This is a genomic window from Pseudomonas fluorescens (assembly GCF_902497855.1).
Classification (GTDB): Bacteria; Pseudomonadota; Gammaproteobacteria; order Pseudomonadales; family Pseudomonadaceae; genus Aquipseudomonas; species Aquipseudomonas fluorescens_BI.
On sequence record NZ_CABVHU010000021.1, the window covers coordinates 57,672 to 115,342 of the forward strand.

At 56.2% G+C, this 57,671-nt stretch carries 50 protein-coding genes and 2 pseudogenes (2 of these 52 cut by a window edge); 23 read left to right on the top strand and 29 right to left on the bottom strand.

The window, feature by feature from the left end; genetic code table 11:
- On the top strand, nt 1-3,962 hold the 3' portion of the coding sequence (locus tag F8N96_RS30090) for a caspase family protein (protein WP_191635393.1). Its footprint begins 304 nt before the window's first position; only the last 3,962 of its 4,266 coding nucleotides appear in the window; its start codon lies beyond the left edge, outside the window; the stop codon is at nt 3,960-3,962.
- A 25-nt stretch (nt 3,963-3,987) separates the two neighbouring features.
- Nucleotides 3,988-4,689 (top strand): DUF1353 domain-containing protein, encoded by a 702-nt coding sequence (locus F8N96_RS30095; protein ID WP_150800888.1) that lies wholly within the window; start codon nt 3,988-3,990, stop codon nt 4,687-4,689.
- A 125-nt stretch (nt 4,690-4,814) separates the two neighbouring features.
- On the opposite strand, the gene F8N96_RS30100 is transcribed toward F8N96_RS30095, so the two are convergent.
- Both F8N96_RS30100 and F8N96_RS30105 read right to left on the bottom strand, forming a co-directional pair.
- Nucleotides 4,815-5,045, bottom strand: coding sequence for a hypothetical protein (locus F8N96_RS30100; protein WP_150800889.1), 231 nt, complete (start codon nt 5,043-5,045; stop codon nt 4,815-4,817).
- 42 nt (nt 5,046-5,087) lie between these two features.
- Entirely contained in the window at nt 5,088-5,360 is a 273-nt protein-coding gene (locus tag F8N96_RS30105; RefSeq protein WP_224794145.1) for a tetratricopeptide repeat protein, read from the bottom strand.
- A 161-nt stretch (nt 5,361-5,521) separates the two neighbouring features.
- Between F8N96_RS30105 and F8N96_RS30110 the strand changes: the two genes are divergently transcribed.
- Nucleotides 5,522-6,070: a hypothetical protein gene (locus F8N96_RS30110; protein ID WP_150800890.1), complete on the top strand. Its 549-nt coding sequence runs from the start codon at nt 5,522-5,524 to the stop codon at nt 6,068-6,070.
- A gap of 736 nt (nt 6,071-6,806) precedes the next feature.
- On the opposite strand, the pseudogene F8N96_RS30115 reads toward F8N96_RS30110, so the two are convergent.
- A pseudogene (locus F8N96_RS30115) lies at nt 6,807-7,094 on the bottom strand (transposase); the annotation flags it as partial.
- A 285-nt stretch (nt 7,095-7,379) separates the two neighbouring features.
- Entirely contained in the window at nt 7,380-7,544 is a 165-nt protein-coding gene (locus F8N96_RS35570) for a DinB family protein (RefSeq protein WP_224794146.1), read from the bottom strand.
- Nucleotides 7,545-7,875: 331 nt separating this feature from the next.
- Here F8N96_RS35570 and F8N96_RS30125 point away from each other — a divergent pair, with 331 nt between their 5' ends.
- From F8N96_RS30125 to F8N96_RS30135, 3 genes are read left to right on the top strand one after another with little or no spacing between them, the layout of a single operon-like run.
- Nucleotides 7,876-11,199 carry a hypothetical protein gene (locus tag F8N96_RS30125; protein ID WP_150800891.1) on the top strand — a complete coding sequence of 1,108 codons (3,324 nt, stop codon included), beginning with the start codon at nt 7,876-7,878 and terminating at the stop codon, nt 11,197-11,199.
- Nucleotides 11,147-11,593, top strand: a complete 447-nt coding sequence (locus tag F8N96_RS30130; protein WP_150800892.1) for a two-component system response regulator — start codon at nt 11,147-11,149, stop codon at nt 11,591-11,593. Before F8N96_RS30125 ends, F8N96_RS30130 begins: the two co-directional genes overlap by 53 nt.
- Nucleotides 11,587-12,750, top strand: a complete 1,164-nt coding sequence (locus F8N96_RS30135; RefSeq protein ID WP_150800893.1) for an alpha/beta hydrolase — start codon at nt 11,587-11,589, stop codon at nt 12,748-12,750. The genes F8N96_RS30130 and F8N96_RS30135 overlap by 7 nt, the downstream gene beginning before the upstream one ends.
- Nucleotides 12,751-14,187: 1,437 nt before the next feature.
- Here the strand turns inward: F8N96_RS30135 and F8N96_RS30145 are convergent.
- Nucleotides 14,188-14,901 (bottom strand): hypothetical protein, encoded by a 714-nt coding sequence (locus F8N96_RS30145; RefSeq protein ID WP_150800895.1) that lies wholly within the window; start codon nt 14,899-14,901, stop codon nt 14,188-14,190.
- Nucleotides 14,902-15,355: 454 nt separating this feature from the next.
- Here F8N96_RS30145 and F8N96_RS30150 point away from each other — a divergent pair, with 454 nt between their 5' ends.
- Nucleotides 15,356-15,637 carry a helix-turn-helix domain-containing protein gene (locus F8N96_RS30150; RefSeq protein WP_150800896.1) on the top strand — a complete coding sequence of 94 codons (282 nt, stop codon included), beginning with the start codon at nt 15,356-15,358 and terminating at the stop codon, nt 15,635-15,637.
- Between the two features lie 412 nt (nt 15,638-16,049).
- Here the strand turns inward: F8N96_RS30150 and F8N96_RS30155 are convergent, their stop codons facing one another.
- Entirely contained in the window at nt 16,050-16,979 is a 930-nt protein-coding gene (locus F8N96_RS30155) for a LysR family transcriptional regulator (RefSeq protein ID WP_150800897.1), read from the bottom strand.
- Nucleotides 16,980-17,097: 118 nt separating this feature from the next.
- On the opposite strand from F8N96_RS30155, the gene F8N96_RS30160 reads away from it, so the two are divergent.
- The 3 genes from F8N96_RS30160 to F8N96_RS35160 all read left to right on the top strand — a co-directional run bounded on the left by F8N96_RS30160 (nt 17,098) and on the right by F8N96_RS35160 (nt 18,837).
- On the top strand, nt 17,098-17,391 hold the full coding sequence (locus F8N96_RS30160; protein ID WP_150800898.1) for a putative quinol monooxygenase: 294 nt from the start codon (nt 17,098-17,100) through the stop codon (nt 17,389-17,391).
- 30 nt (nt 17,392-17,421) lie between these two features.
- Nucleotides 17,422-18,435, top strand: a complete 1,014-nt coding sequence (locus F8N96_RS30165; protein WP_150800899.1) for a zinc-binding alcohol dehydrogenase family protein — start codon at nt 17,422-17,424, stop codon at nt 18,433-18,435.
- A gap of 231 nt (nt 18,436-18,666) precedes the next feature.
- Nucleotides 18,667-18,837, top strand: a complete 171-nt coding sequence (locus tag F8N96_RS35160; RefSeq protein WP_191626363.1) for a hypothetical protein — start codon at nt 18,667-18,669, stop codon at nt 18,835-18,837.
- 7 nt (nt 18,838-18,844) lie between these two features.
- On the opposite strand, the gene F8N96_RS30170 is transcribed toward F8N96_RS35160, so the two are convergent.
- Nucleotides 18,845-20,041, bottom strand: coding sequence for a multidrug effflux MFS transporter (locus F8N96_RS30170; protein WP_150800900.1), 1,197 nt, complete (start codon nt 20,039-20,041; stop codon nt 18,845-18,847).
- A gap of 219 nt (nt 20,042-20,260) precedes the next feature.
- Nucleotides 20,261-20,458 carry a heavy-metal-associated domain-containing protein gene (locus tag F8N96_RS30175; RefSeq protein ID WP_150800901.1) on the bottom strand — a complete coding sequence of 66 codons (198 nt, stop codon included), beginning with the start codon at nt 20,456-20,458 and terminating at the stop codon, nt 20,261-20,263.
- 146 nt (nt 20,459-20,604) lie between these two features.
- Between F8N96_RS30175 and F8N96_RS30180 the strand changes: the two genes are divergently transcribed.
- From F8N96_RS30180 to cueR, 3 genes are all read left to right on the top strand, one after another.
- Nucleotides 20,605-20,988, top strand: a complete 384-nt coding sequence (locus F8N96_RS30180) for a hypothetical protein (RefSeq protein ID WP_150800902.1) — start codon at nt 20,605-20,607, stop codon at nt 20,986-20,988.
- Nucleotides 20,989-21,099: 111 nt separating this feature from the next.
- Nucleotides 21,100-23,493, top strand: a complete 2,394-nt coding sequence (locus F8N96_RS30185; protein WP_150800903.1) for a heavy metal translocating P-type ATPase — start codon at nt 21,100-21,102, stop codon at nt 23,491-23,493.
- Nucleotides 23,490-23,903, top strand: coding sequence for a Cu(I)-responsive transcriptional regulator (cueR, locus tag F8N96_RS30190; RefSeq protein ID WP_150767580.1), 414 nt, complete (start codon nt 23,490-23,492; stop codon nt 23,901-23,903). Before F8N96_RS30185 ends, cueR begins: the two co-directional genes overlap by 4 nt.
- A gap of 90 nt (nt 23,904-23,993) precedes the next feature.
- On the opposite strand, the gene F8N96_RS30195 is transcribed toward cueR, so the two are convergent.
- Nucleotides 23,994-24,887, bottom strand: coding sequence for a PA4780 family RIO1-like protein kinase (locus F8N96_RS30195; RefSeq protein ID WP_064679950.1), 894 nt, complete (start codon nt 24,885-24,887; stop codon nt 23,994-23,996).
- Nucleotides 24,888-25,320: 433 nt separating this feature from the next.
- Here F8N96_RS30195 and F8N96_RS30200 point away from each other — a divergent pair.
- From F8N96_RS30200 to F8N96_RS30210, 3 genes and pseudogenes are all read left to right on the top strand, one after another.
- Nucleotides 25,321-27,263 (top strand): annotated as a pseudogene (locus F8N96_RS30200) (methyl-accepting chemotaxis protein).
- Nucleotides 27,264-27,441: 178 nt separating this feature from the next.
- Nucleotides 27,442-27,606: an alternative ribosome rescue factor ArfA gene (gene arfA, locus F8N96_RS30205; protein ID WP_150800904.1), complete on the top strand. Its 165-nt coding sequence runs from the start codon at nt 27,442-27,444 to the stop codon at nt 27,604-27,606.
- 62 nt (nt 27,607-27,668) lie between these two features.
- On the top strand, nt 27,669-28,991 hold the full coding sequence (locus tag F8N96_RS30210) for a lytic murein transglycosylase (protein WP_150800905.1): 1,323 nt from the start codon (nt 27,669-27,671) through the stop codon (nt 28,989-28,991).
- A gap of 115 nt (nt 28,992-29,106) precedes the next feature.
- Here the strand turns inward: F8N96_RS30210 and F8N96_RS30215 are convergent, their stop codons facing one another.
- The 13 genes from F8N96_RS30215 to F8N96_RS30275 form a co-directional block, all read right to left on the bottom strand.
- The gene (locus tag F8N96_RS30215) at nt 29,107-30,057 is read right to left on the bottom strand and encodes a S66 peptidase family protein (protein ID WP_150800906.1); all 951 of its coding nucleotides are present in this window, start codon (nt 30,055-30,057) and stop codon (nt 29,107-29,109) included.
- A 171-nt stretch (nt 30,058-30,228) separates the two neighbouring features.
- Nucleotides 30,229-31,251, bottom strand: coding sequence for a lipoyl synthase (lipA, locus tag F8N96_RS30220; RefSeq protein ID WP_007946663.1), 1,023 nt, complete (start codon nt 31,249-31,251; stop codon nt 30,229-30,231).
- Nucleotide 31,252: 1 nt separating this feature from the next.
- A complete protein-coding gene (gene lipB / locus F8N96_RS30225; protein ID WP_150800907.1) occupies nt 31,253-31,900 on the bottom strand; it encodes a lipoyl(octanoyl) transferase LipB in 648 nt (215 codons plus the stop codon).
- Nucleotides 31,900-32,175, bottom strand: a complete 276-nt coding sequence (locus F8N96_RS30230) for a DUF493 domain-containing protein (protein ID WP_008152827.1) — start codon at nt 32,173-32,175, stop codon at nt 31,900-31,902. The genes lipB and F8N96_RS30230 overlap by 1 nt, the downstream gene beginning before the upstream one ends.
- Nucleotides 32,176-32,255: 80 nt before the next feature.
- Nucleotides 32,256-33,413 carry a D-alanyl-D-alanine carboxypeptidase family protein gene (locus F8N96_RS30235; RefSeq protein ID WP_150800908.1) on the bottom strand — a complete coding sequence of 386 codons (1,158 nt, stop codon included), beginning with the start codon at nt 33,411-33,413 and terminating at the stop codon, nt 32,256-32,258.
- A 182-nt stretch (nt 33,414-33,595) separates the two neighbouring features.
- The gene (locus tag F8N96_RS30240) at nt 33,596-34,612 is read right to left on the bottom strand and encodes a septal ring lytic transglycosylase RlpA family protein (RefSeq protein WP_150800909.1); all 1,017 of its coding nucleotides are present in this window, start codon (nt 34,610-34,612) and stop codon (nt 33,596-33,598) included.
- Entirely contained in the window at nt 34,612-35,622 is a 1,011-nt protein-coding gene (mltB, locus tag F8N96_RS30245) for a lytic murein transglycosylase B (RefSeq protein ID WP_150800910.1), read from the bottom strand. Before mltB ends, F8N96_RS30240 begins: the two co-directional genes overlap by 1 nt.
- A 17-nt stretch (nt 35,623-35,639) precedes the next feature.
- A complete protein-coding gene (gene rodA, locus F8N96_RS30250; RefSeq protein ID WP_074880374.1) occupies nt 35,640-36,743 on the bottom strand; it encodes a rod shape-determining protein RodA in 1,104 nt (367 codons plus the stop codon).
- 31 nt (nt 36,744-36,774) lie between these two features.
- Nucleotides 36,775-38,670 carry a penicillin-binding protein 2 gene (gene mrdA / locus F8N96_RS30255; RefSeq protein WP_150800912.1) on the bottom strand — a complete coding sequence of 632 codons (1,896 nt, stop codon included), beginning with the start codon at nt 38,668-38,670 and terminating at the stop codon, nt 36,775-36,777.
- Between the two features lie 10 nt (nt 38,671-38,680).
- Nucleotides 38,681-39,148 carry a 23S rRNA (pseudouridine(1915)-N(3))-methyltransferase RlmH gene (gene rlmH / locus F8N96_RS30260; protein ID WP_007937439.1) on the bottom strand — a complete coding sequence of 156 codons (468 nt, stop codon included), beginning with the start codon at nt 39,146-39,148 and terminating at the stop codon, nt 38,681-38,683.
- A gap of 9 nt (nt 39,149-39,157) precedes the next feature.
- Nucleotides 39,158-39,652: a ribosome silencing factor gene (rsfS, locus tag F8N96_RS30265; protein WP_128871437.1), complete on the bottom strand. Its 495-nt coding sequence runs from the start codon at nt 39,650-39,652 to the stop codon at nt 39,158-39,160.
- 73 nt (nt 39,653-39,725) lie between these two features.
- Nucleotides 39,726-40,352, bottom strand: coding sequence for a nicotinate-nucleotide adenylyltransferase (gene nadD, locus F8N96_RS30270; protein ID WP_191630828.1), 627 nt, complete (start codon nt 40,350-40,352; stop codon nt 39,726-39,728).
- A 64-nt stretch (nt 40,353-40,416) separates the two neighbouring features.
- Entirely contained in the window at nt 40,417-41,688 is a 1,272-nt protein-coding gene (locus tag F8N96_RS30275) for a glutamate-5-semialdehyde dehydrogenase (protein ID WP_150800914.1), read from the bottom strand.
- A 189-nt stretch (nt 41,689-41,877) separates the two neighbouring features.
- Here F8N96_RS30275 and F8N96_RS30280 point away from each other — a divergent pair, with 189 nt between their 5' ends.
- The 4 genes from F8N96_RS30280 (at nt 41,878) to F8N96_RS30295 (ending at nt 49,926) form a co-directional block, all read left to right on the top strand.
- Nucleotides 41,878-42,573: a DNA-3-methyladenine glycosylase gene (locus F8N96_RS30280; protein WP_150767569.1), complete on the top strand. Its 696-nt coding sequence runs from the start codon at nt 41,878-41,880 to the stop codon at nt 42,571-42,573.
- 29 nt (nt 42,574-42,602) lie between these two features.
- Nucleotides 42,603-43,919 (top strand): bifunctional DedA family/phosphatase PAP2 family protein, encoded by a 1,317-nt coding sequence (locus F8N96_RS30285; protein ID WP_150800915.1) that lies wholly within the window; start codon nt 42,603-42,605, stop codon nt 43,917-43,919.
- A gap of 505 nt (nt 43,920-44,424) precedes the next feature.
- Nucleotides 44,425-46,332, top strand: coding sequence for a hypothetical protein (locus tag F8N96_RS30290; protein ID WP_224794147.1), 1,908 nt, complete (start codon nt 44,425-44,427; stop codon nt 46,330-46,332).
- A 72-nt stretch (nt 46,333-46,404) separates the two neighbouring features.
- Nucleotides 46,405-49,926 carry a calcium-binding protein gene (locus F8N96_RS30295; RefSeq protein WP_150800917.1) on the top strand — a complete coding sequence of 1,174 codons (3,522 nt, stop codon included), beginning with the start codon at nt 46,405-46,407 and terminating at the stop codon, nt 49,924-49,926.
- 84 nt (nt 49,927-50,010) lie between these two features.
- On the opposite strand, the gene F8N96_RS30300 is transcribed toward F8N96_RS30295, so the two are convergent.
- From F8N96_RS30300 to F8N96_RS30310, 3 genes are read right to left on the bottom strand one after another with little or no spacing between them, the layout of a single operon-like run.
- Complete coding sequence (locus F8N96_RS30300) at nt 50,011-50,601, bottom strand: LON peptidase substrate-binding domain-containing protein (protein WP_150800918.1); 591 nt, start codon at nt 50,599-50,601, stop codon at nt 50,011-50,013.
- Between the two features lie 10 nt (nt 50,602-50,611).
- Entirely contained in the window at nt 50,612-51,328 is a 717-nt protein-coding gene (locus tag F8N96_RS30305; protein ID WP_150800919.1) for an LrgB family protein, read from the bottom strand.
- Nucleotides 51,325-51,687 (bottom strand): CidA/LrgA family protein, encoded by a 363-nt coding sequence (locus tag F8N96_RS30310; RefSeq protein WP_150767563.1) that lies wholly within the window; start codon nt 51,685-51,687, stop codon nt 51,325-51,327. Before F8N96_RS30310 ends, F8N96_RS30305 begins: the two co-directional genes overlap by 4 nt.
- 196 nt (nt 51,688-51,883) lie before the next feature.
- On the opposite strand from F8N96_RS30310, the gene F8N96_RS30315 reads away from it, so the two are divergent.
- From F8N96_RS30315 to F8N96_RS30325, 3 genes are all read left to right on the top strand, one after another.
- On the top strand, nt 51,884-52,339 hold the full coding sequence (locus tag F8N96_RS30315) for a MaoC family dehydratase (protein WP_150767562.1): 456 nt from the start codon (nt 51,884-51,886) through the stop codon (nt 52,337-52,339).
- Between the two features lie 112 nt (nt 52,340-52,451).
- The gene (locus F8N96_RS30320) at nt 52,452-54,170 is read left to right on the top strand and encodes a C13 family peptidase (RefSeq protein ID WP_150800920.1); all 1,719 of its coding nucleotides are present in this window, start codon (nt 52,452-52,454) and stop codon (nt 54,168-54,170) included.
- A 27-nt stretch (nt 54,171-54,197) separates the two neighbouring features.
- On the top strand, nt 54,198-54,839 hold the full coding sequence (locus F8N96_RS30325; protein ID WP_150800921.1) for an oxidoreductase: 642 nt from the start codon (nt 54,198-54,200) through the stop codon (nt 54,837-54,839).
- An 83-nt stretch (nt 54,840-54,922) separates the two neighbouring features.
- Here the strand turns inward: F8N96_RS30325 and F8N96_RS30330 are convergent, their stop codons facing one another.
- From F8N96_RS30330 to F8N96_RS30345, 4 genes are all read right to left on the bottom strand, one after another.
- Nucleotides 54,923-55,207, bottom strand: coding sequence for a YceK/YidQ family lipoprotein (locus F8N96_RS30330; protein WP_150800922.1), 285 nt, complete (start codon nt 55,205-55,207; stop codon nt 54,923-54,925).
- Nucleotides 55,200-55,832 carry a flavin prenyltransferase UbiX gene (gene ubiX, locus F8N96_RS30335; protein ID WP_128871424.1) on the bottom strand — a complete coding sequence of 211 codons (633 nt, stop codon included), beginning with the start codon at nt 55,830-55,832 and terminating at the stop codon, nt 55,200-55,202. Before ubiX ends, F8N96_RS30330 begins: the two co-directional genes overlap by 8 nt.
- Nucleotides 55,829-57,178 (bottom strand): UDP-N-acetylmuramate:L-alanyl-gamma-D-glutamyl-meso-diaminopimelate ligase, encoded by a 1,350-nt coding sequence (gene mpl, locus F8N96_RS30340; RefSeq protein WP_150800923.1) that lies wholly within the window; start codon nt 57,176-57,178, stop codon nt 55,829-55,831. Before mpl ends, ubiX begins: the two co-directional genes overlap by 4 nt.
- 184 nt (nt 57,179-57,362) lie before the next feature.
- Nucleotides 57,363-57,671 carry the 3' portion of a sigma-54-dependent Fis family transcriptional regulator gene (locus F8N96_RS30345; RefSeq protein WP_150800924.1) on the bottom strand. It continues 1,605 nt past the right edge of the window, so the window shows 309 of its 1,914 coding nt (coding positions 1,606-1,914); its start codon lies beyond the right edge, outside the window — the gene reads right to left on this strand; its stop codon occupies nt 57,363-57,365.

Genomic DNA, 57,671 nt, shown 5'->3' on the forward strand with positions numbered 1-57,671 from the left:
TTTACAAAATAAACGGCGACGCCACAACGGCAATTTACCCGGTAGCAGGGACCCAATATTTACTTGCAATAAATGAAGCTGCAAGCAAGAGTAAAATTGATAGAATCAACATAGAGATCTACGACACTTCAAACAAAAAAGCCCTTGCTCGCGCCGACAATCTCATCGTGAGCAAGAGTATGATGGAACCCAACAGCTTTGCACTTGATATGCGCGCGGGAAAACTATTCTACCTTGAAACTGATTTCGAATCAGAGCAAACACTTGAAGAGTTGGAACGGCCCAAAAAAATTCGAGCTTATGATTTTAAAAAATCAAAATCCGTTTCCGTGTCGGGCATCACTAATAAGGTTGCAACCGGTCTAAGTATGATGCGCAATGGAAAGTTAGTTATCAGCAATGAAAGCAACAATACTTGGTTGGTTATTGATAGTCGCAACAAACAAATACTGCTACAGGGAGAGGGTGAAATTGACGGGGTGGATTTGAATAATGGGCGAGACAGCATTTTAATCACTCCTTTTTCAGGATCTCCATACTTCTCATCATTCAATAAACCAAATAAAGCGCTTCAACTTTTCCAGAAAGGTGCAATGCAGGATCTTTATTCAGCCGGCGAGCATGTATGGATTAGCTCTATAAGCGAGCTTAGATATGCAAACCTAAAAGACCTCGAAATACAAAGTTATTTAAATAAGCCTCATTCAGTTTTATCTTTTGACCGCACTGGCGGGAATATATTGGTGGCCTTACTAGACGAAAGCTTAGGAAAAATATTGTCCATTTCACCTGATGGAAAACAGTATAATTATACGTTCCCAGCACCTAACATACCTACAGGAATGGCCACAAGGCTGGGTAATGGCTGGCTCGTAAATGCAGTGGCCGCGTCGGACAGTGAAAGAATACTTCGTGAAATGGAAAACGATATCGATCACGTATCGGAAGGGTTTTCGAATAGCGAAGACATGCAGTCATCAACTGAGTCTTTTTATTACTTTATCGGTGATGACAATGTTATTTCACCCCCTATCAAAAAGACCGGCATCCCGGATGCAATAGTTTACTCTCCACGTAAAAAAATAGTCGCCACCAAAGAACTGGAAAACATTAAGACGTATTCTTGGCCTGATCTCACGCCACTTCAAAGCGTGAAGCTAACAAGGGATTACAGCTCAATATATCTAACGCCCGACGCCAATGTGCTCATTGCGACCGGTACAGAAGGTGCGGAGGCGATCTCCCTAGAGACAGGACTAACACTTGATACTTACACTGGTCCCATCTCGCAAAGTGACATCGTTGTAAAAAATGATGATACCGCCTATTTGACAGACGGCAACACACTCGCTTTATGGAAATTCAAACAAGAAAACCAACGTAAGTCGACCAGCATAAAAGGACGGACTTTGGTCTCCCCGGACTTTAAAACATACGTCAAAAAAAGCCAAACCGGCCTTGTATTCAGAAACATACCCGACACTCAAACAGAGTTGAATTTATCCCAGGAGTGTTTGAAACCTATCAAATGGACCTTATCATCAAAAATTCTTCTGTGCGAGACAACCCCGGCAGTATCCAATCACAAAAGTTACGTCACCGTAAGTGCAGCCGATGGAAAAGTCACCTCGAAAGTCACCCATTTCGGCATAGATAATCCACTCCCGCTTCTTAACACTGATGGCAGCCAAGTAATCTATATAACGCAAGTCAAGGAAACACTCCCCAACTCCGTCCTATCAACATTTACCCACAAATTAATCACACACAACACTCTCACAAACGCCGAAGTAATCCTATTACCTGATGCCAGCAAATTATCAAATGCTGCCATTTCAGAAACAGGGGATTACGTAGTGACCACCGAACAAGATATCGATCACATAAATGAAAAAGACCAAGATTACAAAATCAGGATAATTCGCACATCAGATGGACAAATGCTGGCATCCCTTGACCGAAAGAACACTGAAATCAATTCGGTCGCTGTTTCAAATGACGGGAGCGAAATACTCCTGACAGGAGCTGGCGTCATCACCAAAATCAATGCAAAAACATCAGAAGTTGAGTGGAGTAAAAACTACCCCTACGTCATATTTTCAACTTTCACTAATAGCGATAAAGAAGTTCTAGCATTGGCAATAGGTGGAACCGGTCGTTTACTGTCAATGGATAACGGAAATGAAAAACGGCGTTACTCTGCGGACTCTCAGCAGACCACTCTGATTCTCAGCGGCAAGACATTAATGGCTTACCGTAGCGCAAGCTCGACTGTTACAGTGGAATATGAGCCGCCCGATGCAAATCCTTCTATTCGCATCATGTACTCAGCAGAACAAAATTTGAAAAAAATTAGACGGCTGGATGCGACGCACTTGATTTTAGTCCGCGAAGACGAACAGCTATCGTTATATGATGAAAGCACCGAAGCTGTAGTAGCACGAATGTTTGTGATGGGCAGTGGTGGCTGGGTAGTTGCTACAGCCGACGGTCGATTTGATTCCAGCAATATGGACGAAATATCGGCCCTCCACTGGGTTTCGCCAAAAAACCCAGGTAAAGCCATGCCAATCGAAATATTTTTATCCGAACTGTATGAGCCGCAACTTTTGTGGAAAGTTCTTAAAAACGAAAAACTCGCCACTCTTCCTTCACTCCAGCCTCCTCAAACATCCCTGCCTATCGCTACAATTACTTCAATATTACAAACATCTCCAGAAATGCTCGAAGTCACCGTAGAGGCAAAAGCAGGGCTAGAAGGAGAAAACAAAGGAAGTCAGGTCGCCGACATAAAACTATTTAGAAACAACAAATTAATCGGCACATCACACTTAACCGACCGATCCGACGAAGGACTAAAAACCACCACCATAAAATTCCCGGACGTTCAACTTCCTCAGGGAAATCTCAACGAGAACGTTAATTTCAGCGTATACGCCTTCAATCGGGCCGGCCTGAAGGGCCCTACCTCCAATCGCCCATTCACAAGAACCTCACATTCAAAAAATAAAGAAAAAAACATTTACCTAATTACAATAGGTGTAAACGACTACTCTAACCCTGCATTCAACCTTGATTATGCCGCCAGCGATGCCACTCAACTTAATCAAAAACTAACGTCCATATTTAGAAGTGAACGAAGCATTTCGCAAATTTACGCCAAGTCACTGATCAGCCCTCAAACCCAAAATTCGTCTATTCCAACAAAAGAAAACATTCGCCTCACCTTGGAAAATTTATCAAAAAATACATCTAAATTACCCCTCCATAAGCCGGAGGGTAATTCACCTATGCCATATTCTAAGACAGGGGACTCCGTCATAATTTTTTACTCTGGACATGGCTACTTTTCACCTCAGGGCGAACTGTATATATTCCCTTCCGACATCGCCAAAGAGACTTCTGATAAAAAAATAACGGAGAACTTATTGACCTCGGCAATTAGCACATCCGAGCTTGCAGAATGGCTGGAGAACATTGATGCTGAAGATATAACATTGATTCTGGACGCGTGCCATTCCGCCGGGGCAGTAGGAAGTAATTTCAGGCCCGGCCCACTTGCCAGCAAAGGGCTGGGACAATTGGCCTATGATAAAGGCATGAGAATTCTCGCAGCCACCCAATCAGATAGCGTGGCATTGGAAACTGAAGAACTAAAACATGGTTATTTAAGCTATGCACTGATTAACGATGGGCTGGACAAAGGATTGGCCGATTTTCGACCTGCGGATGGAGTTATCTGGATTGATGAGTGGTTGGCGTATGGTCGCAAACATGTACCTGAATTGGCCTCCGGTGATTCAATGCTCACAACAACTCAGAAGGGAGAAATGAATGTACCTCGACTCATTAAATATCGCGGCGACGTTGATGAAAAGGAATTATCGCAGAGACCAGTGCTTTACAACTTCAGTCGAACGGCCGCAAACTTGAAGCTATCCCAAGAAGCGCAGGCCGATTAACACATTAACTTATTCGGAGTCAGAGATGAGCCTACGCGAATTCGGAGTTTTTATAAGCTTAATTATTACCTTGTCGGCAGATAGCGTTTTGGCTACGGAAAATTATGGGCATTATATAGGGCGCGTTCGTGCCGAATGGTTAGAAAATGGACGTGACATGCGATTGCTTGAGCCGTTTGGTTATGTTGATCCATCTGGGAAAGAATGGGATGCAAAAGCAGGATCAGTGGTCGACGGCGCATCTATTCCGAAAGTTGCCTGGTCGATCGTTGGTGGCCCCTTTGAGGGTTCCTATCGCGAAGCTTCAGTAATACATGATGTTGCATGTGTTCAAAAAAACCAACGCTGGCAGGATGTTCATCAAACTTTTTTTACCGCCATGCTCGCTTCGGGTGTATCAATGATTCGCGCGAAAGTCATGTACGCGGCGGTTTACCATTTCGGCCCCAGATGGCCCGAAGTCAGACTCATAAAAAATATTTCTTTAGGGCAATCGGAAAACGAGATATTAAGTATTAAAAATAACGCTCCTCACGACTCAGACACTAAAGTAATACGCATAAAAAGCAGAGACCCCTCTGGCAACCTTACTGAATCGCTTAAGGTCGTATTGACACCGAAGCCACCCACACTCAATGAAGCTGAATTCAATGAATTAAAATCAAAAATCGAAAAAGAAGATATTTCGTTAGAGGCAATTGAGGCGTTTGCTCCGCACCCACAATAGGAGTGAATGAAAACGGACACCGAATGAGGCCGTTTTTTTACGACTAAAAGGAACTGGCATCGCTCTTCTTTGGTATAAATCTTTAATCCTGTCTGCTTTCAGTCGCTTGCTTGCCTATCGCACGATTAAATCCAATGCCCACAATGGTCAATCAGTGTCATCATCAGTGCTAGTGTCATCTTGATGAATTCTTCGTTTCGGTCTATCGCAGTGAGAGCACCACGAACGTTTTCCGCAACTTCAGAGGCGCCGCGTTTCTCTACCCAGTTTGTTAGCTCCATGATGACGGCTTCTAAGGCGAGCTGATTTTCGTTGATTTTAAACAGCAGGGAATGCAGCAGGTCTGAGTTTGGCATTGTGTTTCCTCCGTGAAGAGGAAAGCGTAGCAGGGTATTGTATCAACCGGTTGAACGCGGTAGCCACGCCGTTAGTGCGTTGCCCATGTTGTTCTGCGTCTTCGCCCAGTCCTGTGGTACGCGCTCTCGGGTATATTCCTTCAATGCCTCCTGGTACGCCGCCACGGCCTGTTCCAGCCGCGTCGTTTTCGCCTCACGCTTGCCCAGCGTCGCTAACGCGATGCCCAGGCCCATCTGCGTCTTCGCCCAGTCCAGCGGTACGCGCTCGCGGGTACGCCCCGGTACAGCTGCCCCGCCCTCGTCAACCAGATCCACTCCTGACTAAAGGGCAAGTCAAAAGGACACAGATCCGAAGTTCGTGTCCGTTTCACGGTAAGACAACGACAAGAGGTTATTCACTTTATGTCGGTTTTGAATGAGGTGGCTATAGGCTATCGTATTGGTATAATGATTTTTCACAGCACAAGGAACCGCATATGTTCGCACGCAAATTTTGTTATGTTGACGGCGCCCCTCGTATCATCAAGTCCGCAGGGTACACCGACGGTTATTGCATTGAGTTAAATGGTTATACTTATGACCATGTTACGTTGGATGAGAGAATTCATCGCTACTTGACCGACCATGGCCAAGGAAAAAAAACACGCCTCTATTGTGCGTACAATGGTAGTAAAGTAAACGTTCTGGCTATCCAAACAGAAAACGGTGAAACTTTGAAGACGGATTCCATCGGAGATCTTCTGGTGGGGGGAGCTATATTTAGCCTGCTGGCTGGCGGCGCGACGATGCTCTTGTCCTTTTTCCCTATTGTACTTTTGGTTGGCAAGCTGCACCTCGTCAAAGCGGGAACTGAAGTCGAAGTTGGGATGAGTCTCGCACTTTACTTTTCGATTGGCATTACGCTTTGGTCCATGCACGGTCTTATCAAGATGGTGCGTATGAGGAACGCTATTGAGAAGATTCCGTCAGGCTCAATTGAAAAAGCCGGTAAAAAGACTTTTGGCGTAAATGCGCAGGCCGCGTAGTCACGGGCGTTTCTAAGTCCTGTGAATATGCCTGCCCCAAGGTGCCACCGATTTAACCGACAGAGACCTGTTCCCTGATAACCGGTGGCATAGGCCGGGGTGAACTGCAATGAGCTCGTACTCGATATGCAGGTAGTGCAAACTCACCACTCCCGGCAGGACCTACCAGTTGACAGCAATGGACACCTCTCCTATGAATGCGTCGGTACGCCCCAAACCTCGGCACATATGCAGTCAGGATCAAGACCGGAAACGCCGGCTGTATCTCCCGACTGCGCCATTACTCTGATGCAATAATTTTCAGCCAGCCTGGGTTCTGGCGCGACACCTGCCGGAAAGCTATGGACACCTCAATTTGCCATGAGGTGCCCCATGGCTTCCGTCTTCGACCAACACTCCCCTCACGTCGCCCAAACTCTGGACCTGCGCCAGGTACAGCCGATCATGGTTACAAAGCGTGCTGGTCAAATACGATGCCATCGGTGGTCCGAACGAATGCAAATGACTGGTCAGGTCGAATGCAATCGGGTGGTCAAGTGGAGTGCTATTTCGCAGAGAGCGACCAGGAATAGGATGAGGCTCAAACCTCCATCAAGCCTCCCATGCACCGTGGTGCTTTTGCTATCCATCGGTATCAGCGCCTCATCCCTTGCTGGTAATGATTACCGGTACACCATTGAGCGTTATTCGCGAGCAGAGGGTGATACTGGATCGACATACAAAATGCTCCAAGGGGTAACCACATCAGCTCGACATTGCGTTGGGCTTCTGGCTCCAGACGTCGGCTCGACTGGATGCGGTTGAGATAGCCGTAGATGTAGATCTTCAGCAAGATCGCTGGATGATAAGCAGGTCGGCCAGTATCGGCTGGAATGGCACCTTCAAAACCCAGATTGACTAGGTTAAGTTCGTCGACGAAGACGTCGACTACGCGCACCGGATTGGTATCGCTGACGTAGTCATCGAGGCTCTCGGGAAGTAAGGTGCTTTGGCCTCGATGTTCACCTTGGATGAAGCGCTTCATGGGCGATCCCTGCGATGAATTCCTCAGAAATCATAGCAAGGGTTCGCGAAGGCGTTTTTACACACTCTCGGCCGTTTGCCGTCATTCGGGTTTGACAACCATCATGGTTGGCTGCGCTGTTTAGCCGACGTGATGTGACGAATGTGATCCAGGCCCGACTCGGTAATGGAGCGAGACCACTCGACAATGACCTGATCAAGCCACACTCGATGTACCGACGGATACTCGAGAACAGTAACTCGTTGAGGTTTCTGGGGACAGGCAGCTGCCGAATCGGCTCCAGTGCTAGGTAGTCGCCGGGGGCGTGGCGAATCGCTTGAGCCAGACAGTGTCCCCGGCCACCAAGTGATTCAGCGTCCCAAGAATAGGACCAAAGAATGCTTTCCTGTCCGCTGCGAGCTCTTCGTCAGACAGGATGTTGGCCGCCTGATAATCTTTGCGTTCATCCACTCGTTGTAGGTCGCCATCAGGCAGGTATGGCGGGTGCGGCTCATGGTGTTCCTCCTTTTAGGTTTCCCATATTGTTTTCTAAGTTCATATCAGGATAACGGCAGCCTTGTCCTGCCTAAGCAACCCATTTTTCTAGGCAACGCGTTAAGCCTCTGAGAAGTCGCATACGCTTGATCGACTGAGCTTACTCGGGGACTGACAGTGAAAATGCGAATCTGATCGTTGTAGCCTTAACCTTTAGGGTTAGATAGGATTGCGCATCCCTGGGACAGTAGGCTTAGTTTTGCTAATGATACTCGCCAGCCAACAAACATGAGAACGACTAACAACTATGCAAAAAACAGCGAAATTTCGCCCTAGCCAGCTATCGATTGATGGTCGCATCTTTATTAGGCGGCGGGGAGAAACGGAGGATCAGCACTCCCAGCGGATTTTTGCCGAGTTGCGAAAATTTAATTTGTACAATGCTTCCAATCTGATATTTTCGATGGCTTCGCACAAAAATTTTCCTGCGAAATTTCTACCAGTATATGGAGCTTCCAGAGGGCACTATGAACTTAGCTATAATTCATCCGAGCTCTCTGATAATAATTTTCTTGCCTGGATGCTGGGCTGCTTTACCGCCAAATCTAAACTACTCTCGGATTTTTGCAAGCTTAGAAACCTGATAAACAGCGAAATTTTGAACGGAAATTCTCGCGAGGCTTTGGTACAAATTCAATCGCTAAACAAACTATGCAAAAGCTGGTGGGCAATTTTTCTAGAAGTTCACATAGCCAAAGAACTAGAGCTGAAGGACACTAGACAACTGATTCAAGGACTACCTACAAGGTTCGTACGAGCAGATATCAGTGGACAAGTACTTGATCTTCAACTCATGTCGGAAAGTAGCTCAGTAGCGGTGTTTGTTAGGGATTTACTGGGCCGAATGAATGAATACAGAAGCAGTGGCCTCCAAAATGCGATCGACAGCGGAGCACTTGAGTCGTGTAGATTTCTTCCGTTAAACTTGGATCCTGATCGCATCGTTAAACCAGAAAGCCTAAAAGCGCTCTGGTTTGAGTCCATCATAGATCAATACGTGATTTTTAAAGACGTAATCTGTGAATGTGGAACGGCGGGGTTGTTAACGGATTCTATGCGGAAAGCAGTACTAGATCTTTCAAAAAAAATTGAGGACGAAGAGTTACAAGCGATTTTGGGCGTAGACCAGCCAATTGCGCCAGCGGTTTCCGCAGTATTAGAGGATTACACAAGGGGAAATTATGATAATGCTATCGCTCGTATTAAAAACTTACAGAAACTAGGATCCAATGAAATATTTGGACTTGTCGAAATTTACGCAAAATCAAAAATATACGCACGTTCAATTGCAGATGACAATACGTTCTTTGATCAGATTGCAAATGAGCTTGCAGCTATTTTGCAGTGTGATAACAAAACCGCAGAAAAGCTTAGTTTCCTAAACCAGATTTGCGTAAAATTCAAGCACGAGCCTTGGGCGAAATCGCTGAACTTCCATTTGCTATCAGCACTTGAGGAGGTAGAGGACGACAAGGAAATTGAAAGTGCACGCTTACAGGCCAGTTGTTTAGGAAGATTGAACACGCCTAAAGCGAAAATACGAAACTATCGATTTCCACTAGAAGTCGATAATGCCGGTAGCGTACCGTTACATAGGCAAATCAAATATTCCGCTAACGATGATTTGGCCGCAGAAATTGAGAAGCCATTAATTCCAGTACTCTCTGACTACCTAAAGCTTAAGTCGCGCACTCTAATACTCAAAGAACAATATATCGACGCAATCAACTTCGCAGTGGATGAGTATTTGGAAAATAGCGTAAGTTGCCTCCATCTTCCAATGAGAACACTTTGTCAGATCGCGGGTGATATACCAAAAACAAGCAATGAAATTTTTATTTCATGCTTGATTGCTTATGACATATACAATCGTGAGCATAGTGGGATTTTTGAAGAAGATAAAGCAGAGCTTTTTGATGACCTAATGAAGTTCAACGGCTCACATAGGCCATCACATATTTTTCAGAAAGAAAAATATTCTCGAGCAGAAATATTCTTTTTAAAAAACCTCTGTATTCCGTCACAACTAGACAATCTAATTAATTACACATCAAATGACGATGTTGTTCATGAGCGCGTGGCCATTCTCGACTTGCTTATACAAACAAGGTCGGAAGGGTATGAACAATTGCGCTACGAGAAGGATAACGTTCTCGAAACGCTTTTTGCCGAAAAGTTGCGTGCAAAAATAGAGTCGGCAAAATTATTTGTAGATATCCAGGCATTAGAATCACAGCGAAAACATGTCTATCGATCCTTGTTCGAACAAGCAAAAAGCAACAAAGGCGGCATCAATTTAGAGCCATTACCATCAAACAATGATACAGCTGGCTCCAATGACATATTCGAAATCGTTCAAGGAAGTGCGCTTGCATCTAATAGAAAGACACAGCTATTATATGAGATATTTGACACAGCCGTACGTGACTTTGCGCTGAACGAAAATTATGGTCTGGATAAGTATTTAAGCGCTGAAATTCGTCATATCGTGTTCACGACTCAGTTGAGGTCGTGTTTTGAGAAGACACGCCTTGTTACGAGTCTAAAAGATGGTGCATATTTACCCAATGACTACTGGCTCAATAAATATAATTTTGTACATATAAGTATCGTTGAAAAGATAGACAATCTCCTTAAAGTTTTCTCTCAGCGAGTAGACTTGATTCTTGGAGAGGTCAATGAGTGTTTTAGAGTAGAGTTATTCGATCGCGAATCTCCTAACGTATTTGATTTCTTGGCATACCACTTTAGGCTAGTTAGGGTTTCTGAAATTGTAACCCGCACAAATAACGCAGAAGATTTTTTTACTCAGCTACTCGATTATATGTGGGAATTAGCAAGTGATAGCGCTAAAGCAGCTCAGGAACTCATCAATGATCATTTAGCAAGTGAGATTTTGAATGCGTTGACAGATCTTGAGCGGGGTATTAACTATGTAAAAGGGGATGTTGCCGTTGCAGATCTTATGCAGGAAATAAAGAACGCTCGGTCAATTTTTACTAAGGAAATTGAGTTTGTTCTTAATTGGTTCAGATTTGTTGGTGCGGATGATTCAAAAAATCTCGAACGTTTGAGTGTTGTTGTAGACGCGACGATCACTTCATTTGAATCAATATACGGCCATAAGTATAGAAAACCATTTTATGCATCATGCAGGAGTAATCTGACGCTTAATTACAGGGAGGCTCGAGCGTTGTTCATATGCTTGTTCACGGCATTGGAAAACGCTTGCAAATATGGTGGAGAGCTAGGCCAGGTCAGCATGGATTTTTCAGTGGGAAATGCGGAAACCATTATAGCTATAAATAACTTGATGCAGTCCTATCCTGGGGTTACCGCAGAGGAACTTATTTTAAGGGAAAAAGCCAAATGGTCTCCAGAGCACTCAAACCTAAGCCGTGAAGAAGGCGGGAGCGGTTTATACAAGATATATAGCACTTTATCTAACTCCTCTTCAGGGTTTACGTTTGACATTAAAGCAGACAAAACTTCTTTTACGGCACTAATAGGACTTCGTCATGAAAATTTTGATCATCGAAGACAACTTACTAAAGCGCGAGAAAATAGTTAACTTTCTCAATACTACTTATCATCCTGAGCTGGTTGAGGCAGCATCGTATAACAGTGGATTAACCGCAGCAGAACAGGGCGGCTTTGATTTTATGATTCTTGATATGAGCATGCCTACATTTGATCGTAGTGAGACCACGCAGGGAGGTAGATTTCGAGCTATTGCTGGAAAAGAGATCGCTACGAAACTGAGTAAGTCAGGAATGCTCGCTCCTTTTGTAGTACTTACTGGCTATAAGGACTTTAGCGTAAATTCCCTAAATCTGAGTTTAGAGCAGATCCACGACCTATTGTCGACCCTCGGCGAGCAATACAAGGGATGCGTACTTTTCAACTCAGCGGAAATTCAATGGCAAGAAAAGCTCACTAGCATTATAGGTTCTCTGAAATGTTAAAAATTCTCGTCGTCGATGACTCCGAAAAACGCGTAGAGCTTTTACAGCACGCATTCAATAGCAGTCCGTTGCGAGCTCATGTCGATGTCACATATTGCGATACGGCGGATAAAGGCCGTATAGAAATGCTTGAGCCGTTTGATCTTTTGATTCTCGATGTAGTAATACCCAAAAAAGTCGGCGGAACCCCCCAAGCCCTTCAGAGTTCTAGACTTGTCGATGACCTATGCAGCGACAAAAATGATTATATCCGTCCAAAAATGGTGATCGGACTGACTGCCGATATTTCCGAACTTGGAGCATATCGCGAAAATTTTTACAAAATTGCTTCAGTTGTACTTCCTGCTAGTCTTCATAACCAAGACTGGATGACTGACATCTTGGAGCAAGTCGGTATATTGGTGCGCGCAAATCAAAAAGTCGGGAAACTTCGTCAAGATAAACTGCTATTAACGATCCACGGTATACGTACTCACGGTAAATGGCAGAGTGGATTGAACGACGAAATCAGAAAATACTCACGATCTTTTGTTCCCGCTGAAGTAAAATATGGCTTCTTTGACATCCTTTCATTTTCCATACCATGGCTGAGGAAAAGGAAGGCACGACAAGCTGCCGTACAGGTTAGACAAATTCTTTTCGAAAATCATGATAAAGAAATTAGCGTCGTAGCTCACAGCTTTGGCAGTCTTGTACTGTCAGAAGCCATCAAAGGTACAACTTTAGCCACACCGCTAAAACATATCATTCTATGCGGAAGCCCACTGCCTCATAATGCTAATCTTAATCATTTGACCAACAATGCCGAGATTATAATTAATGAGTGTGGCACTAAAGATTTTATACTGGTTGCAGCTAAAGCGTTTTTGCTGGGGTTAGGAGAGGCTGGCCGCATCGGATTTCGGAGAAGCAACTGTAACAATTTTATTAATCGCTATTTTAAAGGTGGGCATAGTCTTTATTTCAATGCGCACAGCGAAACACAATCTTTTGCCGAAAAATATTGGCTGCCTATAATTCTTTCTAGTTCGATGCCTTTACCCATTGATGAAAGAGAAAATTTCCTCGGAGAAGATTTATTGGATCTGTCTGTAAAGTTATTGGGATTGGTTAAACCACTGTGGTATTTTGGGTTTTTGGGGTGGTTAGTCTGGTAAGAGTAGATCCGATAAGCTCGAACAATTTTATTGTCGAATTTTATCATCACTATATTTATGGGGGTGGGTTACGATCTCTGCCCGCCATGGTTCGATTCTGGGCCACCCCTTTACAACACTTAATGGGCGAGCACTGCGATTCACCAAATAGTTTTTATTTAAACGGACTGACTACGATGATTGGGTCGTTAATAGTGCGTTAGTGGAGGCGCAGCCGAATTCTCAAGCAATACGCGCATCTTTAACAAACTAGCCTAATGCAATTCAATTTCGGCGTAAGCGCTGGTCACGAGTGACCGATTCTGACGCCTAAATCCCTACGCAGTTCATACAAGTTACCTGACACAACCTAACGTCATGAACTTGATGACTTGTGGCACTCACTGTGAATGACGAAGCCGGCAGCCCATCTCCGATGTTCAGATTGTCCGCTTTTTGCCGACTCTGTTGAAAACAGTCGACCCGACCTGGCTACCCGTGCATTGAGCGATGAAAGGGCCTGTTTTGCACGCTGCCACTTCAAATCTGAGCCCTGAACCTTTTGCGCAAAACACAGACTTCAATCTCAGACGCGTACTTTTCTGCCGTGGAAACTGAAGCCGACTTTTTCAACAGAATTGGCCAACAGCAGCCTTTCGACGCTTACAGCATCGACCAAAAAATTGTCCGCCATTTCCCTCGCGCTGCTTTTGACAAGGGGTTAAGCTTGAACCGCACAAAAAGTCAAGCCTACAGTACAACAAATGAAGGGACAGCCGCGTAGGCACAAGTTCAGTGGAGGGGAAACGATTGGTCGCGAAGTCTTCATGTTGCCAGAGTGAGTGTTACGGATTGCAATCGTCCAAAACGTCTGACGCCAATCATATACAACATGCCTGCATGTGGAGCAGATCGGAACCTCCTCAAATCGCTTGACGGTGACATCTCATCTAATGGCGCTTGCCTGATCAGGGGGTTGCGACGAAACCAACTAGATCGCATCACACTCACCATCCTCAAAAATCTGACGGAGTGGGCTATATGAAGCTATGCTCTAAACCAAAATTTACGAGGTAAACCGGCCATGTTTACTACCTTCACCTGTAGTCAGGCTCGCCGGCGAATCCGTCGCCTGCTTGCGCTAATCGCTCAAGGTCACAATTTCGTCATAACTAAGAACGGACGAGAAATGTGCCGATTGATGGCTTCGAAGGCGAAGGAGAATCCGTGACAAAAACGCAACCTGGCACCGAAGTCCCCCAGCCAGCTGATAGTTACTCCAACAAATTCACCACAGGGAGCTAGCGGCTTAGAGTATGTAAAGTACGTGTCGCGTACGGGGGGCAGCGCACAACGCACAGTGTCAATCGGTATAATTTAGTTCTATGTGTGGCTGGGTCATTCGTTTTGAATTTGAATGAGATAGTCGAGCACGGATAGACATTTGCAGTCGCGCACTTAGCTAATGCTCTCAGGGGTCCCGTTTTCATCACCATAATAGCCCTCTCCATTCGCACGCTCATTCTTCCAGTACTGGATAAGCTCGTCGATGCTTTCACCGTCATGGGATTCGAGCTCCCACAAATCTGATTGTCGCCAATCATCGAACGTTTGCTCTTGAAGCGTGGTCACAACGTCCTGATACGTCATGTGAGGATCAATCAACTCCTCGTGACCCTGACGGTCGTTCAGCCATTCGATAGAACTGTACCCATTGGGAAGATTGCAAAAACGCCACCATCCGCGGTATGTCTCGACAGATCGACGAACACAATCGGCGCGAAAATCCATCTCATCCTTTTCTGACCAGATACCCATTTCAATATCGGAATAGCGTTGTGCATCACGATCCAGGAAAAAAATTTCGTGCATTTGAGAATCATGTTTCGCCCAATCATAAAATTCGCAGCCGATACCTGACTGTCCCCAACGCAAAACCGTGCGTACCACCGCAGCCTTCGTCAAGCCAAAAACCCATTCATACTCGTGTAAAAAGCTTGGCTTTTTGGAGAACTTTCCCTCGCAGGCGGAGGCGAACTTGTCCCGATGCTTACCCCAAAATTCATCCAGTTCATCGAGCGTCCGCAAGCGGACAAAAAACGTTCCATCTTCAAGCAACGTGCGCTCCCGCAATTCGATGTAGATGGGCATACGTGGTGACTTAATTTTCATATACGTATCAATCTCGCAAACGCAATACGCCTGCTACCGCTTGGCTTCTCCTTTGCACAGCTTTTAAAGCAACTCGCTCCTCAAGTGGAGAAAAGCATTGCGTCGAATCTGTGTAGTAGAGAGGTGATGTGCGGTAGGTATGGCCGGTCGTGAGTAAAGCTCCCTCGAATTTGGTGGATCCTCAGCTTCGCAGCAGTGAAGAGTCGAGTATCGAAACTCATCATGACCTTTCGGATTGAGGATCGAATTGTCCGACAAACGTGGTGGTCGCAAGCGCGAACGGATCATGTGTACAACGACGGTTCAAGAAGACGGATGACACTAGCCGAATCAAATTGGTAAAAAATGATACCCATTCAGTAAAAAATGAGGATAAGACCTCAAATTATACTGCATACAGTATAGAACAAAACAGCTTTGACCGGCTTTATCGTTCCTTTTGCGAGAAATACTCATGCGATTGGAATTCAAGCGGGCCATTGGCAACTCCATCAAGTCATATCGACTCAAGAGAGAAATCCCCCAAGAAAGCTTAGGTCCCAGCCAGCCGTACATAAGCAACCTCGAAGCAGGAAGAGGCAGTGCGTCAATAGACAAAATCGAGCAGATGGCAGATGTTCTCGGGGTTCATCCCATGAGCATAATCTTCGCTGGTTACCTCACATCAAACGAGGACGCCAACAAGGACCAGTTGTTTGAAAGGATTCGAATTGAGCTAGCTGAAATAGGGATTTAACTGATCGCTACTATCCGAAGCCGCTGACAACGATAGATGGGGCCGCGGACAGCGCCTAGCACAGAATCGGCCGGTTTAGGTCGTCATGTCTAAGAGCTTTTTGAGTCCAACGCAAATGCCTGGTCAATTCAAGTGCGAAATGGATAGTAAAGACAATGGCATTAGCCGACTGGGATGGGCAGGATACAAAAAAAAAGCGGAAAAAGAGTTACCATTTTTAACTTATTGAATACGTTCAGGAATACTTCATGTAACAGTTAGTAAGGCTCCAGAATCCATGTATTCACTCCCTGTTGAATCGTTTCGTCTACTGCTCAATGGCATAGTATAAGCGTGTTAACCGCTGGATCCTGCCCTGCGCATCCCACCGGTGGTGATAGTTCCTGAGGGAAATTTCGCTATTTTCCTGCGACTAATGACCTTCTCCCGAGAACGTCGGAAATTGACTACTTGAACTGGCGCAACGGCTGACGAGCATTTCCCGCAACAGGTTCACCGGCTTACTCAAATGCGCGCGATGGGCGCACAGCAGATTCAGTGGTGCGCGCTCACATTGCAGCTCCGGGATCAGCACCTTTAACCGACCGGCCAGCACATCGGGGGCGACATCGAGCCAGGATTTGTAGGCGATTCCGGCACCCGCGACAGCCCACAGTCGCACCACATCGGCATCATCGCTGAAGCGATCACCGCTGACCGTCAGGCTGACCTCGCGTTTGCCGTCATGAAAACTCCAGTGATCGTGGACCCGGCTGCCGAGCATGAACAGCAGGCAATTATGCTGCGCCAATTGCTCAAGCTGTCGTGGCTCACCCTGCCGGGCCAGGTAACTCGGGGCGGCGCAAAGAACACGGCGATTCTGCGGGGCGATGGGCAGCGCCACCAGGCTTGAGTCTTCCGGCTCGCCGTACCTGAGGGCAATGTCCACCGGTTGGCGGAACAGGTCGGCGATGCGGTCCCCCAGTAGCAGGCGCACCGTGAGTCCGGGATGCTCGCGCTGAAACTCGTCGAGCCACGGCAGCAGCAGGTTTCGACCGAAATCCGAAGGCGCCGACAGCTGCAGGATCCCACTGACCTGATCCTGACTACCAGCCAACAACCGGCGACCCTCGTCGAGATTGCTCAACGCCGCCCGGGCGTATTCGACAAACCCCTCGCCCTCGGCGGTCAGGCGCAGGCTGCGTGTGGAACGGGCAAGCAAACGGGCGCCGAGTTGCTGTTCGATACGCTTCAACGCCGCGCTGGCCACCGCGGCGGACATGTCCATCCCGCGCGCCGCCGCCGACAGACTGCCCAGGTCCGCTGCCCGGACGAACAATTGCAAATCATCGAAACGCAGCATTTACAGCCTCGATTATCAAAAAAACATTGAAAGAGACTGCTCTTTTAGCGGGTTTTATCTTGCGCAGAAATAGCCAATCATCTGCCATCGAAATCACCCCCCTCTCCCGGAGTCGAATATGTCCCAGCCGTTTACCGCCATTGCCACCCTGATCGCCAAAGCCGGCCAGCAGGACGCCCTCGAACAGCACTTACGCGCGCTGCTGGAACCCACCCTTGCCGAGGCCGGTTGCAGTCAATACGACCTGCATCAGGACCTGGCCAATCCGCTGGCCTTCTACATGATCGAACGGTGGAGCAGCGACGAGGCCCTGCAAGCCCATGACGCCAGCGCGCATATCCAGAATTTTCGGGCCAGAGCCGGCGACTTCCTCGAACACTTCGAACTCAAGCGCCTGCGCACACTGGCCTGATCGTTCTGTTATCCATTTTCGGAGTCCTCCATGAAAGCTATTGCTTATTACGCCTCGCTGCCGATCAACGACGAGACATCCCTGCAGGACATCGAACTGCCGGAACCGGTTGCCGGTCCGCGGGACCTGTTAGTGGAAGTCAAAGCCATCTCGGTCAACCCGGTCGATACCAAAGTCCGCCAGAACGTCCAGCCTGAACGTGGCGCGGCAAAAGTGCTGGGCTGGGACGTGGCGGGTGTGGTCAAGGCCGTAGGCAGTGAAGTGACCTTGTTCAAGGCAGGCGACAAGGTGTTCTACGCCGGATCCATCGCTCGCGCTGGCGGCAACAGTGAACTGCATGTGGTGGATGAGCGAATCGTCGGCCATATGCCCACATCCCTGGGTTTCGCTGAAGCCGCCGCCCTGCCGTTGACCGCCATTACTGCCTGGGAACTGCTGTTCGAACGCTTGCAAGTGCGTGAAGGCCAGACCGATGAAGGTCAGAGCCTGTTGATCGTCGGTGCGGCCGGCGGAGTGGGGTCGATCCTGACTCAACTGGCCAGCCAGCTGACCGGGCTGAAAGTCATCGGCACCGCCTCCCGTGCGCAAACCCGAAGCTGGGTCAGCGAGCTGGGTGCCGATCTGGTGATCGATCACAGTCAGCCGCTGAGCGAAGAGCTCAAACGTGCCGGCATCGAGCATGTCACCCATGTGGCCAGCCTGACCCAGACCGATCATCACCTGGATCAACTGGTCGAGGCACTGGCGCCACAAGGCAAACTGGCGCTGATCGATGATCCGAAGGCCCTCGACGTGACCAAGCTCAAACGCAAGAGCCTGTCGCTGCACTGGGAGTTCATGTACACCCGCTCACTGTTCGAGACCGCGGACATGACCAAGCAACATGAACTGCTCAATCGCGTCGCGCAGCTGATCGACGCCGGCACGCTGAAAACGACGGTCGGCGAGCATTTCGGTACGATCAACGCGGCCAACTTGCGTCGCGCCCATGAGCTGCTGGAAAGTGGCAGATCCAGGGGCAAGATTGTGCTCGAGGGATTCTAGGCATTTAACAACCCGAAGAGCGAAAGATCGCAGGCGGCGCCAGCGCCTGCCGGATAGGTGAGCAACCGAAATATTCGGATACACACCGATCGATGCAGGAGTGGCCGCAGCCCGCGATCTTGAGCGCTAAAACCGTCAGTCAGAGAGTTGACCGTTGTCACAATTGCGACCGTATTCGGGTCTACAATCGTGGCCACTGCAAAGCAATCTTTTACATAAAGGAGGTCAGCAATGAAGATCCTGATAAAAGAATTGGCAAAATCCCAGTGGCAGGTCCGCCTGGACCAACATGCCGTAACCTTCCGCAGCGAAGCCGAAGCTCGCGCCTTCACCCGAACCCTTGAAGCGCGCCTGCACGCCCCTCATCAATTTCCCGACCAGCAGCAGCGCGCGACTGGCTGAGCCGTCCTCAGACCTGGGCTTGCGCCAGTGCCCGGGCATTTTGCAAACGTCGGGTGAGCATCGCCGCGCTCACCACCAGAACCCCGCATAGGCTGATGACCATGGCCATCGGCACGGCGCTTCCATCGTGTAAAACAGCCACCAACGCCGCAGCGCCGGCGGCGACGCTGAATTGCAGGCAACCAAGCATCGCCGATGCACTGCCGGCCCGGGCGCCCTGCCCGTTCATGGCACAGGCCGAGGCATTGGGCAGGATGCAACCCAGGCTGGAGATGCAGATAAACAGTGGGATCAGCAGTGGCCACAGCTGCTCGGTGTGCAGTGAAGTGACGGCCAGCAGCGCCAGGCCGGCACCGACGTAGATCCAGACCGTGCGGGTCAGCAGAAACGCCGGGCCACGCTTGGCCAGCATGCGCGCATTGACCTGCGCCACCAGGATGAATCCCGCCGCATTGACACCGAACAGCCAGCCGAAATGCTCGGGCGGCACGCCGTAGAGCTTGATAAACACAAAGGGTGAGCCGGCAATGTAGGCAAACATCCCGGCGATGGCGATGCCGCCTGTCAGGGCGTGCCCGAGAAACACCGGGTCCGCCAGCAGGCGACCGTACTGACGCAGCGCCCCCGACAACGGTTGGCGTGGCACATGGGCCGGCATGCTTTCCGGCAGCCCGAGGGCGACGGCCAGTCCCACCAGTGCACTGAAAAAGGTCAGCACGAGAAAAATAGACTGCCAGCCTGTGGTGTTGACCAACAACCCACCCAGCATGGGCGCCAGGATGGGGGCCAGCCCCATCACCAGCATCAGTTGTGAAAAGACCTTCGCCGAACCTACCGCATCGCATTTATCGCTGACCACCGCGCGGGAGATCACCATCCCGGCGCAACCACCCAGGGCCTGAACGAATCGCGCACCGATCAGCCATTCCAGGTTCGGCGCAAATGCGCAGGCCAGGGAGGCGACGGTGAACAGGCCGACCCCGGTCAGCAAGGGAATGCGTCGCCCGAAGCGATCCGCGACCGGGCCATAGGCCAGTTGACCGATGGACAAGCCGAGAAAATAGGCCGCCAGGGTCATTTGAACGTGCTGTTCATCGGTGCCGAACGCGAGCGCCATCGCCGGGAAGGCCGGCAAATAGAAATCGATCGCCAGCGGGCCGAAGGCGCTGAGGGCGCCAAGAATCAAAATGGTACGAAAGTTCATCAGGCATCCAGTGCGACAGGTCGGCAGCCCGACAGTCTAGCCGCGCATGGACGCGTTGAACATTCTGTTAGGTCGCTAACTATTAAATATCACTCGATGAATGCACATCGCCCTGTAGGAGCTGGCTTGCCAGCGAAGGCGGCGTAACTGCCAACACGCATGTTGAATGTTACGGCCTCTTCGCTGGCAAGCCAGCTCCTACAGGGGGTTGCGCTTGGCTCATGCGACTTTCGCTTCGTAGCCTGCTGCGCTGATCAGTGCGATTACCTGATCCGCCGTCAACGCACTCTCCACCCCGACCTCTTTCGCCGCCAGATCGATCCGTACGCTAGCCGCCGGATCCTTCGCTTGCAGTGCCTGGGTGATGGCTTTGACGCAGTGACCGCAGGACATGCCTTGAACGTTGAACACTTGCATGGGAGAACTCCTTGAGTGGATGGCGAGCAGTCTGGAGCTTGCCACCATGGCAAGGTCAAGTTCTGCAGCAGACTGCCGGACTGGCAATCGTCGCCGCGCTCGGCCAAGCTGCGCCCATCAGTGATTCGACGTCAGGAGATTCAGCCATGCGCTGGTCAGCTCTCAGCCTGTTTGGCTTTATCAGCCTGTTTGCCGCGACACCTGCGGTACACGCCGTCGGGGAGGACTATGGCGTGCTGATCATTTCCCGCGAGCGCCTGGAAATCGCGACCCCCTGCGAGATCGGCGTGTACATCCAGGACCAGTTGGCAGCGCGGCTGTTCCAGGAACAAAGCACCGCGTTCAATCTGCCGCCGGGCAATGTCTCCCTGCGCCTGAAACTGCTGCCGGGACAGGCCCCGGGTTGCAATCCCGGGATGCTGGCGCCGGGCTCGCAGAACGTCACGCTCAAGGCTGGGGATGTATTGAAGTTCCGGATTGCGATGACGCAGGAAGGGATGTACCTCAAGCCTGCGGCCCTCGATTATTGAGCCGTCTGCAAAAAGATCGCTTGAACGCTCTTTTGATCTGAATCATGGCGCTTGACCTTGCCCGCATGGCAAGGTTGATCCTGTAGGCATCTTCTACAGGGAGCGCGACCGATGTCCGAATCCACCACCTTCGATCTGCCGATTGCCGGCATGACCTGCGCCAGCTGCGCCGGGCGTGTCGAGCGCGCCTTGAGCAAAGTCATCGGCGCCAGTGCCGTCAGCGTCAACCTCGCCACCGAACAGGCTCGGGTCCAGGCGCCCAGCGACAGCCTGCCGGCGTTGATGGACGCCGTGCAGCAAGCCGGCTACAGCGTGCCGCAGCAGACCCTGGAGTTGAGCATCGACGGCATGACCTGCGCCTCCTGTGTCGGCCGGGTCGAACGTGCGCTGGCGAAGGTGTCGGGGGTGAAGCGCGTCAGCGTCAACCTGGCCAACGAACGCGCCCACCTCGAGTTGCTCGGCCAGGTCGATCCGCAGACCTTGATCGCCGCCGTGACCAAGGCGGGTTATGGCGCCAGCGTCTGGGAAGTCGAACACCCGCTTGCCGACCATCAGCAACAACGCCTGCACCGCGAGCGTTGGGCCTTGATCATGGCGATCGTCCTCGCCTTGCCACTGGTGTTGCCGATGCTGCTGCAACCCTTCGGCGTGCACTGGATGCTCCCGGCCTGGGTGCAATTCGCGCTGGCAACGCCCGTGCAATTCGTCTTCGGTGCGCGTTTTTATATCGCCGCGTGGAAAGCCGTGCGTGCCGGTGCCGGCAACATGGATTTGCTGGTGGCCTTGGGCACCAGCGCCGGTTATGGCTTGAGTCTCTACGAATGGGCCACCGCCGCCGGGCGGATGCCGCACCTGTACTTCGAAGCCTCGGCGGTAGTCATTGCGCTGGTGTTGCTGGGCAAATACCTGGAAAGCCGTGCCAAGCGCCAGACTGCCAGCGCCATCCGTGCCCTCGAGGCCTTGCGTCCGGAGCGGGCGATTCAAGTGATCGACGGTCGTGAGCAGGACGTTGCCATCAGCGCCTTGCGTCTCAATGACCTGGTGATGGTCAAACCCGGCGAACGTTTCCCGGTGGACGGCGAAGTCGTCGACGGCCAGAGCCACGCCGATGAAGCGCTGATCAGCGGGGAAAGCCTGCCGGTGCCGAAACAGCCCGGCGACAAGGTCACCGGCGGTGCAATCAATGGCGAAGGCCGGTTGGTGGTTCGCACCCAGGCCTTGGGCGCGGAAACGGTACTGGCACGGATCATCCGCCTGGTGGAAGACGCTCAAGCGGCGAAGGCGCCGATCCAGAAACTGGTGGATAAAGTCAGCCAGGTATTCGTCCCGACGGTGTTGCTGATCGCGTTGGCGACCTTGATCGGTTGGTGGCTGTACGGGGCGCCGATGGAAACGGCGCTGATCAACGCCGTTGCGGTGTTGGTGATTGCCTGCCCTTGCGCACTCGGGCTGGCTACGCCAACGGCGATCATGGCCGGCACCGGTGTGGCGGCGCGCTACGGGATTCTGATCAAGGACGCCGAAGCGCTGGAGCGTGCCCATGAAGTCAGCGCCGTGGTGTTCGACAAGACCGGCACGCTGACCTCGGGCACACCGCGCATCGCCCATTTGAGTGCGATCGACGCTGACGAAGCCGCTCTGCTGCAAAGGGCCGGTGCCCTGCAGCGCGGCAGTGAACATCCGTTGGCCAAGGCCGTGCTGGACGCTTGCGCCGAACGTGGCTTGACTGTGGCCGATGTCAGTGACAGCCAATCCCTGACCGGGCGCGGCATTGCCGGCACGCTCGAGGGTCGGCGGCTGGCGCTGGGTAATCGGCGCCTGCTGGAAGAGAGCGGTTTGAGCGCCGGTCCATTGGCTGAGCGCGCAAGCGCATGGGAAACCGAAGGCCGGACCCTGTCCTGGCTGATCGAGCAAAGCCCCGAGCCGACAGTTCTGGGCCTGTTCGCCTTCGGTGACACCCTCAAGGCGGGCGCGCTGCAAGCGGTGCAACAACTCGGCGCACGTAACATCAGCAGTCACCTGCTGACCGGCGACAATCGCGGCAGTGCCAAAGTGGTCGCCGAGGCGCTCGGCATTAAAGATGTCCACGCCGAAGTGCTGCCGGCCGACAAAGCCGCCACCGTCGCCGCACTCAAGAAAACCGGGGTCGTGGCGATGGTCGGCGATGGCATCAACGATGCCCCGGCCCTGGCGGCTGCCGACATCGGGATCGCCATGGGCGGTGGCACTGACGTGGCCATGCACGCCGCCGGAATCACCTTGATGCGCGGCGACCCACGGCTGGTGCCGGCGGCGCTGGACATCAGCCGCAAGACCTACGCGAAGATCCGGCAGAACCTGTTCTGGGCCTTCGTCTACAACCTGATCGGCATTCCGCTGGCGGCCGCAGGCTTGCTCAACCCGGTACTCGCCGGCGCGGCCATGGCGTTGTCGAGCGTCAGCGTGGTGAGCAATGCGCTACTGTTGAAAACCTGGAAACCCAAGGATCTGGAGGACACCCCATGAACATTGGCCAAGCGGCCCGCCAGAGCGGCCTGAGCGCGAAGATGATTCGTTATTACGAGTCCATCGGCCTGCTCAAGGCCGCCCACCGTACCGACAGTGGCTATCGGGTGTACGGCGACGACGACCTGCACACCCTGGCGTTCATCAAGCGCTCCCGCGACTTGGGATTTTCACTGGAAGAGGTCGGCAAATTGCTGACGCTCTGGCAGGACCGCCAACGCGCCAGCGCCGACGTCAAGGCGCTGGCCCGTCAGCATATCGAGGAGCTGGACCGCAAGATCCAGGAGCTCGGTCAACTGCGCGACACGCTGCAGGACCTGGTCGAGCACTGCCAGGGTGATCACCGTCCCGATTGCCCGATCCTCAAAAATCTTGAGTCGGGGTGTTGTGCCGCGACAGCTCGCGTCTAAACGCCTCATTCCTTGAAGGTAGGGAGCTCCTACTAGGGGTTTGCGTTCTGCACAAAAAACCCGGCCGAAGCCGGGTTTTTTATTGACCTGTCACTGCATCCAGGGCGGAGGCGGTTCTTCGGTCTTGCCAGGTGGCGCGTCGTCTGCGGCGCGTACCGCCTGCTTGCGTTCTTCATCGAGGCGCGCGGCCTCGATTTCGCGCATGATGCCGCCAACGTCGGCCAACTCTTCCGGCTCGTCGAACTCACCGGTCAAAACACTGGCCGGGTGCAAGGTGCCGGCTTCGTACAGCGCCCACATTTCCTTGGCGTACCGGGTTTTCTTCAACTCCGGCGCATATCGCCCGAAGTAAGACGCCATGTTGCCCACGTCCCGTTCCAGCATGCTGAACGCGTGGTTGTTACCGGCCGCATCCACCGCCTGCGGCAAGTCGATGATCACCGGACCGGTCGGGGTCAGCAGCACGTTGAATTCCGACAAGTCACCGTGCACCAGGCCGGTACACAACATCAGCACGATCTGCGAAATCAGGAACGCATGGTATTCACGCGCCTGGTCCGGTTCCAGCACTACGTCGTTCAGACGCGGCGCGGCATCGCCATACTCGTCGGCTACCAGTTCCATCAGCAGCACGCCTTCCAGGAAGTCGTAAGGCTTGGGCACCCGGACACCCGCACCGGCCAGACGGAACAACGCCGCCACTTCGGCATTCTGCCAGGCGTCTTCGGTTTCTTTCTTGCCGAACTTGGAGCCCTTGGCCATCGCCCGGGCCTGACGGCTGTTGCGCACCTTGCGACCTTCCTGATACTCGGCCGCCTGACGAAAACTGCGTTTATTCGCCTCCTTGTAGACCTTCGCGCAACGTAACTCGTTACCGCAGCGCACTACGTAAACAGCTGCTTCTTTACCACTCATGAGTGGGCGCAGCACCTCGTCGACCAGACCGTCCTCGATCAGGGGTTCAATGCGTTTTGGAGTCTTCATCAGCTTTTATTGTGGGTCCTTTATTACCAAACACGCGAAAGTCATTCGTTATACGGCAATCCACTCATTCGGGGGAGGGGTTGCCGACCTATGAACAGCGCGAACGCACACAATGTGCCGGAAAACACGGCAAACCCGACCACCGTTTATCGTCCGCTGCGGATCATAACCGAGCCCGCGTCACTTGCTGGCGAAGGGTTGCAAGGATATTTGCGACATGAAGTTGATAGCCGGATTCATACCCTTCACCGGATTTTTCCGGATCAGCCTCAATTTCCGCCGCCCGCAGCCGAAGTCATCAGGGACAAAGGAGTTTGTCCGAGAATCGTTTCGACAAAAAAAACGATTCCGCACTCAAGGATTCGGGTCGAGCTGCCAATAATCCGCGAGTCTTCTGCACTGCGTGGGCCTACAAGAAAAACCTGGAGCGCGGATGAACATCAAACAGAAGTTGACCTGGGCGTTTGCAATTATCGCCTGCTTACCCGTGGTACTGGTCGCCACCCTCGTTGTGCTGAACCTGCGCAGTGAGGCCAGGGAAGGTTTCGTCGACGGCAGTGGCCGCGAAATTCGTCAAGTCAGCAACGCCATGCAGTTGTTCTTCGACGGCATCAGCCAGAACGTCGATTACCTGGCGTCGCAACCGCTGATCAAGGACTCCGACGACAGCCTCAAGACCTACATGAGCGCTAACGCCGAAAGCATTCCCCAGGGCGAGATGGACAAAAAGGTCTTTGCCCTCCTCCAGAATCTCGGCAACAGTCACCCGTCCTACGCCTATGCGATTCTCGGCACTGCGGCGGGCGGTTATGGTGGCCGGACGACGCAAAACTGAACAACTATGACCCGCGCCAGCGCCCCTGGTACAAGGCCGCCCAGTCCAGGCCGGGCAAGCCGTTCCGTACCGAGGCCTACTACTGGGCTCAGGATGATGCGACCTACGTCAGTACCGTGCGCACCATCGATAACAAACTGGGCACTCAGGGTGGCGTGGTCAGCATCGACGTGACGCTCAAGCAGCTCACGGAAATCGTCAAACAGATCAAGCTTGGCGAGACCGGCTACCTGATGCTGTTGGAAAACACCGGCACCGTGCTGGTTGATCCAAAGCGACCGGAACACAACTTCAAGGCACTGAGCAGTCTCGGCGAAGGCTACGCGCAACTGGCCAAGGCCGGCAAAGGGCTGGTGGAAGTCGAGCTGAACGGCGAGCGCTACATGGCCAACGTCTGGCCGTCGGAGCAACTGGGCTAGACCTTCATCGGCCTGATCAAGCAGGGCGACGTGATGAGCCCGGCGACCCGGCTGACTTGGCTGATTGCGGTCATTGCCGCCGTCCTGGCGGTGCTTTTCGCCATCGTCGGTGCCAGTTTCGCCAGCCTCATCGGGCGTCCCATCCGCAGCGTGGCCAGCGGTCTGGAAGGCATCGCCCAAGGTGAAGGCGACCTGACCAGGAATCTGCCGATCCGCGGCAACGATGAAACAGCGCAACTGGCCAACTGGTTCAACCAGTTTCTGGCGGCGATTCGCAACCTGATCCAGAGCATCGGTGGCGCCGCGACCAACATTCTTGCCACCTCCAGGAGTTCGACCCAGGTGTCCAGCGATATGGCCGAAGCCGCCGGGCGCCAGCGCGAAGCGGTGGATATGGTGTCCACGGCGTTCCACGAAATGGTGGCCACCGCCAACGAAGTGGCGCGCTCTTGCAGTCAAGCAGCGGAATCCGCCGACAGTGGCCAGCGCCAGGCGCGGGAAGGTCAGCAACAAATTGACGCGGCGGTGAGCAGCGTCGATCGCCTGAGCCAGGAAATCGAACAATCGGCGCAGTCGATGCAGCAGCTTGAGCGCGACAGCAACGACATCCAGTCGATTCTCGGAACCATTCGCTCGATCGCCGAACAGACCAACCTGCTGGCGCTGAACGCCGCGATCGAAGCGGCGCGGGCCGGTGAACAGGGTCGCGGGTTTGCGGTGGTGGCCGATGAAGTGCGGGCGCTGGCCAAGCGCACGGCCGACTCCACTGCACAAATCGACGGACTGCTCGGCAACCTCGCCAAACGCACCAGCCAGGTGACTCAGCAGATGCATGCGAGCCTGGAAGTGTCCCGGCAATCGGTGACCCGCATCGGTGATGCACGCAGCAGCTTCGGGCAGATTCGTGAATCGGTGGACGTGATCCGCGACATGAATACCCAGATCGCTACCGCGGCAGAACAACAGCATCAAGTCGCTGAAGACATCAACCGGCACATCAGCCAGATCCATGGCGATGCGCAGCTGGTGGCGGAACTGGCGAACTCGGCGCGGCTGGACTCCCAGAGCCTGGCGGGGTTGTCGAATGAGCTGGATGGGTTGGTTCGGCGGTTTAGAACCTGAAGATCGAAAGACTGGATCAATAGCCTTCGACAGCTCCGGCAGGAGCTGTCGAGCAAAGCGAGGCCGCGATCTTTCGATCTTGATTCGTACCCACCGCTGATCCATTTTCCCTCTAGACAAAACCAGGACTTCGGCAGATTATTTTCCCCGCAAAATCCCTCACTCAAGAGAACTGTCCATGAGCAAAAAGCCATCGAAAAATGGCCCGAACAAGGCCAAATCCATCATCGCCCAGCCACTGTTCCGCAGCCGTCAGGAACGAGCCGGCAAGGGCAAAGGCAGCTACCGCCGCGAAGCCTTCCAGGCTGACAACTGGGAGGCTTCTTACTTTCTGGCGGCCTGAAAGGCAAGCAATCGCTCAACATGTTAAGGTCTGCACCTGATTCGTATTCCCTGGACCTGTGCATGCCCCTTTGTCTTTCCCGTCGTTGGCACATTCGCCAACTGATAGCTGCCTCCAGCCTCATTTTGCTAGTCGCCTGCGCGGAAAAACCGACCGCCGCCGACGCCCAACCGCTTCAGACCCTCCCCGTCGCGACAGCCCCTGCGGTGATTCCGCCCGTGGTGCCGACCGGTGACAATCTTGACATCCAGCCGACCCAGACCTTCGCCGAATGGCAGGCGGGGTTCCGCCGGGATGCGCTGGCCGCCGGCATCCGTGCCGATCTGTTCGACCGCGCCTTTGCCAATGTCAGCCTGGACAACAGCGTGATCCGCGCCGACCGCAGCCAACCGGAATTTTCCCGCCCGGTGTGGGAATACCTCGACGGCGCCCTTTCGCCGCTGCGGGTACGCAAAGGCCAGGCGCTGGTCAGCCAATATGCCGACATCCTGCAAAGCATCGAGCAGCGCTATGGCGTCGATCGCCAGGCACTGGTTTCGGTGTGGGGCATGGAGAGTAACTTCGGTCAGTTCCAGGGCAGCAAGTCGGTGATCAACTCCCTGGCGACCCTGGCCTATGAAGGCCGGCGTCCCGGATTTGCCCACGCGCAACTGATTGCTGCACTGCAAATCCTGCAACAGGGTGATATCGAACCGGAGGCGATGCTCGGTTCCTGGGCCGGGGCCATGGGCCAGACCCAGTTCATCCCCACCACCTACAACACCCACGCCGTGGACTTCGACGGTGACGGCCGGCGCGACATCTGGGGCAGTCCTGCCGATGCACTGGCCTCGACGGCGCACTACCTGCAGAGCTCAGGCTGGCAGAAAGGCCAGCCGTGGGGCTTCGAAGTACAACTGCCCGGTAGCTTCAACTACGTGCTGGCCGATGGCACGATTCGCAAGAGTGTGGCCGAATGGCAGCAACTGGGGGTCACGCTGCCCAATGGCGCCCAGGTACCGCCGGGCTCCGAACAGCTGTCCGCGGCCCTGCTGCTGCCCGCCGGCTATCGCGGCCCGGCGTTCCTGGTTCTCGACAACTTCCGCGCGATCCTCAAGTACAACAACTCGTCGTCCTACGCGTTGGCCGTCAGCCTGCTATCCGAGCGTTTCAACGGCGCTGGCCTGATCAGCGGCACCTGGCCCAAAGATGACATGCCGCTCAGCCGTACCGAGCGCATTGAACTGCAAAGCCTGCTGAGCGCGCAGAATTACGATGCGGGCACCGCCGACGGCATCATCGGCGCCAACACCCGCAAGGCGATCCGCAGTGCACAGCAGTCGTTTGGCTGGCCGGCGGACGGGTATCCGACGCACAAGTTGCTCGAAGGCCTGCGTAACCGCTAGAAGCTTCGCCGGCAAGCCGGTCTCGCTCCCACATTCGACCGCGTTCTCCTGAAAGAACTCGGTCACCTGTGGGAGCGAGCCTGCTCGCGAAGACTGACGATCAGGCGACAAATATCTACCGCTTGATCACCACCTCCTGCTCCAATACCAATTCCTTATTCCCCGCATCCAGTCTGACCAACGCCCCCATCGGCAACGTCAGGTTCGGATCGCAATGCCCGCTGCGCCACCCGGCCAACACCGGTATCCGCAACGATGCGAAGGTCTGCTTGAGCAAGCGCTCCAGCGCCGGGCCATCAACTCCCGCTACATCCCCCACCAGCACTCCGCGCAACTTGTGCAGCGTGCCGGCCAGTCGCAGGTGGGTCAGCAGCCGGTCAATGCGATACAGCGGCTCGTTGATGTCCTCGATGAACAGGATGACGCCCTCGGCATCCATCTCGTACGGTGTACCCATGGTCGCGGCAATCATCGACAGATTGCCCCCCAGCAAACGCCCGTGAGCGATGCCAGGCTCAAGGGTGGTCAACGGATAAGCCACCGGGTGCGTCAGCACACTGCCCGCCTTCATCTGGCCCCTGAGCATATTGAAAAACGACGACTCGGTTGGTTTTTGCTTTTCGCTCAACAGATCCGCGTTGAGCATCGGACCATGGAAGGTCACGAAGCCTGCGTAACGGCTGATCGCCAGGTGCAGCGCGGTGATGTCGCTGTAGCCGATGAACGGTTTGGCATTGCAGCGCAACAGGTCGAAGTCGATGCGATCGAGCAATCGCGGCGTACCGTAACCGCCGCGAAGACAGATGATCGCATCGACCTCGCTGTCGGCGAATGCGGCGTGCAGGTCAGTGAGCCGCACTTCGTCGCTACCGGCCAGGTAGCCATCGCGCTCGTACACGCCGGGATACACCCGCAACGAATAACCGCGAGCGCGCATCCAGGCGATGGCTTTATCGGTGTCCAGCGTTGCGGGTCCGGCGGGTGCGATGACCCCGATCAGCCCCTGCGACGGCAAGGCCGGAACAGGCGCGTGAGGACAAAGCGTGTGGGTGGGTCTAACAGTCATCCATGAATCTCCCTGCGTGAAAGCGATAAGCACACAGTAGTCAGGAACGGGGACAAACAGAAGAGGGTCTGTTGCCCCGCAGGTTGCAGGAAAAAACTGTAATTACTGTAGTCCGGGCAAAAAAACGCCCGCAAGATGGAAAATCCTTGCGGGCGCTTTTTTACGTCGGTATCAGGACGACATCAGCTCGGCCTTGACCAGCTTCGCCTGCTCGTCGGCGTGGTACGAGGAACGTACCAGCGGGCCGGAGGCGACGTTCTTGAAGCCCATCTTGTAACCTTCCTCGGCGAACCAGGCGAAGGTGTCCGGGTGTACGAAGCGCTGGACCGGCAAGTGGCTGCGGGACGGCTGCAGGTACTGGCCCAGGGTCAGCATATCGATGTCGTGCTCGCGCATGCGCTTCATGACTTCGATAACTTCTTCGTCGGTTTCGCCCAGGCCCAGCATCAGGCCGGACTTGGTCGGAATGTGCGGCATCATCTGCTTGAAGCGCTGCAGCAGGGTCAACGACCACTGGTAATCCGAACCCGGACGCGCGGCCTTGTACAGGCGCGGCACGGTCTCCAGGTTGTGGTTGAACACATCCGGCGGCTCGGCCGCGGTGATTTCCAGCGCGACGTCCATGCGGCCACGGTAATCCGGGACCAGGGTTTCGAGCTGCACGTTCGGCGACAGCTTGCGGATCTCGCGGATGCAGTCGGCAAAGTGCTGGGCACCGCCGTCACGCAGGTCGTCGCGGTCTACCGAAGTGATCACCACGTACTTGAGTTTCAGGTCGGCGATGGCGATGGCCAGGCTTTCCGGCTCGTTGACGTCCAATGGCTTTGGACGACCATGGCCAACGTCGCAGAACGGGCAGCGACGGGTGCAGATGTCACCCATGATCATGAAGGTCGCGGTGCCGCCGGAGAAGCACTCGCCCAGGTTCGGGCAGGACGCTTCTTCGCACACGCTGTGCAGCTTGTGTTTGCGCAGCAGGGCCTTGATACGGTCGACTTCCGGCGAAACCGGGATGCGCACGCGAATCCAGTCGGGTTTCTTCGGCAGTTCGGTGGTCGGAATGATCTTCACCGGGATACGTGCAACCTTCTCGGCGCCGCGCAGCTTGACGCCGGCTTCTACCTTGGCACGCGGGGCCGGACGCTCGGTAACATCCAGCGTCGGGATCATGGTTTGCACTGCATCAGTAGTCATATCAGTCGATTCCGCCCGTTAGGGTCGTCTGCTCAGCATAGTCGAGGTGTTTGACGAGCTGCGCGCGCAGCCGGGCACTTACCTCGGCAAATTCAATCGATCCTGCGTGATCGCTCAGCTGGGTCATCGCCAGCCCGGCGTAGCCGCAGGGATTAATCCGTCGAAACGGTTCCAGGTTCATATCCACGTTCAGGGCCAGGCCATGAAAGGAACAACCGTGGCGGATCCGCAGACCCAGAGAAGCAATTTTCGCCCCGTCGACGTAGACACCCGGGGCATCCGGCTTGGCCGCGGCCGTGACGCCGTAGCTGGCCAGCAGCTCGATCAGGCACTGCTCCATGCGGCTGACCAGGTCTCGCACGCCGAAACCCAGCTTGCGCACATCGAGCAACAGGTAAGCCACCAATTGGCCGGGGCCATGGTAAGTCACCTGACCTCCGCGATCGACCTGCACCACCGGAATATCCCCCGGCAGCAACAGGTGCTCGGCCTTGCCGGCCTGACCCTGGGTGAATACCGGCAGGTGCTCGACCAGCCAGATCTCGTCCGCGGCATCACTGCCGCGTTCGTTGGTGAAACGTTGCATGGCATGCCAGACCGGCTCGTAAGCCATCTGGCCAAGCTCGCGAAAGCCCAGCGTGCCAGACATCACAGCACCATGTGCACGAAACCGGTAGCCCGCAACTCGCTGTTGATGTCGTACAGCTGTTCCTGGCCGGTGGCGATGATGTGCAGCTGGATGGTCGTGTACTTGCCGTTGGTACTCTGGCGTTCAGCCAGGGTCTTGTGATCAACGGTGGCGTGCTTTTCAAGGATCGCAATGATCTTGTCCTTGAAACCCACACCGGTATCGCCGATTACCTTGATCGGGTAATCCGCGCAGGGGAATTCGATTTTTGGCGCCTTTACTTCGGTGTCTGTCATGGCGTAACGGCCTCGTAAGCCGTGGCAACGGACATGGCCCCGCTCCGGATCGGGGCGGGGCCATGCAAGTCCACACTAATTCAGTTGAACAAGCCGTAGAAGAATAGACGGATGCTATCCCACATGCGGCGGAAGATACCACCCTCCTCGACACCATCCAGAGCGATCAGGTCAGCGCTGTGCACCACCTTCTCGTCCAGCTTGACTTCGACTTTACCGATCACGTCGCCCTTGGCGATTGGCGCCATCAGTTGCGGGTTCATGCTCATGCTGGCGGCGAGCTTTTTCAGCTGGCCCTTCGGCAGGGTCAGGGTCAGGTCTTGGGCCAGGCCGGCCTTGACTTGATTGGTGGTGCCTTTCCAGACAGGTGCCTGAGCCAGCTCGGCGCCTTTCTGGTAGAAGGTCTGGGTTTCGAAGAAGCGGAAACCGTAAGTCAGCAGCTTCTGGGTTTCGGAGGCACGCGCCACTTCGCTGTTGGTGCCGAACACTACGGCGATCAGGCGCATGCCATCACGTACGGCCGAAGACACCATGCAGTAGCCGGCTTCGTCGGTGTGGCCGGTTTTCAGACCGTCGACGGTCTTGTCGCGCCACAGCAGCAGGTTACGGTTGGGTTGCTTGATGCCGTTCCAGAAGAACTCTTTCTGCGAGTAGATCGCGTAGTGAGCCGGATCTTCGTGGATGATCGCGCGGGCCAGCACCGCCATGTCGTGAGCCGACGAGTAATGCTCAGGGTTCGGCAGGCCGGTCGGGTTCATGAAGTGGCTGTTGGTCATGCCCAGGTCGGCCACGGTTTTGTTCATCATGTCGGCGAACGCGTCTTCGCTGCCGGCGATGTGCTCGGCGAGCGCAACACTGGCGTCGTTACCCGACTGGATGATGATGCCGTGCAGCAGGTCGCTGACGGTGACTTGCGAGCCGACCTTGATGAACATCCGCGAACCGCCGGTACGCCAGGCGTTTTCGCTGACGGTTACCGGATCGTTTTCGCCAATCTGGCCACGACGGATTTCCAGGGTCGCCAGGTACGCAGTCATCAGCTTGGTCAGGCTGGCCGGAGGCAGACGCTGGTCACCGTTGTTCTCCACCAGCACGTTGCCGCTGCTGGCATCCATGAGCACGTAGGATTTGGCGGCCAGTTGTGGTGGCGACGGCATCATCTCGACCGCGAACGCGGCAGGCGAGAGGAGCAGCGGTACTAGCAGGCACAGTCGTTTGGCAAAGGTGGTGATGTTCATCCGTCTCTCGAAATCGCTAATGGAAACTGCCCAAGGGCAAAACTAATCAGATGACCTTCTAACGGGCCATCGCGTGTTCAGTTGTTCACTCAGAACCCTTGCCGGGCTTTTGTTCTAAAACGAGCCAACAACCAGGTTCACCCCCCAAGACCGCAAGCGAACCCTCAATCAAGTACTACGTATTACTCGGCGGTGACCAGGCTCGGCGAACCGAGATTGGCCAGGCGCACGCTGTTCTGCACTTGCTGGATTTCACCCGGCGAGCCGATCGGCCCCAGGCGAACCCGATGCAGTGTCTGTTGATTACGCACGATCGAGCTGATGAACACCGGAGCGCTCACCATCCCGCTGAGCTTCGATCTCAGGAGTTCTGCAGCGTCCGGGTTGGCGAACGCGCCCACCTGCAGATACTGGCCAGAGGCTTGTGCAGAAGCGTTTTTTTTTGCATCGACCGGCACAGGTACGACGGCCGCGGCGTGCTGCTGCGGCGGTGGCGTCCATTGTTCAACGGTGCCGGCCGACGCCGTGATCACCGGGGCGTTATTTTGCGCGATTTTCGGCTCGTTGAGCATCAACGGTGCCGGACGCCCTTTGGCGGCCCACCATTGCTGCGGGTCGATGCCTTCAACCTTGACCCGTGCCGTACCGGATTCGGCATAACCGAGCTTCTTGGCGGCGGCATAGGACAAGTCGATGATCCGGTCAGAGTAGAACGGCCCGCGGTCGTTGACCCGCAAGACTACGGTCTTGTTGTTGTCGAGGTTGGTCACCCGAACGTAACTGGGCAGCGGCAAGGTCTTGTGCGCGGCACTCATGCCATACAGGTCATAGACCTCGCCATTGGCGGTGTTCTGGCCGTGGAATTTGGTGCCATACCAGGACGCCGTGCCCGACGCGACGTAGGACTTGGATTCTTGCTGCGGGAAATAAGTCTTGCCCAGCACGGTATACGGGTTAGCTTTATAAGGACCCGTGTGCAGGGTCGGTGTCGCATCAGGGATGCGCGATACGTCGACGTCCCACCAAGGCGCACCGTCTTTGTGCGCGCGGTTGATGTCCAGGCCTGGCGTTGCACGCACGACGGCGGGAGAAGACTTTGTCGGCGTCGGCGAGCGGCTGGTCGAACAACTGGCGACCAGCACCGTCAACGCGGCGAATGCCATCAGCTTCAGGGGTTTATTCATAGGCGATGCCCGCATTACTTGACGCCCCGTGCTTGGACCAGCTGTTCAGACAGTTGATGTACGGCCATGGCGTACATCACGCTGCGGTTATAACGCGTGATCGCGTAAAAATTCGTCAGGCCCATCCAGTATTCAGGACCCTTGTCACCTTCCAGGCGGAATGCCGTGACCGGCATATCATCGCGCAGCGCATCATGACTTGACCACCCCAGCGCTCGCAACTCCCCGACGGTTTTAGTCGGTTCGATACCGGTGGTCAAACCCTGGTCCACCTGATCGCCACGCACATCCGCGCGGCTGACCACGGGTTCACCGCCTACCCAGCCGTGACGTTTGAAGTAACTGGCGACGCTGCCGATGGCATCGTCCGGATTGTTCCAGATATTGATGTGGCCATCACCGTCGAAGTCCACCGCATAGGCGCGAAAGCTGCTCGGCATGAACTGCGGCAAGCCCATCGCGCCGGCGTAGGAACCCTTGAGGGTCAACGGATCGACCTGCTCTTCACGGGCCAGCAGCAGGAACTCACGCAATTCCTTGCGGAAAAATTCGGCACGGGGAGGATAGTCGAAACCCAGGGTCGACAAGGCATCGACGACCCGGAAATTTCCGGTATTGCGTCCGAAAAAGGTTTCAACGCCAATGATCGACACAATCACCTGCGCCGGCACGCCGTATTCCTGTTCCGCGCGAGCCAATATCGCCTCGTGCTGACGCCAGAAGTCCACACCCCGGGCGATGCGCGCGTCGGTGATGAACATCGGGCGGTATTCGCTCCACTGCTTGACCCGCTCCGCGGGTTTCGAGATCGCGTCCAGGATCGACTGCTTGCGCTCGGCTTCGCGGAACACGCCCATCAGCTGTTCACCGGCAAAACCGTAGTCGCGGGTCATTTCACCGACGAATTCGGCCACCTGGGGTGAGCCTTCGTAATCGCCGGCCAACGCGTCCTGCGCTGTGCCAAGGATGCTTACCAGGCCGACCCACGGCGCGTATCGAGTCGCCCAGCCACGCATTACTTGCATTGAAATCTTCACCTTATTCAAACTTGTGCGATCCACTTACGATGGGTATGGATCGACATCAAAACCCCAAACGCTGACAGCAGCGTCACCAGCGAAGTTCCTCCGTAGCTAATGAATGGCAACGGCACCCCCACGACCGGCAACAGGCCACTGACCATACCGATGTTGACGAAAACGTAAACAAAAAACGTCATGGTCAGGCTGCCTGCGAGCAATTTGCCGAACAATGTCTGGGCCTGGGCGGTAATGACGAGCCCGCGACCGATCAGCAACAGGTAAATCAGCAGCAGTGCGCAGATGCCCACCAGGCCGAACTCTTCACCCATGACCGCAATAATGAAGTCGGTGTGGCTTTCCGGCAGGAAGTCCAGGTGCGACTGGGTGCCCAGCAGCCAGCCCTTGCCGAACACGCCGCCGGAACCGATGGCGGCCTTGGACTGAATGATGTTCCAGCCGGTGCCCAGCGGATCGCTCTCCGGGTCGAGGAAGGTCAGGACTCGCTGCTTCTGGTAATCGTGCATGACGAAATACCACATGGCGACAGCCACCGGCACGGCGGCGGCGAGCACGCTGAGGATCCAGCGCCAGCGCAGGCCGCCCATGAACAGCACGAACGCCCCACCCGCCAGGATCAGCAACGAAGTGCCAAGGTCGGGTTGACGCACGATCAGGATGAATGGCAAGCCGATCAGGAACAAACTGACGCCCACGTGCTTGAGCTGGGGCGGCAAGGTTCGTTTGGACAGGTACCAGGCGATGGTCGCCGGCATCAGGATCTTCATGAATTCCGAGGGCTGGAAGCGGATCACCCCGGGAATATTGATCCAGCGCGTGGCACCCATGGCGTTGTGGCCCATCACGTCCACCACCACCAGCAACAGCACGCCGATCACATAACCGACCGGCACCCAGCGGGCCATGAAGCGCGGCTCGAACTGGGCAATGACGATCATCGACACCAGGCCGATGCCGAACGAAGTGGCTTGCTTGGCCAGCAGGTCCCAGCTCTTGCCGCTGGCCGAATACAGCACGAACAGGCTGCCGGCGGCGAGGGTCAGCAACAGGATCAGCAGCGGGCCGTCGATGTGCATGCGTTGCAACAGCGTCGCACGACGACGCATCACATCCTCGCTGGAGAGAATGCGATCGAAATTACTGTTCACGGGCCGTAGCCTCCGCACTGATTGGGCTGGCGTATTCGGCTTTCAACCGACCGTTCTGGTCCAGGAGCCAGGCGTCCATGATTTGACGCACCACGGGTGCGGCAACGCCGGAACCGGACTCGCCGTTCTCGACCATCACCGACACCACGATTTTCGGGTTGTCGGCCGGCGCGAAGCCGACGAACAAGGCGTGGTCACGATGGCGTTCCTGGACCTTGGAACGGTCGTATTTCTCGCCCTGTTTGATGGCGACGACCTGGGCCGTACCACTTTTACCCGCGATGCGGTATTGCGCACCGAGCGCCGCTTTGCGGGCCGTACCCCGGGCGCCGTGCATCACCTGCTGCATGCCGTGGTTGACCTTGGTCCAGTCGGACGGGTCGCGCAGGATGATGTCCGGCATCGGGTTCTCGTCCTTGGGCCGCTCGCCTTCGACGGTCTTGGCCAGGTGCGGCCGGTTCCAGATGCCTTTGTTGGCCACCAGCGCAGTGGCCTGGGCGAGTTGCAACGGGGTCGACTGCATGTAGCCCTGGCCGATCCCCAGAATCAGGGTTTCGCCCGGGAACCAGGCCTGACGCCGGGTCGCCCGCTTCCATTCCCGAGTCGGCATCAGCCCCGGCGACTCTTCGAACATGTCCAGCGAGACCTTCTGGCCAATGCCGAACTTGCCCATGTACGCCGACAACCGATCGATCCCCAATTTATGGGCCAGGTCGTAGAAGTAGGTGTCATTGGAACGCATGATTGCCGTGTCCAGATCGACGAAGCCATCGCCGCTACGGTTCCAGTTACGGTATTTGTGATCGTAGTTGGGCAACTGGTAATAGCCGGGGTCGTACACCCGACTCGAGGCAGTCACGACGCCGGCATCCAGGCCGGCAATCGCCACCGCGGGCTTGATGGTCGAGCCCGGCGGGTACAGGCCACGCAGGACCCGGTTGAACAGCGGTCGGTCGATGGAATCACGCAGCTCGGCATAGGCCTTGAAGCTGATGCCGGTGACGAACAGGTTCGGGTCGAAACTCGGCGCACTGACCATCGCCAGGACTTCACCGGTTTTCGGGTCCAGCGCCACCACCGCGCCGCGGCGACCGCCCAATGCGGCTTCGGCCGCTTCCTGCAATTTGATGTCCAGGCTCAGCACGATGTCCTTGCCGGGAATCGGATCGGTGCGCTTGAGCACGCGTAATACGCGGCCCCGGGCGTTGGTCTCGACCTCTTCGTAGCCCACCTGACCATGCAATTCAGGCTCGTAGAAACGCTCGATGCCGGTCTTGCCGATGTGGTGAGTGCCGCTGTAGTTGACCGGATCGAGGGATTTCAGCTCTTTCTCGTTGATCCGCCCCATGTAACCCACCGAATGCGCAAAGTGCGGACCCTGCGGGTAGTGGCGAACCAACTGCGCGACCACTTCCACGCCGGGCAGACGGAACTGATTCACCGCGATGCGGGCGATCTGTTCTTCGGTCAGCTCGAACAGGATCGGCACCGGCTCGAACGGCCGGCGCCCCTGTCGCATGCGTTTCTCGAAGATCACCCGGTCCTCGGGCGTCAGCTCCAGCACCTCGACGATCACGTCGAGCACTTGCTGCCAGTCGCCGGAGCGCTCGCGGGTCATGCTCAGGCTGAAGCTCGGCCGGTTATCGGCCACCACCACGCCGTTACGGTCGAAGATCAGCCCGCGAGTCGGCGGAATCGGCTGCACATGGACGCGGTTGTTTTCCGACAGGGTCGAGTGGTACTCGTACTGGATCACCTGGAGGAAATACAGCCGCGCGATCAGCACACAGATCAGCGCCACCACCGCAATTGCGCCGAACACGACGCGGCCACGCACCAGACGGGCGTCTTTTTCGTGGTCCTTGAGGCGGATCGGCTGAGGCATGAGGGCAAAACTACTTGTGGTAAGGGTGGCCGGACAGCACTGTCCAGGCACGATACAGCTGTTCGCCGATCAGAATGCGCACCAGCGGGTGCGGCAAGGTCAACGGCGAAAGCGACCAGCGCTGATCGGCCCGGGCACAGACTTCCGGCGCCAGCCCTTCGGGGCCGCCGACCATGAAATTCACCGTGCGCGAGTCCAGCCGCCAGCGATCGAGCTCGACCGCCAGCTGCTCGGTGCTCCAGGGCTTGCCGTGGACTTCGAGGGTGACAACACGCTCGTTCGGCCCGACCTTGGCCAGCATGGCTTCGCCTTCCTGACGGATGAAGCGCGCCACGTCGGCGTTCTTGCCGCGGGTGTTGAGCGGTATTTCCACCAGTTCCAGCGCCAGCTCGGACGGAAGACGCTTGGCATATTCATGCCAGCCTTCTTCCACCCACTTGGGCATGCGTGAACCGACGGCGATCAGTCGCAGTCGCACAGCGGTCCCTTATTGCTGGTCTTTGTTGAGCTTGACGAAGTGCTCATGGGTGTTTTCCGGGCTGTGGTGAGCCGCGTTCAGAGCACGGCTCTGTTCTGCACCGGACCACAGACGCTCGAGGTCGTAAAACTGGCGAGCCGAGGCGGTCATCATGTGGACGATGACATCGTCCATGTCCAGCAGTACCCAGTCGCTGTCGCCCTTGCCTTCTTCACCCAACGGCTTGACGCCCTGGGCCTTGACCGCTTCGCGGACCTTGTCCAGCATCGCGCCGATTTGGCGGTTGGAGGTACCGGTCGCGATGATCATGAAGTCGGTGATGCTCTGCTTTTCACGAACGTCGATGACCTGGATGTCCTGGCCCTTCACGTCTTCCAGGGCTGCTACGGCAACCTTGACCAGTTCTTCGCCACGCAGCTCCGGCCCGGTTGGGGCTTCTACTGGCAGCGGGGCGCTCTTGAACGTGCCTTTGCGCTTTACTTTGGTTTGGTCTTTGTCAGTCATATAAAACTCGTTTTGCTCGTATGTTCAGGCGCTTCAATACACGTTGTTGCTACGTGCCTTGAGGCACTCCTATTCAGTTCGACGCACGGTAAAGTCCGTGCGCATCGATGTAGGCCAGGACCGCGTCGGGCACCAGGAAACGTACCGACTTACCGCTGGCCAGCAGTTGACGGATCTGGGTGGCGGATACCGCAAGCGGTGTCTGCCAGACGAATGCAATCTGTCCGCTCGGCCCGTTGAGGGCCAGCGGGTCGCTCACCGAGCGCGCTGCCAGCAGGTTGCGCAAGGCATCCGGCGGTTCGCTGTCGGCATCCGGGCGTTGCAGCACCAGGATGTGGCAATGCTGGAGCAACTCTTCCCAGCGGTGCCAAGTGGGCAGGCCGCAAAATGCGTCCCAGCCCAAAAGTAGAAAAACCTGGTCGTGCGCGGCCAGCTCGCCACGCATCAGCTCCAGGGTATCGATGGTGTAGGACGGTTTGTCCCGCTGCAATTCGCGGGCATCCACCACCAACGGCGCCACACCGGCCACCGCGCACTCGACCATCGCCAGACGGTCCTTGGCCGACACCTGCGGCGTACCGCGATGAGGCGGCCTGGCACTGGGCGTCAGGCGCAGCTCATCGAGCGCCAGCGATTCGGCGACTTCCAGTGCACCGCGCAAATGGCCGATGTGCACTGGGTCGAAAGTCCCGCCCAGCATGCCGATGCGTCGAGGCGCAGGGTCGCGGGTGATCACCGGGGCCGACGAATTGAGGTCGCCCAAGTCAGACCGACGCCTGGCCGCGCAACTGACCATCCCCGACCACGATGTACTTTTCGCAGGTCAGTCCTTCGAGACCCACCGGGCCGCGGGCGTGCAGCTTATCAGTAGAAATGCCGATCTCGGCACCCAATCCGTATTCAAAGCCATCGGCGAAGCACGTCGGGGTGTTGATCATCACCGACGACGAATCGACTTGCGCGATGAAACGCCGGGTGTCTGCCAGGTTTTCGCTGACGATCGAATCGGTGTGATGGGAGCCGTGCCTGTTAATGTGCTCGATGGCCTGGCCCAGTCCGTCGACCACGCGGATCGAGAGGATCGGCGCCAGGTATTCTGTGTTCCAGTCTTCTTCCGTTGCGGCAACCGCCTCTACGATCGCCCGGGTACGTTCGCAGCCACGCAGTTCGACGCCTTTTTCGCGAAACTGTGCAGCCATGGCCGGCAGAAAATCCTTGGCAACAGCTTGATCCACCAACAGCGTTTCCATCGCGCCGCAGATGCCATAACGGTACGTCTTGGCGTTGAAGGCGATGCGCTGGGCTTTCGCCAGGTCGGCATGGGCGCTGACGTAGACGTGGCAAATGCCGTCCAGGTGCTTGATCACCGGCACCCGCGCATCGCAGCTGATCCGTTCGATCAGGCCACGGCCGCCACGGGGCACGATGACGTCGACGTATTCGGGCAGGGTGATCAGCGCGCCAACGGCGGCGCGATCGGTGGTTTCGACCACTTGCACCACAGCCGCCGGCAGATCGGCCTCGGCCAGGCCGCGCTGGATGCAGGCGGCAATGGCACGATTGGAGTTGATGGCCTCGGAGCCGCCGCGCAGGATGGTCGCATTGCCGGATTTCAGGCACAGGCTGGCCGCATCGATGGTCACGTTTGGCCGCGATTCATAAATGATCCCGATCACGCCCAGCGGTACACGCATCTTGCCCACCTGAATCCCGGAGGGGCGATAACTCATGTCGCGGATTGCCCCGACCGGATCCGGCAGCGCGGCAACCTGACGCAAGCCGACGATCATGCCGTCGATGCGTTCCGGGGTCAGCGCCAGACGCTCCAGCAGGGCCGGTTCCAGACCGTTGGCGCGGCCAGCCGCCAAATCCAGCTCGTTGGCAGCTATCAGCTCGGCGCGAGCAGCGTCCAACGCCTGGGCAGCTGCCTCCAATGCGCGGTTTTTCTGCGCAGTGCTGGCACGGCCGATGACGCGGGAAGCTTCGCGGGCAGCGCGACCCAAACGGGTCATGTAGTCAAGAACGGACTCAGTCATGGTCTGGAGTGGTCTTTGATAAGGTCTTGGTAAAGAGTAAAGCGGCAGATTATAGCTGTCGCGTCCCGGGACTAACAGCGGTGACAGGCGGATGGTCGAAATCGAGGGCAATTTGCCGACGTTCAGCCGTGATTAAGCTGCAAATTGTTATCATCACGACTCAATCAGCCCTGATAAACGCCGTTCATCATGACCAATCTGACTGTTCGTGCGTCCGAAACGAGCCTGCCCACGGCACTCCCGGACGCATTTTTCGACCGGGACGCCCAAACGCTGGCCCGGGAATTACTGGGCAAAGTGATCCGGCATCGGGTCGGTGAACTCTGGCTGAGCGCTCGAATCATCGAGACCGAAGCCTATTACTTCGAAGAAAAAGGCAGCCACGCCTCCCTTGGCTACACAGAAAAGCGTAAGGCTTTGTTTCTGGATGGCGGTCACATCTATATGTATTACGCCCGTGGCGGCGATTCGCTGAACTTCAGTGCCCAAGGCCCCGGCAATGCGGTATTGATCAAATCCGGCTATCCCTGGGTCGATGAATTGAGCGGACCGGCGAGCCTGGCACAAATGCTGTTGAACAATCCGGATGCCCAGGGCCGCCCTCGCCCCTCGCAAAAGCTCTGTGCCGGACAGACATTGCTCTGCAAGGCGCTGGGCCTGAAGGTGCCGATCTGGGACGCCAAGCGCTTCGACCATGAAGTGCTGCTGGTGGAAGATATCGGGCCCGCACCCGCACACATCATCCAAACCACGCGCCTGGGCATTCCCCATGGGCGTGACGAACACCTGATGTACCGCTTCGTCGATGCCGCCTACGCCGCCTACTGCACGCGCAACCCGCTGCGACGAGGGCAAGTCGAAGGTCGCGATTACTTTCTGCTGTAAACACAATCGATAAGTTGGGAGTTGTCTTTATGGGCCCATGGCTCGATAGCGTGACCGGATGGTTGACGGTCAACCCGCAATGGCTGGCCGCCGCGGTATTCATAGTGGCCTTTGTGGAATGCCTGGCAATTGCCGGGCTGATCGTTCCCGGTACGGTATTGCTGTTTGCCGTCGCTGTCCTGGCCGGCAGCGGTGCGCTGTCGTTGAGTGAAACACTGCTGCTGGGGTTCGTCGCCGGCGTGCTGGGCGACATTGTTTCCTACTTCGTGGGGCGACATTTTCACCAGAACATCCGGCGCCTGCCCGGGTTGCGCCATCACCCGGAATGGATCGCAGGAGCCGAAGCCTATTTCCAGCGTTATGGCATCGCCAGCCTGTTGGTCGGACGCTTTATCGGCCCATTAAGGCCCATGCTGCCGATGGTCGCCGGGATGTTCGACATGCCGTTCCCGCGCTTCGCCGCCGTCAGCCTGCTGGCCGCCGCCGGCTGGAGCGTCGCCTACCTGCTCCCGGGATGGGCCACCGGCGCAGCGATCCGCCTGCCGTTGCCGGAAGGTTTCTGGCTGCAGGCGGGTATTGTCGCCGGGAGTGTGGCGGTGATGGTCGGCTTGAGCGCGACCAGCAGCCTGCGCCGCCATCGCCGGGCGACGACCTGGATCAGCGGCATGAGCCTGCTGATCCTGATCGGCCTGTTCATCGGCTATCCGCACTTGACCGCCCTGGATCAGGGCGTGATGACCCTGGTGCAGGAGCATCGCGGGCCGACGCTGGATGAAATTGCAGTCACCTTCACCCTGATCGGTGAGTTCCGCAACATGCTGCTGTTCAGTGCCCTGCTCACCGGCCTGCTATTGCTGTGCCGACAATGGCGCCAGGCGCTGTTTGCCGGCGGCACCCTGCTCTGCACCGCCCTGGCCAATACCGCGACCAAGAACTTCTTCGCCCGGGTACGCCCGGAAGTGCTGACCGACCCCTTGACCAGCTATAGCATGCCCAGCGGCCACGCTTCGGGGGCGTTTGCCTTGTTTCTGACCCTTGGGGTACTCGCCGGTCGCGGACAGCCCCCGCGTATGCGCCTGACCTGGCTGCTGCTGGCCTGCCTGCCAGCGCTGTCGATCGCTTTGTCCCGGGTTTATCTCGGCGCGCATTGGCCCACCGACGTGCTGGCCGGCGCCATGCTCGCTGCGTGCGTGTGTGCCGCGGGTTTGTGGCTGAGCCAGCGCCAGGCGCCCCTCAATGCCATGCCGTTCAAGGTCTGGTGGCTGATCCTGCCGGCACAGCTGGCATTGTTCAGCTTTTTCGCCTTGCGCCATCTGCCGCCTGCAATGTTGCGGTACGCCTACTGACACCACGGGTTCGCCGCTCTATCGGTTCAGAGCAAAGAACCCCCTCCTCGCCACGCTTTAACGGGTTCTCCGACGAGCGTGGCGCTTGATCTCGCAAGTTGCGTAGCTGCGGCGCGCCCGCGTCTTCGCAGAACATCCGCCTGACTAATAATCGAAGTTACATATTTTCCCGTCACTTCCAAAGTCTGCACCTTTCACGACCTGGAAAATCAATTACATTAAAACCTCTTTACTGCGAAGTACGCGCAGTCAATATTCATCACGATTAACACGTCGTCTTACCACCTTCACCAAGAACGCCATTAGACACGCCAACATAATTTATCAATTTTATTTTATAAGCGAGTTTATCATGAGTCCCAAAACACCCCGCAAACCACCCGTAACAACTCCACATAAACCGATATCAACAAACGAGCCCTCGATAAGGCCCGAGTCGGACACTTCAATATTCGTGCCGCATAGAGTCTGGCCTGCCGACGCCAATATTCCATTGACGTCCCCTATGGGTCCTGCTGCACACCCGGACGTTGATCTGCCCATCCACCTTCCCATTGAAATAACCGACTTGCCGACCCGAACGATTACCCGTTCTTTGCAGAGCGATACATCATTGAGCAAATACTGGTTATCGGCGAAATTTCTGCGCGGCATGCAAGCACCGGATGATGACGGCTTGCGCTACATCGTCGGACGCAAGTTTGTCGATGTAGACGATGGCGGCGTTGTGCATACCGCGCATGTCGACTTTGATGAAAGTCTCGGTGTCTATCGAATGAAGTTACTGACGGAGCAACTGCTGACCGGCCCGGCCGTGTATAAAAACGAAACAAGTCTCACCTGGCGCCTCACCGCGCAGATTAGTGAAAAACCTGTTGCCCGCCATGACCTCCAGACAAGCACTGGCTCCACGACGAAGCGGCCTGCGTCATCATCGAGCGAGCCCCCCGCGACAACGGTTGTACCTAAACGATCGCGCTCTTCCAACACGCCAACTTACATCAATCAAAGTCTTTACACCGCTTCGCTGCGTTCGCCGGATGCCCAGGGTTATCACAAACTCAAGCCGAGGTCGGGGTCGAATCTATCCGACACACGGTTTGCGTTCCAGGATCGTCACGGAAACTGGATTGAGGTCGACCCTCCTGCAGGAGGATTCGGCTCGCAACCCACTCACCTGACACACTGGACCGACCAGGAGATCTGGGAGCTCTACGGGATTCACGGTCGGGAGATCGAGCACTTCCGCAGCGAAGCACAAGCCTCGGGCAAGCCCCCGCACTGGGTCGAACCCAATGTAACGGACGACCCGGTCGTCAACCTGCTGCGAGATTCACTGCACTGGTTGCACCCGACCCTTACCCCGAACGAACGCCAGGCGCTCCTGCAGTCCTACAACCTGCTGCCGAGCCAACTGTCTCGTCTGCAACAACACCTGCAGACCGAGCTGACATTGCCGCCATGGGCACAAGCGCACAAACGAATGACTGAAGACGTTGGCAATCCCCTCTACCTCGATCAATTTAGCCGAGACGCCATCGATGAGCTGAATCTCAAGCGTGATGCCCGGCATGAAGGGTATGACCCCGAGACCAGCCTGACCCCTCAATTGCGCGAAGCGCTGCTAGTTAAAATGGGCTATCGGCGCAACAAGAACAACTGTCTTTATCGAACGGATATACCGGCCCTGTTCAGGGGCGACGAGCGCACCCCGTTCGAACTGGCGAACGACAACGCCATGCTGCCTCGCTATGCCCACCGCCCCGGCGCCACCACTCATAAGCCGCTGAGCGCCACCTTCAGCCTCAAGGAGGGCCTGATGTACGCCTCGGCCCCCGATCCCGAATACCTGCGATTCAACTCGCAAACCAATAAGTACCCTGGAAGAAACACAAACGATTCGGACAGCGACGCCAGTGATGCAAGCGACTCGGACAGCAGCGAATCTTCCGAGTGGTCGGATACGGGAAGCCCGGTCCCCTGGGACCATGAACGCCATTACCAACCCACCAGAGCGCGGCAGACGGAAATGTTTCTGTATGCGCTGGATACCCGCAACCTGGAAGTGGTCCCGCATGAAGAAAACCATAACTTCAACTCAGCGGCCCGCGACACGCCGCCCACCTGGTTTCCCGACGATGACTACGAAGGGCTGATTTCGGTGACCAAAAAAGGACTGGAAGCAGAGCGGGTCTGGCTGTTGAACTCAGCCCTGACAAAGGGCGCGAATGTAAAAGACATCGAGCACCAAGCTGGGAGTCGCGGCGACAGAATCGAAGCCTCTACGCATGCGGGTCACGCCAACAAACATGAATACGACCAATTGATCGATGAAGTGGAGGCCACGGGTAAACCGATGCTCAGGCTGTCTGGCAATAAAAACGAATTTGGGTATGACGTCATATGGCCTTGAGGGTCAAGTTTATTGAAATGCGCCGGTAGGAAAATCGGTGCTCATAACATTCATTATTTAAAGGATTAAACAATGGCCAAACTAATCGAACCCGCCATGGAAGTTCCAACCCACCGCCCGATACAGGTAACGGCGATCAGTAAATCGGCTAACAGTCATGCGCCGGCTGCCGGCCAGATTGATACGTCTCCCAGCGCGCCACCCTTGACCCCTGTACCAACGGAAGTGCTGGACCCAGCGCACCCAAGCCAGGTTTCCCGTCGCCCACTCAAATACCTCGATGAACATTTCGGGCCATTGCGCTTTGGCAATTCCAACATCACTCGCGTAGAACTGAAGGCCCTGGGCGCGATGGTGCATGGTGGCGCCATCAGCACGGCAAACACGAACATGAGGGCCGCCGACCAGACCTTTATCGATGGGCTGAGTTTCGACCCCGCGAAGGTCGAGACCCGTGTCAAATCAGCAACAAAAACGCCAGACAGTGGCATCGTAGCCACTCTGTTCTTTGAAATCTCTATCAGTCGCTCGGTAGACGCCCCCCCGTTATTCGTCGCCCCCTTCCCGCTTACGCCCGACAGCCCGATAGATCGCCTCAACAAACTGGGCCAGTCGGCGCAAAAACTGGATATTCATGCCGTAGAGTCCGTTACCCTGTTCAAGGCCAAGGCCAAAAGCTATGCGCATCGCGGCGTAGCCACGGTAGGCGTTGGAATGCAGGCCTTCGGCATCTACAGTGGCTTCAAAGGGGCCTTTGAAGCCCTCAAGGTTGGCGACACGGGCGAAGCGGTGTTTAACGGCGCTTCGATTGCTGCTGAAGTCGGTTCGTTGATCATCGAACGAGGCTTCACCAAGACTGGCGTCGCGATGCTTGAAAGCGGCTCGGTCATATTCAAACGGTTTTCCGCCACGTCAGTCGGTACCGTATTCAGTCGGGGTGGCGGGTTATTTGCCAGCGTGATCACCTTGCCGTTTGACATTATCAGTGCTGTCAAAGCCTTTAACGCTGCCGCCGCCTCGCAAGGCAAGATAGCCCAGGATCATTATGTCAGTGGCGGCGTGAGCGTGGCCAGCGCAGGCATTAGCATTGCGCTTGGCGCGGCGGCGCTGGCCGGTTTCGGCGCCGCCGCCGGCCCTGTTGGCCTCGCTGCAGCTGCCATCCTCATCCTCGGAGCGGAAATCTACCGGGCCGCCCGGGTCGTGGACGACATTGACGATTATGTTGAACTGAACTTCGACGAACGGTTGCGCGCCGGATGGCTCGCTTTTGTAGGTAAGGATCAGGACAAGGAGATTCTGGATCGCTTCAAGATTAACAAGGCGTTCAGCGATCACACCATACAGTTAGAACTTTCGGCAAAACATTTGCTTGAAGGTACTTATAAAGAAGAACTGGAATACATTGTAAACGGCAGTTTCGACGTCAAGCTGAAAACAATCGAACTCTGGAGATACCAATGGGACGAAAGCGCCGGGGAAGAACCCTACAAGCTTGATACGGAGCCGGCTATCGTTGAGACCGACGACATTATCCTTGCTCGTGACGGGATTCCGTCAGACCTCAAAGGCAGCGTCAAAGGCAGCCCAGGCGAAAACAAGAGCATTTATTGGAAGCTCGGTGATGGTGATGATCAAGTCTACGCCCCCAAGGACAAGCCCAACATCTTCATCTATCGGGAGGGTACCAAGAAACTGGTCGGTGGTGACAAGAATGACCGTTTTCACTTCGAAACAACCGAAGCGGAACTGAACCGGCCAGAGCAGTCGGCACGAACCAGTGTCCTTGACGGATATGACGGCTCCGACACCCTGGCCTTCGAGGGATCCCGTCCCCGCGCGGATACTCGTCATGTCGGTTACGACGTCAATCTGAAGACCGGCAAGGTTGCCTTGCGTCATGAGGACCGTGCGAAAGACGACATCCTGATAGCGGAGCTCACCTCCATCGAAAACATCTCTACCTTGCGAGAGGGTACAAATCAAGTCACCGGGAACGACAAAGCCAATCAGATCTCGGCCAACGGTTACGACCAAATCGATGCCGGGCCAGGTGATGACACGATCGCGATCCGCGGGTGGCACTCTCGGGTTGATGGCGGCCCCGGAACGGATCGCTACTACATCGCGGACACCACAGCTAAAGTGACCATTGTCGAAGATGGCAAACAAACAAGCCTGATCGAATTCGGCTGGCCACTGGAGCGCATTCAACGGTTGCGGATCGTCGGTACTTCGCTGGTGATCACTTCGTTGCGCAACGAGGATGGCGAACTTCCCGACCATGTGTTGACCATCGAGCATGTCTACGAACATGTCGAAGGCATGCGTCAGGTGAAAAACAATCGGCTGCAGTTTAAAACTCAGGATAATTATTGGCTGGAGCTCAAATTGCTCCCTCTTCCGTCTGACTCACTCGCTTACGATGTAGATTATGACAAAACTGGCGGACAGCCCGCGCCGGCTCCATACATCACCAATAGCGGAACCGTGGTGCTCGCGGAGCGGGCGCCGAGGCATACCTTTGTTTCGCGCGCTGGCGGCAACGTCGATCTGGTCGCCAACGCCCACACATCTGAAATCCCTAATGTGGTTTATCTGGATTATAAAAGCGCAGAAATAGTTGCAATCGACGCAAGTTATACCGTCGAAGTGGTTATGGGTCCTACGGGATATACCAACCTGGATTATTCACAATTCAACTTATGGATTCGGCTGCCTTCCTCGAAACTCGTTAACATCTCAAACTTCTTTCACGAAAAAAAAGGGCGAAGAACAGGAACCTCTTTTAATGACAATATTCGGATCAATGGTTTTTACCAGGCGAATATTGTACTGATTATGCAGGATGGCGAATCCTATCAAATACGCCCCCCGCACCTGGACTTCCGTGAAGACGCAGCCTCCCCAGGCCGCAAACTGTGTAGCGCTCGGGAATGTTTGCATCCTCGGCGCGGACGCCATACGTTTATCGAACCGCAACAAATCAAGCCCTCTCTGCTCTCCACCACCCCCCAACAGATTACATTCCCCGCGCCCCCCCATACCGGCATCTATGTATTGAAAGGCCAAGCCTCGAGCTACGACGTGTATCCCGTCAGCAATACACTGCTCAGCCTGTACACACCGGGTGCCATCGAGCAAACCTCTAACGCATCGACCTGGACCCTCTTCAGTACAGAACTGACAGAAACCGTTACACGCAACGAAATACGCCTGACTTCCGACAACCTGCAAGTCGGTAGCGCGGTGATCCAGTTGCCGAGTCTGGACCACGCGGGACCGGTGGAATCCATCAGCGTGGCGACGTCATCCGGAAATATTTATTCCGTTGAACTTTTATTTGAAGTGCTGCAACTCTACCTGATCAACGCACAAGGCTACGCCAACGTCGATGCCTTGCTGGCTGACATTCGAGCGCACCAGCAACGAGAGGAATTGGTCATCAAAATTGCTGTTACAAACATTGGCTTCTCGCCACGAATTGACGGAATGGTGTATTACAACTCAACCAATGATTATTGGGGAGTCGATACGGATCCTGACTACCGTATCGCCCCCCAGACGCTCTTTATAGAACCGATCCAGACTGTTTAATCAATCTGAACGTTGCAAACCCGACGTGGCGTTCATCGTCACGCCGGCGCTAGCCTCATTCAGCCGAAGGAAAGCGCCGGTGCCTCAGGCAAACAACTCCCCTTGCAACTCATCCAGCAGCGCCTGGATCGCATCCAGCCGCTGCTGTGGATCATCGAGTTGCAGCAGATCGATCTTGTCCAACTCGGCGAACGGCAGCAGATACGCCAACTGATTGGCCAGCGACTGTTGCCCGGTCGCTTCGTTGCCCATGTTCAGAGCTTCGACCATCGGGTGTTCCGCCAGGGCCTTGAGCAGTGCGACCAGGTCGGCGTCCTCGTCCTGGAGCGGTTGCTCGGGCTCGTCCTCCAGCCATTCGACCTCGGCGACAATCAACTGATCGCGCTGCACTTCAGTGCGCACCACGTGAAAACGCCGCCCGCCATGCACCCGAATGCCCAGCAGGCCATTGTCCTGCTGCTTGAAATCGGTGATCAGCGCCTCGCACCCGACCAGCGCATAGCCCGCCGGAGCGATGCCGACTTCTTCGCCATCGAGGATGCACACCACGCCGAAGCCGCCGCCCTGTTTCATGCAGCGGCTGATCATGTCCAGGTAGCGCGCCTCGAAAATCTGCAAGTCGAGGATGCAGCCAGGAAACAGCACCGTGTTCAGCGGAAAAAGCGGCAAGCTCATAAATATTTCCTTACACCACCATCGACACCGCCAACGGCAGGAACACCGCCGTGGCCACGCCCATCAGACTCATCGCCAGCGCCGCGAAGGCGCCGCACTCTTCACTTTCCTGCATCGCCACCGCCGTGCCGACCGCATGGGCGGTCATGCCCAGGGCCATGCCGCGGGCTTCAGGGCTGTGGACACCGAATCTGGTCAAAAGACTCGGCCCGAAGATCGCCCCGATCACCCCCGTGATCAACACGAACACCGCGGCCAGCGCCGCGACGCCACCGATCTGTTCGGCCACCAGCATGGCAATTGGCGACGTCACCGACTTCGGCGCCATGGTCATCAGGATCATGTGTTCGGCACCAAACCACCAGCCCAGCAATACGCCCATGCCCGTGGCAACCACGCCGCCTATCACCAGCGTAGTAAATATCGGCCAGAACAGCTGACGAATCCGTCGCAGGTTGAGGTACAGCGGCACCGCCAGCGCGACCGTCGCGGGGCCGAGCAAGATGCTGAGAATCTCGGTGCTCTTGCGGTATTCAGCGTAGGTCAGGCCGCACCCCACCAGCACACCGATCACCAGCAGCATGGAAACCAGCACCGGCTGCAGAAAGATCCAGCGGGTTTTCTCGAACGCCGCCAACACCAGTTGATAGGCGCCCAGGGTTACGCCAATGCCGAACAATGGATGATGAATCACCGACGCCCAGGCCCCGTGCCAGTCGAAGATCATTGGCCATCCTCGTGAGGAGCGTGACGCTTGATCATGCGCTGCATCAAGACCCCGGCAAACGCGAGCGAGAGCACCAGCGACAACACCAGCGCGCCGACGATGGCCCAGAAATCCGCCGCGATGTCGGTGGCGTACACCATCACGCCCACGGCCGGCGGCACCAGCAGTAACGGCAGGTAACGCAGCAGACTGCTGGCCGCCAGGTTCAGCGGCTCACCCACCTGGCCCCGGCTGATCAGGAACACCAGCAACAGCAGCAGGCCGATGATCGGCCCCGGCAGCACAGGTAAAAACAAATGGTTGATGGCGGTGCCAAGCAATTGGAACAGCACCAGCCAGGTCAAACCTCGTAACAACATCCTTCATCTCCCGCAAAACCCGTCACCCGCAGTGACGGGTCGAACATTATAAGCATGCCGACGCTATGGATCGGCATTCGCAAATAGCATGGACAGTTGACCGGAGCCATTTGCCATGTTGATCTAAAGCGGTAAACCGGGAGGTCAAATCCCCCACCTCAAAAACTATAAAACCGATGACCCAAGGAGAGTCTCAATGCCCTATGTTCCCGTTGCAGAGCTCAAAGATTATGTCGGCAAGGAACTCGGACGTTCCGAATGGCTCACCATCGATCAGGCGCGTATCAACCTGTTCGCCGAAGCCACAGGGGACTATCAGTTCATCCACGTCGACCCGGTCAAAGCCGCGCAAACGCCATTTGGCAGCACCATTGCACACGGTTTCCTGTCGCTGTCGTTGATCCCCAAGCTGATGGAAGACATCCTCGTCATGCCTGAAGGCTTGAAGATGGTCGTCAACTACGGCCTCGACAGCGTGCGTTTCATTCAGCCGGTCAAGGTCGACTCGAAAGTGCGACTCAAGGTCGACCTGACCGAAGTCACAGAGAAAAAACCCGGCCAATGGCTGCTCAAGGCCACCGCCACCCTGGAAATCGAAGGCTCGGAAAAACCGGCGTATATCGCTGAACCCTTGTCCCTCTGTTTCGTGTAAACCCTCCCGGAGGCGAAGCAGCTCATGCTGTTTCGCGCCCTCTCCTTTCTCCTGGCTATATTAGGACACAGAGCTGCGGCATACTCGGTCGCCTAATTGCCCGGATCCCGCTATGCGCTCACTAGCACTCCTTGCCTTGACCCTGTTGCTCACCGCTTGCGGCGATGGCGAATCACTGTTGCCTCCCGACGCCCGCCTGCCGGACGGCGGTCGCTATCGCGGCGATCTGGTCAATGGCTTGCTGCAAGGCCAGGGTCGCGTCGACTATCCGAACGGCAGCTGGTATGCCGGCGGATTCGACCAGGGCCAATGGCATGGCCAGGGCGAATGGCACGGCAGTAACGGCGAAGTCTATCGCGGGTCGTTCAATCAAGGTCTGTTCGACGGCATGGGGCAGCTGAGCACCAGCGGCAGCAGCTATACCGGCGGCTTCAAGGCCGGGCGCCGGGACGGCGAAGGCACCCTCAAAGAAAACGGCATGACCTATCGCGGGGAATTCAAAGCCGATCAATACGCGGGCCTCGGGCGTCTCGAGCTCGAAGACGGCAGCTCGTACCAGGGCCAGTTCGCCCACGGCAAACCCAACGGCGAAGGCCAGCGTGGCGATGCCAGCGGCAATCAGTTCACCGGCCATTTCGTCGACGGTCAGCTGGAAGGCAACGGGACATTCAACAGTGCCGATGGCGACCTCTACGTCGGCGGTTTCAAGAACAATCAACTGCACGGCAAGGGCCGCTACGAGAACGCCGACGGCGATGTCTGGCTCGGCCTGTTCAAGGAAGGCTCGCTCAACGGCAAGGGCGAGATGATCGGCGCCGACGGCAGCCACTATATCGGCCAGTTCAACGACTGGCGCTTTACCGGCCAAGGCCGATTGAACCTGCCCGATGGCAGCTTCTATATCGGTCAGTTCGACGTCGACAATTACAACGGTCACGGCACGCTGGTGCTGACCGATGGCACGGTGCAGAGCGGTACCTGGAACAACGGCCAGCGCGTGCGCGATGCCGACGGCAAGTTACTGCCCGACTCGCTCGAGCTCGGCTTGCTGGCTCAGGGCCGCCTGCTCGACGACGCGCTGGCCAACCTGCCGGCCTCGACCCCGGCGATCGAGCTGTACACCCTGACCCTCGGTGGAGACGGCAAGCAAAGCGTGTTCCTGCGCGAGTCCGATTACGTCAGTAACATGCTCGCCAGTCGCTTCGGCGCCTTTGGCCAGATCCGCCTGGTCAACCATCGCGACCACCTTGTAGACCGACCGATGGCCACTGGGGAAAACCTGCGCCGCGCCGCCCTGAAGCTGGCCGAGCGCAGCGGTCCGGAAGATTTGATTTTTCTTTACCTGACCAGCCACGGCACCAGCGAACATGAACTGGTGCTCGACCAGCCGCGCATGGAACTGTCCGATCTGCCGGCCGATGAACTCGCTGCCGTCCTGGCACCGCTGAAAAATCGCGACAAGATCATCGTGATTTCGTCCTGCTACTCCGGCGGCTTCATCCCGGCCCTGAAAGACGAACGCACCCTGGTCATGACAGCCTCGCGGGCCGACAGGGTGTCCTTCGGCTGCTCTGAACAAGCCAACTTCACTTACTTTGGCGATGCCTTGTTCGCCCAGGCGCTAAACCAGACCGACGACCTGGAACACGCCTTCAAGCTGGCCAGCGCGACCGTGGCCGAGCGCGAACTGGCAGACAGCTTCGAAGCCTCCGAGCCGCAGATCTGGGCGCCAAAAACCGTGCTCTCCCACTGGCAGCTGCTACGCAAGCAGCAAGCACGAAAGGCATTGCAAAGTGCCTCTATCCCCAGCAAGGATGCAAAGAGCAACTAAGCTGAATAGTATCAAGGGAGAAACACTATGTACTTGACGCCTCAGCACGTATTGCTTGCCGGAGCTACCGGCCTGACCGGTGAACACCTTCTTGATCGTCTGCTCAATGAGCCAACGATTACGCGGGTATTGGCGCCATCACGCCGGCCATTGGCCGAGCATCCTCATCTGGAAAATCCGGTCGGCGACCCGTCGGTGTTTCTGCCTCAATTGAAAGGCCGCGTTGACATCGCCTACTGCTGTCTCGGTACCACGATCAAGCAGGCCGGCTCGGAGCAGGCGTTTCGCGCAGTGGACCTGGACATGGTGGTGGCGTTTGCCAAACGTGCACGGGAGATGGGCGCACGGCACCTGATCGTGATCAGTGCCTTGGGGGCCGATCGCAGATCCTCGATTTTCTACAACCGGGTCAAAGGCGAGATGGAATACGCATTGCGCGCGCAGGACTGGCCGCAACTGACCATTTGCCGGCCTTCGTTGCTGCTGGGCGAACGCGTAGAACCGCGGATGGCCGAGCAATTCGTTGGGCCTTTGTCCCGCTTGATCCCCGGCAAATATCGCGGCATCGAAGCCTGCCAACTGGCTCGCGCCATGTGGCGGCTGGCGCTGGAAGAGCAGGATGGGCTGCGGATTGTCGAGTCGGATGAGTTGCGCAAGTTAGGCAAGTAATTTTGTGGCGTTTGAGTGGGCGCCCTCGCTTGTAGGAGCGAGGCTTGCCCGCGAAGGGCGCGACGCAGATCCACAGCCGAAAGCTACAACCCGCCAGTCGCCTGAAAACTGACCCCAATCACAGTCAACACTGACAGCGGCAACAACAATGTATCAAGCAAGGCGCTGGCCGGCAGATCGATGCCTGGGTAGGCCGGCGCTTCTGCGCCGAAACGGTCCATGGCGCAGCAACCGCCATTCATGGCATACAAATCCAGTCGAGTCCCCGAATACACCACCGGCGCCCCCGGTTTGGCGGCATCGAGCGTGCGCGCGGTGGCGCAGCCCGTCAGCTGCAACGCCAGCACCGTCACCAGCAGCTTATTCATCGCTGGTCAGATGGTGCTCGCCCCAACGCGGCAGCATGTCTTGGGGAATGTTCAGCAGGTTGAGAATCCGCGCCACGACGAAGTCGATCAGGTCGTCAATCGTTTGTGGCTGATGGTAGAAGCCTGGCGACGCCGGCAAAATCGTCACGCCCATGTTCGACAACTTGAGCATGTGCTCCAGATGAATGCTCGAATACGGCGCCTCGCGCGGCACCAGGATCAACTGGCGACGCTCCTTCAACGTGACATCGGCGGCACGCTCGATCAGGTTGTTGCAGGCCCCCGTCGCAATGGCCGACAAGGTCCCGGTGGAACACGGCACCACCACCATCGCCGCCGGCGCGCCGGAGCCCGAGGCCACCGGCGACATCCAGTCTTCCTTGCCATACACCCGAATCTGCCCGGCGGCCGCGCCGGTGTATTCGGTGAGGAAGGCCTGCATCATTTGCGTCTTGGGAGGCAACGTAACGTCGGTCTCGGTGGCCATCACCAGTTGCGCCGCCTTGGAGATCAGGAAGTGCACCTCGCGGTCTTCGCGGATCAGGCAGTCCAGCAGGCGCAAACCATACTGGGCGCCCGAAGCTCCGGTCATCGCCAGCGTGATGCGTTCCGGACCGTTGTTCATTGCAGCGCCTCGGCGAGTTTGCCGTGCAGGCCGCCGAAACCGCCGTTGCTCATGATCACCACGTGGGTGCCGGGCTGGGCCTGGCTCTTCACGCGCTCGATGATACCTTCCAGCGAATCGCTGACGATCGACGGCACGGTGCACAACGCGGCGGTTGCGCCCAGGTCCCAGCCAAGGTTGGCCGGCGCGTACCAGATCACTTGGTCGGCATCGACCACGCTTTCCGGCAAGCCATCGCGGTGGGCGCCGAGTTTCATCGAGTTGGAGCGCGGCTCGATGATCGCGATCAACGGTGCGTCGCCGATGCGCTTGCGCAGGCCGTCGAGGGTGGTGGCGATGGCGGTCGGATGGTGGGCGAAGTCGTCGTAAATGGTGATGCCACCGACTTGCGCGACGATCTCCATCCGGCGTTTCACGCTTTTGAAGGCACTCAGCGCGGCGATGCCCATGGATGGCACAACGCCGACGTGACGCGCCGCAGCCAAAGTGGCCAGGGCGTTGGCAACGTTGTGCTGGCCCGTCATGTCCCACTCGACGATGCCTTGCGCGACGCCTTCGAACATCACTTCGAAGGCCGAACCGTCTTCGCTCAGCAACTTGACCTGCCACTGACCGCCAGCACCGGTGGTTTGCACTGGCGTCCAGCAGCCCATTTCAATGACGCGCTGCAAGGCAGGCTCGGTGGTTGGATGAATCACCAGGCCTTCGCTCGGGATGGTCCGCACCAAATGGTGAAACTGCCGCTCGATGGCTGGCAGATCGGGGAAGATGTCGGCGTGATCGTATTCCAGGTTGTTCAGGATTGCGGTACGCGGGCGGTAGTGGACGAACTTGGAACGCTTGTCGAAGAAGGCGCTGTCGTATTCGTCGGCTTCGATGACGAAGAAGGGCGTGTCACCCAGGCGCGCCGACACAGAGAAGTTCTGCGGCACGCCGCCGATCAGGAAACCCGGGCTCATGCCCGCATGTTCCAGCACCCAGGCGAGCATGCTGCTGGTGGTGGTTTTGCCGTGAGTACCGGCAACGGCCAGCACCCAGCGACCTTGCAGTACGTGATCCGCCAGCCATTGCGGGCCGGAGACGTAAGGCAGGCCTTTGTTCAGCACGTATTCGACGGCCGGGTTGCCCCGGGACATGGCGTTGCCGACCACCACCAGATCCGGTGCCGGATCGAGCTGCGCCGGGTCGTAGCCTTGGGTCAACTCAATGCCCTGCGCCTCAAGCTGAGTGCTCATCGGCGGGTAGACATTGGCATCGGAGCCCGTCACGTGGTGGCCCAGCTCTTTGGCCAGAACCGCCATCGAACCCATGAAAGTGCCGCAGATACCAAGAATATGAATGTGCATAGTCGACCTCGTAAAACATGGGCGCAGGTTAGCCCAGGGAGGGGAAATTCGCACTCAGTGTTTGAAGATCAGCGCCGTCTCTGTAGGAGCGAGGCTTGCCCGCGAAGGCCATTACGCGGTTTAACGGATGGACCGCGTTATCGTTCTTCGCGGGCAAGCCTCGCTCCTACAGGGGCGGCGTGGCCTAGCGGGCGATACCGTGTTTACGCAATTTTCTATAGAGGGTATTGCGGCTAACCCCCAACTGTTCGGCCGTGTGGGTCATATGCCATCGTGTCTGCTCCAGCGCATTGAGCAGCGCCAGCCGCTCGGCATCATCCAGCGGAAACTCGGACGGTGCTTCGACGGTCACGACCTGCGCCGGCCGAGCCTGGCGAATCATCGCAGGCAAATCCTCCAGCCCGATCCGCCCGCCGTCACACAACGCGGCTAACGTACGCAGTACATTGCGCAACTGCCGCACGTTCCCCGGCCATGCGAAGCTCAACAAGAC

Excerpts from the sequence above, each read along its gene's own strand:
- F8N96_RS30280 (WP_150767569.1), top strand. The coding sequence starts at position 41,878 with ATGACCAATCTGACTGTTCGTGCGTCCGAAACGAGCCTGCCCACGGCA.
- lipB (WP_150800907.1), bottom strand. The coding sequence starts at position 31,900 with ATGTCTGGCACGCTGGGCTTTCGCGAGCTTGGCCAGATGGCTTACGAG.
- F8N96_RS30240 (WP_150800909.1), bottom strand. The coding sequence starts at position 34,612 with ATGCGGGCATCGCCTATGAATAAACCCCTGAAGCTGATGGCATTCGCC.
- F8N96_RS30230 (WP_008152827.1), bottom strand. The coding sequence starts at position 32,175 with ATGACAGACACCGAAGTAAAGGCGCCAAAAATCGAATTCCCCTGCGCG.
- F8N96_RS30210 (WP_150800905.1), top strand. The coding sequence starts at position 27,669 with ATGCCCCTTTGTCTTTCCCGTCGTTGGCACATTCGCCAACTGATAGCT.
- arfA (WP_150800904.1), top strand. The coding sequence starts at position 27,442 with ATGAGCAAAAAGCCATCGAAAAATGGCCCGAACAAGGCCAAATCCATC.
- rodA (WP_074880374.1), bottom strand. The coding sequence starts at position 36,743 with ATGCGTCGTCGTGCGACGCTGTTGCAACGCATGCACATCGACGGCCCG.
- mltB (WP_150800910.1), bottom strand. The coding sequence starts at position 35,622 with ATGCAAGTAATGCGTGGCTGGGCGACTCGATACGCGCCGTGGGTCGGC.
- F8N96_RS30110 (WP_150800890.1), top strand. The coding sequence starts at position 5,522 with ATGTTCGCACGCAAATTTTGTTATGTTGACGGCGCCCCTCGTATCATC.
- mpl (WP_150800923.1), bottom strand. The coding sequence starts at position 57,178 with ATGCACATTCATATTCTTGGTATCTGCGGCACTTTCATGGGTTCGATG.
- F8N96_RS30160 (WP_150800898.1), top strand. The coding sequence starts at position 17,098 with ATGTCCCAGCCGTTTACCGCCATTGCCACCCTGATCGCCAAAGCCGGC.
- F8N96_RS30325 (WP_150800921.1), top strand. The coding sequence starts at position 54,198 with ATGTACTTGACGCCTCAGCACGTATTGCTTGCCGGAGCTACCGGCCTG.
- F8N96_RS30185 (WP_150800903.1), top strand. The coding sequence starts at position 21,100 with ATGTCCGAATCCACCACCTTCGATCTGCCGATTGCCGGCATGACCTGC.
- F8N96_RS30125 (WP_150800891.1), top strand. The coding sequence starts at position 7,876 with ATGCAAAAAACAGCGAAATTTCGCCCTAGCCAGCTATCGATTGATGGT.
- lipA (WP_007946663.1), bottom strand. The coding sequence starts at position 31,251 with ATGACTACTGATGCAGTGCAAACCATGATCCCGACGCTGGATGTTACC.
- F8N96_RS30130 (WP_150800892.1), top strand. The coding sequence starts at position 11,147 with ATGAAAATTTTGATCATCGAAGACAACTTACTAAAGCGCGAGAAAATA.
- F8N96_RS30295 (WP_150800917.1), top strand. The coding sequence starts at position 46,405 with ATGGCCAAACTAATCGAACCCGCCATGGAAGTTCCAACCCACCGCCCG.
- mrdA (WP_150800912.1), bottom strand. The coding sequence starts at position 38,670 with ATGCCTCAGCCGATCCGCCTCAAGGACCACGAAAAAGACGCCCGTCTG.
- cueR (WP_150767580.1), top strand. The coding sequence starts at position 23,490 with ATGAACATTGGCCAAGCGGCCCGCCAGAGCGGCCTGAGCGCGAAGATG.
- F8N96_RS30135 (WP_150800893.1), top strand. The coding sequence starts at position 11,587 with ATGTTAAAAATTCTCGTCGTCGATGACTCCGAAAAACGCGTAGAGCTT.
- F8N96_RS30150 (WP_150800896.1), top strand. The coding sequence starts at position 15,356 with ATGCGATTGGAATTCAAGCGGGCCATTGGCAACTCCATCAAGTCATAT.
- F8N96_RS30215 (WP_150800906.1), bottom strand. The coding sequence starts at position 30,057 with ATGACTGTTAGACCCACCCACACGCTTTGTCCTCACGCGCCTGTTCCG.
- F8N96_RS30285 (WP_150800915.1), top strand. The coding sequence starts at position 42,603 with ATGGGCCCATGGCTCGATAGCGTGACCGGATGGTTGACGGTCAACCCG.
- F8N96_RS30165 (WP_150800899.1), top strand. The coding sequence starts at position 17,422 with ATGAAAGCTATTGCTTATTACGCCTCGCTGCCGATCAACGACGAGACA.
- F8N96_RS30195 (WP_064679950.1), bottom strand. The coding sequence starts at position 24,887 with ATGAAGACTCCAAAACGCATTGAACCCCTGATCGAGGACGGTCTGGTC.
- F8N96_RS30315 (WP_150767562.1), top strand. The coding sequence starts at position 51,884 with ATGCCCTATGTTCCCGTTGCAGAGCTCAAAGATTATGTCGGCAAGGAA.
- nadD (WP_191630828.1), bottom strand. The coding sequence starts at position 40,352 with ATGCTGGGCGGGACTTTCGACCCAGTGCACATCGGCCATTTGCGCGGT.
- ubiX (WP_128871424.1), bottom strand. The coding sequence starts at position 55,832 with ATGAACAACGGTCCGGAACGCATCACGCTGGCGATGACCGGAGCTTCG.
- F8N96_RS30145 (WP_150800895.1), bottom strand. The coding sequence starts at position 14,901 with ATGAAAATTAAGTCACCACGTATGCCCATCTACATCGAATTGCGGGAG.
- F8N96_RS35160 (WP_191626363.1), top strand. The coding sequence starts at position 18,667 with ATGAAGATCCTGATAAAAGAATTGGCAAAATCCCAGTGGCAGGTCCGC.
- F8N96_RS30310 (WP_150767563.1), bottom strand. The coding sequence starts at position 51,687 with ATGTTGTTACGAGGTTTGACCTGGCTGGTGCTGTTCCAATTGCTTGGC.
- F8N96_RS30330 (WP_150800922.1), bottom strand. The coding sequence starts at position 55,207 with ATGAATAAGCTGCTGGTGACGGTGCTGGCGTTGCAGCTGACGGGCTGC.
- rsfS (WP_128871437.1), bottom strand. The coding sequence starts at position 39,652 with ATGACTGACAAAGACCAAACCAAAGTAAAGCGCAAAGGCACGTTCAAG.
- F8N96_RS30100 (WP_150800889.1), bottom strand. The coding sequence starts at position 5,045 with ATGCCAAACTCAGACCTGCTGCATTCCCTGCTGTTTAAAATCAACGAA.
- F8N96_RS30275 (WP_150800914.1), bottom strand. The coding sequence starts at position 41,688 with ATGACTGAGTCCGTTCTTGACTACATGACCCGTTTGGGTCGCGCTGCC.
- F8N96_RS30320 (WP_150800920.1), top strand. The coding sequence starts at position 52,452 with ATGCGCTCACTAGCACTCCTTGCCTTGACCCTGTTGCTCACCGCTTGC.
- F8N96_RS30155 (WP_150800897.1), bottom strand. The coding sequence starts at position 16,979 with ATGCTGCGTTTCGATGATTTGCAATTGTTCGTCCGGGCAGCGGACCTG.
- F8N96_RS30180 (WP_150800902.1), top strand. The coding sequence starts at position 20,605 with ATGCGCTGGTCAGCTCTCAGCCTGTTTGGCTTTATCAGCCTGTTTGCC.
- F8N96_RS30290 (WP_224794147.1), top strand. The coding sequence starts at position 44,425 with ATGGGTCCTGCTGCACACCCGGACGTTGATCTGCCCATCCACCTTCCC.
- F8N96_RS30170 (WP_150800900.1), bottom strand. The coding sequence starts at position 20,041 with ATGAACTTTCGTACCATTTTGATTCTTGGCGCCCTCAGCGCCTTCGGC.
- F8N96_RS30305 (WP_150800919.1), bottom strand. The coding sequence starts at position 51,328 with ATGATCTTCGACTGGCACGGGGCCTGGGCGTCGGTGATTCATCATCCA.
- F8N96_RS30235 (WP_150800908.1), bottom strand. The coding sequence starts at position 33,413 with ATGAACATCACCACCTTTGCCAAACGACTGTGCCTGCTAGTACCGCTG.
- F8N96_RS30095 (WP_150800888.1), top strand. The coding sequence starts at position 3,988 with ATGAGCCTACGCGAATTCGGAGTTTTTATAAGCTTAATTATTACCTTG.
- F8N96_RS30175 (WP_150800901.1), bottom strand. The coding sequence starts at position 20,458 with ATGCAAGTGTTCAACGTTCAAGGCATGTCCTGCGGTCACTGCGTCAAA.
- F8N96_RS30300 (WP_150800918.1), bottom strand. The coding sequence starts at position 50,601 with ATGAGCTTGCCGCTTTTTCCGCTGAACACGGTGCTGTTTCCTGGCTGC.